Annotated in this window: 36 protein-coding genes (2 of these 36 cut by a window edge); 6 read left to right on the plus strand and 30 right to left on the minus strand. The window is 60.3% G+C overall.

Annotated features, from left to right (window positions below; all coding sequences use genetic code 11):
• From AU074_RS16260 to AU074_RS16330, 15 genes are all read right to left on the minus strand, one after another.
• On the minus strand, positions 1–1,643 hold the 5' portion of the coding sequence (locus AU074_RS16260) for a ShlB/FhaC/HecB family hemolysin secretion/activation protein (RefSeq protein WP_076015571.1). The gene continues 82 nt to the left of window position 1, outside the view; the window shows 1,643 of its 1,725 coding nt (coding positions 1–1,643); the start codon lies at positions 1,641–1,643; its stop codon lies off the left edge, out of view.
• 321 nt (positions 1,644–1,964) lie between these two features.
• Positions 1,965–2,447 (minus strand): poly-beta-1,6-N-acetyl-D-glucosamine biosynthesis protein PgaD, encoded by a 483-nt coding sequence (gene pgaD, locus AU074_RS16265; RefSeq protein ID WP_076015572.1) that lies wholly within the window; start codon positions 2,445–2,447, stop codon positions 1,965–1,967.
• Complete coding sequence (pgaC, locus tag AU074_RS16270) at positions 2,444–3,790, minus strand: poly-beta-1,6-N-acetyl-D-glucosamine synthase (protein ID WP_076015573.1); 1,347 nt, start codon at positions 3,788–3,790, stop codon at positions 2,444–2,446. The genes pgaD and pgaC overlap by 4 nt, the downstream gene beginning before the upstream one ends.
• Before the next feature lie 3 nt (positions 3,791–3,793).
• Positions 3,794–5,791: a poly-beta-1,6-N-acetyl-D-glucosamine N-deacetylase PgaB gene (gene pgaB / locus AU074_RS16275; protein WP_076015574.1), complete on the minus strand. Its 1,998-nt coding sequence runs from the start codon at positions 5,789–5,791 to the stop codon at positions 3,794–3,796.
• A gap of 12 nt (positions 5,792–5,803) precedes the next feature.
• A complete protein-coding gene (gene pgaA, locus AU074_RS16280) occupies positions 5,804–8,257 on the minus strand; it encodes a poly-beta-1,6 N-acetyl-D-glucosamine export porin PgaA (protein ID WP_076015575.1) in 2,454 nt (817 codons plus the stop codon).
• Positions 8,258–8,438: 181 nt separating this feature from the next.
• A complete protein-coding gene (locus AU074_RS16285; RefSeq protein ID WP_076015576.1) occupies positions 8,439–9,935 on the minus strand; it encodes a YdgA family protein in 1,497 nt (498 codons plus the stop codon).
• Between the two features lie 267 nt (positions 9,936–10,202).
• Positions 10,203–10,835, minus strand: a complete 633-nt coding sequence (locus AU074_RS16290) for an NADH:ubiquinone oxidoreductase subunit N (RefSeq protein WP_076015577.1) — start codon at positions 10,833–10,835, stop codon at positions 10,203–10,205.
• Between the two features lie 81 nt (positions 10,836–10,916).
• A complete protein-coding gene (locus AU074_RS16295; RefSeq protein WP_076015578.1) occupies positions 10,917–12,359 on the minus strand; it encodes an efflux transporter outer membrane subunit in 1,443 nt (480 codons plus the stop codon).
• Entirely contained in the window at positions 12,356–13,246 is an 891-nt protein-coding gene (locus AU074_RS16300) for an efflux RND transporter periplasmic adaptor subunit (protein ID WP_003218191.1), read from the minus strand. Before AU074_RS16300 ends, AU074_RS16295 begins: the two co-directional genes overlap by 4 nt.
• Positions 13,243–13,452, minus strand: coding sequence for a DUF1656 domain-containing protein (locus AU074_RS16305; RefSeq protein WP_003218193.1), 210 nt, complete (start codon positions 13,450–13,452; stop codon positions 13,243–13,245). The genes AU074_RS16300 and AU074_RS16305 overlap by 4 nt, the downstream gene beginning before the upstream one ends.
• A complete protein-coding gene (locus AU074_RS16310) occupies positions 13,449–15,527 on the minus strand; it encodes an FUSC family protein (RefSeq protein ID WP_076015579.1) in 2,079 nt (692 codons plus the stop codon). Before AU074_RS16310 ends, AU074_RS16305 begins: the two co-directional genes overlap by 4 nt.
• Entirely contained in the window at positions 15,524–15,955 is a 432-nt protein-coding gene (locus AU074_RS16315) for a MarR family winged helix-turn-helix transcriptional regulator (RefSeq protein WP_003218197.1), read from the minus strand. Before AU074_RS16315 ends, AU074_RS16310 begins: the two co-directional genes overlap by 4 nt.
• A 219-nt stretch (positions 15,956–16,174) precedes the next feature.
• Positions 16,175–17,644 (minus strand): Fic family protein, encoded by a 1,470-nt coding sequence (locus AU074_RS16320; protein ID WP_076015580.1) that lies wholly within the window; start codon positions 17,642–17,644, stop codon positions 16,175–16,177.
• 101 nt (positions 17,645–17,745) lie between these two features.
• The gene (locus AU074_RS16325; RefSeq protein WP_076015581.1) at positions 17,746–17,991 is read right to left on the minus strand and encodes a DUF2789 domain-containing protein; all 246 of its coding nucleotides are present in this window, start codon (positions 17,989–17,991) and stop codon (positions 17,746–17,748) included.
• A gap of 57 nt (positions 17,992–18,048) precedes the next feature.
• Positions 18,049–19,656 (minus strand): glycosyltransferase family 39 protein, encoded by a 1,608-nt coding sequence (locus AU074_RS16330; protein ID WP_076015582.1) that lies wholly within the window; start codon positions 19,654–19,656, stop codon positions 18,049–18,051.
• Positions 19,657–19,865: 209 nt separating this feature from the next.
• Here AU074_RS16330 and AU074_RS16335 point away from each other — a divergent pair, with 209 nt between their 5' ends.
• The 5 genes from AU074_RS16335 (at position 19,866) to AU074_RS16355 (ending at position 24,902) form a co-directional block, all read left to right on the plus strand.
• Positions 19,866–22,028, plus strand: coding sequence for an outer membrane assembly lipoprotein YfiO (locus AU074_RS16335; RefSeq protein ID WP_076015583.1), 2,163 nt, complete (start codon positions 19,866–19,868; stop codon positions 22,026–22,028).
• A gap of 3 nt (positions 22,029–22,031) precedes the next feature.
• Entirely contained in the window at positions 22,032–22,739 is a 708-nt protein-coding gene (locus AU074_RS16340; protein WP_076015584.1) for a DUF3142 domain-containing protein, read from the plus strand.
• A 77-nt stretch (positions 22,740–22,816) separates the two neighbouring features.
• Positions 22,817–23,515, plus strand: coding sequence for a hypothetical protein (locus AU074_RS16345; protein ID WP_076015585.1), 699 nt, complete (start codon positions 22,817–22,819; stop codon positions 23,513–23,515).
• A gap of 17 nt (positions 23,516–23,532) precedes the next feature.
• Positions 23,533–24,216 (plus strand): hypothetical protein, encoded by a 684-nt coding sequence (locus AU074_RS16350; RefSeq protein ID WP_083676690.1) that lies wholly within the window; start codon positions 23,533–23,535, stop codon positions 24,214–24,216.
• A complete protein-coding gene (locus AU074_RS16355; RefSeq protein WP_076015587.1) occupies positions 24,213–24,902 on the plus strand; it encodes a protein phosphatase 2C domain-containing protein in 690 nt (229 codons plus the stop codon). The genes AU074_RS16350 and AU074_RS16355 overlap by 4 nt, the downstream gene beginning before the upstream one ends.
• Here AU074_RS16355 and AU074_RS16360 read toward each other — a convergent pair.
• From AU074_RS16360 to AU074_RS16430, 15 genes are all read right to left on the minus strand, one after another.
• Positions 24,899–25,480, minus strand: a complete 582-nt coding sequence (locus AU074_RS16360; RefSeq protein WP_076015588.1) for a hypothetical protein — start codon at positions 25,478–25,480, stop codon at positions 24,899–24,901. The genes AU074_RS16355 and AU074_RS16360 overlap by 4 nt on opposite strands.
• Before the next feature lie 59 nt (positions 25,481–25,539).
• Positions 25,540–27,993 (minus strand): TonB-dependent siderophore receptor, encoded by a 2,454-nt coding sequence (locus tag AU074_RS16365; protein ID WP_076015589.1) that lies wholly within the window; start codon positions 27,991–27,993, stop codon positions 25,540–25,542.
• 94 nt (positions 27,994–28,087) lie between these two features.
• Complete coding sequence (locus AU074_RS16370; protein WP_076015590.1) at positions 28,088–29,044, minus strand: FecR domain-containing protein; 957 nt, start codon at positions 29,042–29,044, stop codon at positions 28,088–28,090.
• Positions 29,041–29,550 (minus strand): sigma-70 family RNA polymerase sigma factor, encoded by a 510-nt coding sequence (locus AU074_RS16375; protein WP_076015591.1) that lies wholly within the window; start codon positions 29,548–29,550, stop codon positions 29,041–29,043. Before AU074_RS16375 ends, AU074_RS16370 begins: the two co-directional genes overlap by 4 nt.
• Positions 29,551–29,623: 73 nt before the next feature.
• Positions 29,624–31,066 carry an efflux transporter outer membrane subunit gene (locus AU074_RS16380; RefSeq protein WP_076015592.1) on the minus strand — a complete coding sequence of 481 codons (1,443 nt, stop codon included), beginning with the start codon at positions 31,064–31,066 and terminating at the stop codon, positions 29,624–29,626.
• Entirely contained in the window at positions 31,063–32,121 is a 1,059-nt protein-coding gene (locus tag AU074_RS16385; protein WP_076015593.1) for an HlyD family secretion protein, read from the minus strand. The genes AU074_RS16380 and AU074_RS16385 overlap by 4 nt, the downstream gene beginning before the upstream one ends.
• Before the next feature lie 26 nt (positions 32,122–32,147).
• Positions 32,148–33,683 carry an MFS transporter gene (locus AU074_RS16390; RefSeq protein WP_076015594.1) on the minus strand — a complete coding sequence of 512 codons (1,536 nt, stop codon included), beginning with the start codon at positions 33,681–33,683 and terminating at the stop codon, positions 32,148–32,150.
• Between the two features lie 229 nt (positions 33,684–33,912).
• Entirely contained in the window at positions 33,913–34,833 is a 921-nt protein-coding gene (locus AU074_RS16395) for a LysR family transcriptional regulator (RefSeq protein ID WP_063033667.1), read from the minus strand.
• A gap of 171 nt (positions 34,834–35,004) precedes the next feature.
• Complete coding sequence (locus tag AU074_RS16400) at positions 35,005–35,853, minus strand: ABC transporter permease (protein WP_003218225.1); 849 nt, start codon at positions 35,851–35,853, stop codon at positions 35,005–35,007.
• 12 nt (positions 35,854–35,865) lie between these two features.
• Entirely contained in the window at positions 35,866–36,717 is an 852-nt protein-coding gene (locus AU074_RS16405) for an ABC transporter ATP-binding protein (RefSeq protein ID WP_076015595.1), read from the minus strand.
• Position 36,718: 1 nt separating this feature from the next.
• A complete protein-coding gene (locus tag AU074_RS16410; RefSeq protein WP_076015596.1) occupies positions 36,719–37,744 on the minus strand; it encodes an ABC transporter substrate-binding protein in 1,026 nt (341 codons plus the stop codon).
• Positions 37,745–37,758: 14 nt separating this feature from the next.
• A complete protein-coding gene (locus tag AU074_RS16415) occupies positions 37,759–38,652 on the minus strand; it encodes a TauD/TfdA family dioxygenase (RefSeq protein WP_076015597.1) in 894 nt (297 codons plus the stop codon).
• Between the two features lie 176 nt (positions 38,653–38,828).
• Positions 38,829–40,193, minus strand: a complete 1,365-nt coding sequence (locus AU074_RS16420; protein ID WP_076015598.1) for an HlyD family type I secretion periplasmic adaptor subunit — start codon at positions 40,191–40,193, stop codon at positions 38,829–38,831.
• Positions 40,183–42,339: a type I secretion system permease/ATPase gene (locus AU074_RS16425; protein ID WP_076015612.1), complete on the minus strand. Its 2,157-nt coding sequence runs from the start codon at positions 42,337–42,339 to the stop codon at positions 40,183–40,185. The genes AU074_RS16420 and AU074_RS16425 overlap by 11 nt, the downstream gene beginning before the upstream one ends.
• A gap of 42 nt (positions 42,340–42,381) precedes the next feature.
• Positions 42,382–43,740: a TolC family outer membrane protein gene (locus AU074_RS16430; RefSeq protein ID WP_076015599.1), complete on the minus strand. Its 1,359-nt coding sequence runs from the start codon at positions 43,738–43,740 to the stop codon at positions 42,382–42,384.
• A 338-nt stretch (positions 43,741–44,078) separates the two neighbouring features.
• Here AU074_RS16430 and AU074_RS16435 point away from each other — a divergent pair, with 338 nt between their 5' ends.
• Positions 44,079–57,671 carry the 5' portion of a LapA family giant adhesin gene (locus tag AU074_RS16435; RefSeq protein WP_076015600.1) on the plus strand. Its footprint extends 2,880 nt past the window's final position, so 13,593 of the gene's 16,473 nt are visible here — the first part of the coding sequence; the start codon lies at positions 44,079–44,081; its stop codon lies off the right edge, out of view.

Raw genomic sequence — 57,671 nt, forward strand, 5'->3', positions numbered from 1 at the left:
GTCACGCTGGTGCTGACGTATTTGCCACGGGCGAACAGCTCCAGGGAGTTGCTCGAGACCCGGCCGTGCAGGTTGTCGTTGTAGCGGTCGTTGCGGATAACGCCCTGGTCATAGCCGACGCTGGCACCGTATTCGGCGAAGGCCGGGCGCAGCCAGCTCAAGGTCACCGGACGGGCCCAGCGCACGTCATTGCGCCAATAGCCGCCGCTGTCGCCGGTCAGTTGCTGGTCCTTAAACCCACGGATCGACGACGAGCCACCCAGGCTCATGCGCTGGGGGCTGTACAGCACATCCTCACTGCGCTGACCGGTAGCCAGGCTGGTGAACGTGAACGACTCGCCCCACAGCGTGAACGGTTGCAGGTAGCTGACGGTTGCGGTGTATTTGCGGTAGTCGGGAGTTGGCGTGAGGTTGCCCAGGCGGTCGCGCTGTTGGTCGTTGCGCTGGGCATCGAAAGCGCCGATGCCGTTTTGCATGCCCAGGTCGAGGTTGACGAAGGCATTGCCGATGCGGCGGCCGTGGTTGATGCCCAGTTGCAGTTCGCTGAGGCGGTTGCTGCTGGGCTCGGTGCGCACGTCGAGGATGTAGTTGTTGGTGCGCAGGTGCGACAGGCCGACGTTTACCGACGTCTTGCTCACGTCGTCACGATGGATCACCCGCTCGGCGCGCAGTTGGTGGTTTTCGTTGTCGCCGTTCTGTTTGAATTTAAAGTCGTTGGTTACGCCAAAGGTGCGGTAATCACTCTCGCTGTAGGTGTAGCTGAAGTTCCACCAGCCCCACGGCACGTTGTAGTAGAGCATGGTGTTTTTCGAGGTTTTCTGGTGGTCGCTGACGGCATCGTGGCCGCCGCGCAACACCAACTGGTCGGCCAGGCCCAGCGGGCTGTCCCACTCAAGACCCGCGCCCCACTGCTGTTCGCCGGTGCTTTTCTGCCCGTCGTTATTGCGTGACAGGCTGGCACGCCAGGGTTTTTGCGGGACGTTCTTGACCTGCACTTCACTGCCGCCCACCTGGCTGCCGGGGGTCAGTTCCATTTGTGCCTGCTTGGACGGCAAGCGGTTCAACTGGTCCACCAACTGCTCGATTTCCCGCAGGTTGAGCTGCTCGCCAACCTTGCCTGGAAAGGCCATGGCCAGTTCACGCGGGGACAGGTTGCTGCCGTCGGCGCCCTTCAAGCCTTCGAGTTTGCCTTCCACCACCAACACCTGGAGGTGGCCGGTGGACAGGTCCTGCTGCGGCAAGTAAGCACGGCTGGTGACCATGCCTTTGTCGACGTAGTAGTCGGTGATCGCCTTGAGCACTTGATTGAGCTGGGACACGCCCAGGCACTGGCCGATATAAGGCTTGAGCAGGCGCTCGCGGTCGGCCGCAGGCAGGCTGTCGGCGCCCTTGAGTTCGATGTCTTTGATCGGGAAGCAACGGGTGTCGGCCGGGGTGGCAGGCGCTTCGGGCTTGGCTTCTTTGCCGGGCAGTTCCTTGAGGTCTTCAAGGCGCCGGCGCTGTTCTTCCAGCAGACGGTTTTGCCGATCACGGATCAGGTCCTGATCGCCAGGCGTAGGCGCAGCCGTCGCACTATTGAGTGCAAAGCAAGTCAGCAGGCAAACGCCCAGCAGCAGCCGAGTCCGTGGCAGTAATAAAGACATGTTCGATCCGTCGAGAAAGCGGGGGCCGGCAAACTAACATCGAACTTCCGGTCGGCCAAGAATCTGACTTAGTTGGAAGTTATGTTTAATAGGCCTTTAAGTTGCTGATTATTAACAATAAATAAATCATGCAACGCTTAATCGCTTGCAATTGGAATTTTTATTCCGACAAGCGGTAACAGTATTGATACAACTTCGGCTAAGGGGCTTACAATTGCCATTACTTAGCCATCAATCCCGTATCACGACTGGTTAGTAGCCAAAAAACCGGAAAAGTTCGCGGCTACTTTGTGAATTGGATCCCACTTTTCGGCATTCAGGTTAACCGACCTCTTTCGCCCGCTCCTGCCCCGGCACCAGCTTCAACCCTGGCCGCTCCACATGGCGGGATACATGCGCTGTCACTTCCTGCACGCCACCTTCATGGTCGTTATGAATCACCAGCACACCCGGGCGGCGCAGTTGCTCCAGGTCACCTTCCCCCAGGCTGAAGCTGTGGCTCAAACGCTGGTCGCTCAAGGCCTTGGCCGCCGAGCGGCGCTGGGCAAAGCGCTTGCCGCGCTGTTGCTGGTAACGCGCCCAACCGATCAGTACCACCGCGTTGAACACAGCGATCCACAGGTAAATCTGCAAGGTATCCAGTGCCGCAAAAATCGGTGCATCAATGCGCGGGCCGCCGTGGCTGTCGAGCATCGGCACCATGCCGCGCACCAGCAAGAGGATCAGGCCAGCCCAGGCCAGCAGGGTCAGGAATACGTCGATCGCCCACATCACCGGGCGCTGTTGGGTTCGGATCAGGTTCATGGTTGCAGTTCCTTGGTGGGGGCTTTGATACCGCGATCCGGGCTGACCCAGCGCGCGCGTTTCTGGTGTTGCCGAAACAACACTTTGGGGAAGCTGACCAGGGTGGTGAACAGGCTGACCAGCCAGAACACCAGCGGGTACCAGACGGTCCAGAACAGGGTTTTCCACAGGCCCTTTTCATAGCGCCGGTCGATCATGATGCTCACCGCGAATTGCACCAGGCACACCACTGCCAGCAACAGGCCGGTAAAGGCCGGCGGCATCAGCGAGTCGACGGCGATGGCGGCGGGCAGCGTCACGACTTTACCCACGGCCCAGAAGATCACCGAGAGCAAAAAGGTGAAGGCCCAGCCGGTGGACAGGCAGTACTCGAACAGCAGCGGCCACAGGTAGCGATGGCGCCATTGCCAGATGCCCCGGATGTTCTTGAACAGCACTTCGGCGCCGCCCTGGGCCCAGCGCAGACGCTGTTTCCACAGGCCGCCGAGGGTTTCCGGCATCAGGATCCAGCACAGTGCGCGGGGCTCGTAGAAGATGCTCCAGTGGTCCAGTTGCAGCTTCCAGCTCACGTCGATGTCTTCGGTGATCATGTCGGTGCTCCAGTAGTCGACCCGGTCCAGGGCCGCCCGCCGAAACGCCACCACCACGCCGGAGACGGTGAAGATCCGCCCGAAGACCCGCTGGGTGCGCTTGATCAAACCGATGATCGAAGAGAACTCGCCCACCTGCACCCGGCCGATCAAGGTCGAGCGCGTGCGAATGCGCGGGTTGCCGGTGACGGCACCAAGGCGCGGGTTGTCGAGCATCGGCGCCACCAGGTACGCCGCGGTGTTCGACGAGAGCAACGCATCGCCGTCGATGCACACCAAATATTCGCTGCGTGCTGCTACCGCGCCCATGCGCAGGGCCACGGCCTTGCCCTGGTTTTGCGCCAGGTGCAGCACCCGCAGGCGCGGCTCTTTCAGCGCCAGCGCATCGAGCACCGCGGCGGTGTTGTCGCTGGAGCCGTCGTTGATCGCGATCACTTCAATGTTGCGGTATTGCTGGGCCAGCGCGGCGCCGATGGTCTCGGCAGCGTTGTCGCCTTCGTTGTAGCAAGGGATCAGGATCGAGATAAGCGGCTCGCCGGCGAGTACCGGCGCCGGGGTGTCATCCGCCCACGGCCAGTGGCGCTCCCAGTGCAGCCAGAAGTACAGGCCGCCGGCGATCCACAGGCCGGACATAAACAGCGGATAGAAGAATACGAAGTCCATCAGGAACTGCCCGGTGACCAGAAAGATCAGGCCAAGGGGCACACCCAATACCAACGACAAAACGATAAGCGCGAGGATTCTGTCGAACATGAGTCAAGGATTCCACTGGTTGGAAAGGGCCGGACGCACGGTTTTCAGATCCGGCGAATTCTCCAGGAAGTTGTCGGGGTAGTAGCCAAAACTGGTCACGCCTTGACGCTTGAGCACGCCCATCCACTCGGCCATTTGTGCGCCGGAAAGATCCGGGGCAGCCTGGGTGCGCCAGTCCTTGGCTTGCAACTCAAAGACGGTGCGTTGCAAGGCGCCGGGGCGGGCCTTGACGGTGGCCACGAGTTTTTCCAGCCAGGCATTGGAGCCCTTGAGGTCCTGGCCTTCCATCAATGGCATGGCCATCGGCGCAGTCCAGTCGTAGCTGGTGAGGAAGTCGTCGAGGTTCTGCGCGAACCAGGCTTCACTGCCCGGATTGAGCATCGGCTCGGCGAAGATATTGCGTGCGGTCTGTACTTGTGGGCCGCGCAGCGTGCGGACCTTGGCGGTCAGCTCATGGGTGAAGTCGATCAGGTAGCGGCTCTTGAAACGGGTCCAGCGCTGCATCACCGCAGGGTCGGCGCGCAGGGCTTCGATGGTGTCCGGCAGGCCGTTGGCGGCGTAGGCCTTGAGCGCCAGCGGGCTGGCGTCTTCAAAGTCCGACAGCACCGCGTCGTCGTGGAACAGCACGCCGTCGATGGCACTGGTGCGGGCCAGGTCTTCGTAGATTTCGCCGATGATCTGCCGCACCTTCGGATCGAACGGCGACAGGCGCTGGTACTGGTCCGGGTCGATGGCGACCTTGCCGGTTTCCGGGTCCCAACGGGTGACACGGGGCAGCTTCGAATCGAGGGCGAAGCTGAGCACCGGCATCCAGGCAAATACGTTTACGTGAGCCCGAGTGCGCAGTTGCCAGGTGACGCGGTTGAACAGGTCGGCGCGCACCGGCAAATGGCGGTTGGGGAAGTACAGCGAATGCACCAGGCCATCGCCCTTGGGGTCGGCGAAAGCTTGCAGGAATACGGTGCTGGCGCCCATGTCGACCACGCGCTGGATCAGCTTGTCGAGGTTGCGCACCTGCTGCTCCGGGTCCGGATCGTAGACGTTGTCCAGGTCCACATGCAGTACCCGCAATGGCGCTTCTGCCTGGGTCGCGACGATGGCGTTGGCGTAGTGCTCGCCGTCCGGGTCGGAGGCCACCAGGAAACGCGGGCTGCTCATCAGGTTGCCGAGGCTGTCGAGACCGTCTTCCAGGGTCAGGGCCATCTGGTAGCCCTGCTCGCCCACGACGGCCAGTGAAGTACCGTCGGCGGCGCCATATGGCCACACCCACACACGCGGTGCCTTGCCGGTGACGGCGCGGATCTTGTTGGAGATGGCCGCCACGTCGGTGCGCATCCGTGCCTGGAACTGGGCTTCGGTTTCGTAGCGATTGGTCGCAGGGTCAAAGCGTCGGGTGGTGGCGGCCGGTTGCAGGTTGCCCTGTGGGTTGGCCAGCACGCCTTTGTGATTGGCGTCGGTGTGCGCGGCGATTTCCACCAGGCCGGATTGGGCGATTTCGCGCACCTGCTGCCAGGTCAGGAAGTCCGAACGCGGCCGTGGTGTGCCGGCGAAATCCACCGGCTGGTTCAGCGGCGTATCCACCCATGAGCCCACCGGCGCCAGCAACGCGTGCCAGTTGTAGCTGCGCAGGATCGGCATCACACGGGTGTAGAAGCTCGCGTAGCCGTCGTCGAAGCTGAGCATGATCGCCTTCGCCGGCAGCTCCGGGCCGCCGTTGCGGGCGGCGAGGATCTGGTCAACGGTGACCGGCTGGTAGCCGTTTTCCCGTAACCACGCCAGCTGTTCGATCAAACGCTCGGTACGCACCGCCACCACCGCCTGATCGGGGTCGCGGTCCTCGATGTCGTGGTAGGCGATACCGAGAAAGTGGTTCTTCGGCCACGGCGCTTCGTTGGCGGGCTTGAGCCGCTCGGCGGGTGGAGTGAAAGGCGCGGGTTGCTGGGCGCAAGCGCTGCTCAGCATTAACCCCAGGGCCAACAGGCAACGGGACAAAACAGGCATGATCGGACTCTTCTAGAAGCGGTAGGTGAGGTCGACGATCAGGCGCAGATCGCTTTCGCGCTCACCGTCATAAGGTCGGCTGATCCAGCTGAGGTTGGCGCCGGTTTCGAGCACGTCGTTCCAGCGAAACCGCTGGCCGTAGCCCACCAATGCAACGCCGCCGGTGCCGTAATCGCGCTGGCTGTAGGTGCCCGCCCCCACCTGGAACTGCTGGCTCCACTGGGTTTCGTAGCGGTGGTAGAGCACGTGGTTGACGGTGGCCGTGGGCAGCACGCTGAAGTCCGAGCGCGGGTTGAAGTACGGCGTGTCTTCCTTGGTGTTGCGGCTGGTGCCAACTTCCAGGCCCAGATCGACTTGCACCCCCGGCGAGCTGTACACGCCCTGGCGTCCGGTGAGCAGTGCTTCGAGGCGGTTGTTGCCGTCGCTGAAATGGGACGGGCTGAGGGCCAGTTTCCATTCGCGGCTTTCGTTGGCGCGCCAGCGGATAAAACCGCTGCCGCCGTTGGCGGTGATGTCGGCGTTCAGCGCCCGCAGCGGGGTGCTGGCGGAGAGGTAGTCGAGGCTACCGCCGTACTGCCATTGGTCATTGATGTCCCGCGCAATCGCGACCCGCGCGCCTTGCTTGGAGCCAAAGCCGTAGGAGTGATTGGACACTTCGGCTTCGAGGGTCATGTCGCGGGTGCGCCGCTCTACACCGAGGCGCTGCCAGCGGTGTTGGCCGTTGCCTTCTTCAAAGTCGGCAGTGGCGTAGCCGACACCGCCGAACACGCGCCAGTCTTCATCGATGGGCGGGCTGTAGAGCAAGGTTTCGATGCCGAAATCGCGGCTGCCGGACACCGCGCCCGCACCGTTATCGCCGCCACCGTTGCTTTTGCCGGTGTAGGCCTCGACGCGCAATTCGGCCATGTCATGCACATCCCGCAGGCGGCTGAGGCGCTGCACCTGGCGGTTGTCCGGGGCGCGGTCGACCACGTCGTCGGTGAGTGCATCGAGCTGGCGCCACTCCTGCAGATCCAGGGCGGTATGGCCTTGGGAGACTTCCAGGCCGATGTCGCGCGGGGCCTGGGCTTCGGTTTCCTTGAGGGTGTTTTCGGCACGCCGTGGCCAGTCGCGGGCGCGGTACATATCAGCTTGGGCCAGGCGCAGGCCGATATTGCCGGGCGCCTGCTGCACCAGGGCTTCCAGGCCTTTTTCGCTGGCGGGAAGGTCGGCGCCATAGGTGCCGGCCTGGGCGGCCAATTGTTGGGCGTCCATCCAGGCGTCGTTGGGGTTGCCGATGGGCAGGCCCTTGAGTTCGACCCGGGGTTTCTGGGTGCTCGCCAGGTTATCGGCGACTTCGCGGGCCTCCACCACCTGATCGTTTTCGAGCAAGGCGTAGAACAGCGCGGTGCTGTCTTCGACGTGATCACCCGCATCCGCATCGCTGGCCACCAGCGCCTGGCGATACAGCGGGGCGGCCTTTTCCGGCTGGCGTTGGTCGAGGTAAGCGGCAGCAACCCAACGCAGCGCGTAGGTCGGCAGTTGCACACCTTCGCCCTTCAGCACTTCGTACTCGCGGACCACCTCGGCGGTGCGTGCCCGGGCCTTCAGCGCGCCCAGGCGGTCGATGCGCCAGCGCACCACGTCGTCATGGGCAGTGGCATCCGGTGTCCAGGTGGTGAGCAGTTGGTCGTAATCCTTGAGGGCGCGGTCGGCGATGACATAGCGCTCTTTTTCACTGCGTGAGGCGAACTCGGCCAGGCGCACGCGCTCGGCGGCCAGGTCGCCTTCGAGGCGGCGCTGGGTGACCGGGTCCAACAGGCCCGGGCGCCGGGCGGCCAGGCGCAGGGCTGGTTCCGGCAGGCGCGCGCGTTGCAGGGCGACGATGTATTCGCGGGCGACTTCGGGTTTGTTGCCGGCGCGGATGAAGGCCTGGTCGAACTCGAACAGCGCGTCATAGGTTGAACCGGCGCGAGTCAGGGCGTAACCCAAGGCCATGCGGCGGTCGGCGTCGTCGGGTTTGGCGGCCACTAGAGCGCGGGTGCGCTGTACGGCTTCAGCAGTTTGGCCGGCGTCGGCCTGGGTCAGGGCGAGGCCCAATTGCAGGTCCGGGTTATTCGGCTCGCGTTGCAGCGCCTGGCGATACACGGCAATTGCCGGCTCCCAACGCTGCTGGTTGCGATAAGTACGGGCGACCGTGGCCAACGCTTGGGAAGTAAGGGTACGACTGCGGCCCTGGGTCTCGTAGACCGAAAGCACTTCGGCGTCCTGGCGTGCCCAGCTGGCAATCAACAGGTGATCGCTGACCTGCCCCGTCGTCTGACGCTCGGCGGGCAATTGGCGCAACAGGTTGAGGGCCGGGCCATAGTTGCCGCTACGGGCCTGGTTGATCAGCGAATCATAGGCAGCATCCGCCGACGCCACGACAGGCCAGAGTAACTGGCTACACAGGGCCAGACGGATAAAGGGATGAACATTACGCGACATGTCGTCAGCTTCCTCACCAGGGAAAGCTGTAGTGATAAATTCACCTGCACGACACACCAGGCGGCCGACATCTGATGACGCAGCCAAGCTTTCCTGGGGCGCAATATCCTTGAGAGGGGTACAAAAAAGGCCAATTCCGAACAATTATTCAGAATTGGCCTACATCACTTTGAGCCGAGTTTTATTGAGCGCCGCTGACCGCGCCGAACTTGCCCAGCACAAAACCAATGAATTGCTCGACGGTCATTTTCTGGCCGTTGAAGGTCACTTCATTGTTGGCGTAGTGCAGCTTGGAAACGACATCGGTGCCCACCAGGGTCGCCAGTTGAGTACCCACGGCCATGCCGCTGATCATCTCGCTGGCCATCTGGGATTGCTGCTCGATGGCTTTCGGGTCGGTCACACCACCGATCTGCGCTTGCAGGGCGGCAACGTCCTGAACCATCGGCTTGGACAGCGTCAGGTTGGCGTCCAGCAGAGCAACGATTTGCTTGCCCAGTTCAACCGGCGGCAGGTCCATGCTCGACGGCTTGGCCAGGTCGACCACCAGGTTGAAACGGCTCTCGCCATTGGTGGTTTTCAGCGACAGGTTTTCTACCGCCACTTGCGGCTTGGCAGCCAGCAGTTGGTTGACATTGGCCTGGGCCAGGGTTTGCTCGGCTTCAGTCAGTTGCAACTCAGGCACTGGCTGGCCCGCAGCGGCAGCGGCTTGGGCCGGTTGCACTTTTTCCTGGTAGAGCTTGGTCAGCACCAGCATCGACGGGATGTCGACGTTCTTCATGCTGACCGCCATGGCCGCCGAGCCCACTGGCTTGCCCTGGTAACCGATCTCGTCAATCTTGTAGTCGACACGGCCGGCCAGGTTGTTGTCCTTGGTTTCGCTGCTGTCTTTCTGCTCAAAGTTCTTGAGGGTCAGCACCGCTTGCTGCGGGCCGAAGGTGACCTTGGTGTTGGTCAGCTCGACAGTGTTTTGCCCGGTGTAGAAACCAAAGGTGGTTTTTTCCAGGTTGCTGGCGATGGTCAGGCCGCTCAGCTCGGCATCCAGCTTGGCGTTGTTGGCATCGACAACCGAGACCTTGAGGCTGTCCATGTAGCCGCTGGCCTTGACCTTCTTGCCTTCGGCAGTCGAATCGAAGTCCAGGTTGGCACCGGAGAAGCTCACGGCCGACTTGTCGTCCTTGAGTTCCAGAGGCAGCAATTCAACATTGCCGTTAACCGAGCGGTTGTAGCCGATGTTGGCCACGCCCTTGAGCGGCGACACGTCTTTGCTGGCGGCGAACCATTTTTCGGTGGTGGCGTTTTTCTCAAGCTCGTAGTGACTGGTGGCCATGACTGGCAACCACTTCAGCGACACCAGACGCGAGAACGGCAGCGGGCCGTGTTCGATATGGTCGACGAACAGCAGTTCGGTGTCCTGATGGTTTTCGCCGAACACTGCGCCTTGGGCCTTGAGGCGATAGTGCGCGGTGCTGCTGAACAGCTGGCGGTCGAGGGAAACGAGCTCGAGGGTCACGGTGCCGTCGACGCCGGCCATGGAGGTCTGCAGTTCCTTGTTGGCATCCTGGATGGCGGTTTGCAGCACCGGCTCCAGTTGCTTGCCGGTGTACCAGGCACCGCCTGCACTGATTGCACCAATGGCGACGACGATACCCAAGAGAACGACTGCTGGCTTATTCATGTAGTGACCTGATCAAATCCTGTGAAATGGGCTGTCTTCCCTGAACACCCGAAGGGTGTCGGCTCAAGCCCGCCGAAATCCGGGGAAGATTAGCATTGGCTGGCGTATGCAGCCCAATTTTTCAATAGGCGCAGACTTCAGCGGTGAACGGTAAAGCGCCTTCGCGAGCAAGCCCGCTCCCACATTCGGCTGCATTCCAAAGATGCAACTCGATCGAATGTGGGAGCGGGCTTGCTCGCGAAGGCGTCAGTACAGACACCACAGATTTCAGGAATACTCGGTATCGATCTCATCCAATTGATGATCAAAGCTCTTCAGCCGTGCCGTCCACGTGTACACCAGCACTTCAAATTCGCGGTGAATCACCGCGTTGCCCGGCGTATCCGACTTGGGATCATAAAAATCCAGCTGGTAACGCTCCCGCGCCATCGCCGTGGCCACGTCGGACAATTCCCGGGCGTTATTCAGCCAGTGCCGTCCGTCGGCGACTTGCCGATCAAGCATCACGCATTGTTTTTTCAGGGCTTCGAGGCTTTTTTCCAGCGGGGTGCCGGTCAGTTCACCCATGACTTCCTGGAAGGTGCGCCCCGGTTGCCAGTAGCTGCCCCAGAAGTAGCGGTCGAACACCGTCTCGACCCGGCGCAGGGCGACTTTGGTGTCCCAGATCGCCACGCGGGTCTTGCCTTGTTCGAGCAGTCTTCGCTTGATTCGCTGGCCTTGGAAAGAAGCCCAGGCCACCACACCGATGGACAGCACCGCGATCAGCGCGCTGGCGCTGTCGAGGAACACCATGGCCTTGTCAATTTGATGGGCCAGCATGATGCCGTAGAAGTACGTCGCCGATAACAACACCAGTGCGAAGAACACGCACCAGAAAGCGGGAGCATAAGGGTTTTTCATTATTGGAATCCCCATGAGCAAACGCGAGCAGTGACAAGCGGGTCATCAACAGAACCCGCCAGTCAAAGCATAGCAATCAGCTCAGGGTTTGCTGGCTTGTGTGGCTTGCGTTCGTCCACTTTCCCAGCCGCCGCCCAGGGCCAGGAACAAATCGATCTGGCTCATGGCAACCTGGGTGTTCGCCGCCGCCAGTTGCGCCCGTACATCGGTGTAGGTGCGGGTGGCTTGCAGGTCGGCCAGGAATGAGGCGCGGCCGGCCTGGAAGAAGCGGTGCGTCTGCTCCGCGGCCTCTTTGGCCGACGCGCCCGCATCGGCCAACGCATCGCGACGTTGCAGTTGCGCGGTGTACTGCGCCAGGCCCGTCTGGGTTTCGCGGATGGCGTTGAGCACCACGCCATCGAAATGCGCCAGGGCGCCCTGAGTCGCGGCTTCGGCTTCGTGAATACGCGCGCGGGCACCGTTGGTCGGCAGCGTCCAACTGATCAGCGGGCCAAAGCCCCAGCGGTTGGTGGCTGGCGTGCCCAGGTCATCCAGAATACCCACGGTGCCGACGGTGGCCCCGATGCTGATATCCGGGTACAGCGCGCCGGTGGCCACACCGATGCGCGCAGTGGCAGCCGCCAGTTGGCGCTCGGCCTGGCGCACATCAGGGCGACGCTTGAGCAGCGTGGCGCCGTCGCCCACCGGCAGCAATTGCGCGATATGCGGCAGCTCGGCGCATTGGGCGGTGCCGGCCGGCAGTTGATTCAGTGGCTTGGCCAGCAGCATCGACAGGCGGAACAGCCCGGCCTGGCGCAACGCTTCATAACGCGGCATTTCGGCGCGCAGGGATTTGTATTGGGTTTGCGAACGGGTGACCTGGGTTTCATCACCACGCCCGGCATCCCGCAGGCGCTGGGTCAGGTGCGTGCTCTGGGCTTGCAGGTCGAGGGACTCGTTGGCGATCGCCAGCTCTTCGTTGGCCGCGCACACTTGGGTGTAAGACCGCACCACGTCCGCTACCAGGGTGATACGGGCGATATCGGCCGCCGCCTGGGCCGCATCGGCGCTGGCCTGGGAGCTTTCAATGCCGCGCTGCAAGGTGCCGAACAAATCGAATTGGTAGGAGGTGCTGATGCTCGCGGCGCCGATATTGGCCACAGGGACTTTTTCCGTCAGCAAATAGGCCTCACCGGATTCTTGCAAGCGCTGGGCTTCGGCCTTGGCCCCGGCACTCCAGCCGCCGGCAGATTCGGCTTGCTGCACCTGATAGCGCGAGCGCTGCAAGTTGGCCGCAGCCACCCGCAGGTCGGTGTTGGAGGCCATGGCCTGCTCCACCAGCTTATCCAGGCGCGGGTCTTGATAGAGCTTCCACCAGTCCGCCGGCACCGGCGCCGACACCACATTGTTGCCCTCCCCGGCCAACTGGCCCTGAAGGTCACCGCGGTTCACGGCAGCCTTGTCCGGCAGTTTGTAATCGGGGCCCACCACTTGGCAGGCCGACAGCAACAACCCCAGCCCGGCGGTTGCTAAAAGCCGTTTCATGGCTTGTTCTCCGACTTGGGTTGGTCGTCGATGATCGACACCGTGGCAGTGCGCCCGGCAATCATGCGGAAGTCCGCCGGCACGTCGTCAAACGCGATGCGCACCGGAATCCTCTGGGCCAGGCGCACCCAGCTGAACGCCGGGTTGACGTTGGGCAGCAGGTTGGAGCCGCTGGTGCGGTCACGGTCTTCGATACCGGCGACGATGCTCTGCACATGCCCGCGCAGGCGGGCGTTGTCGCCGATCACGCGGATGTCGACGCTCTGGCCGACGTGGATGCCGTCGAGCTTGGTCTCTTCGAAATAGCCGTCGATGTGGAAGGAGTTGCTGTCCACCACCGACAACACCGGGCGCCCGGCGGTCACGAACTCCTGGTTACGTGGCGCACGGTCGTTGATGTAGCCGTCCACCGGGCTGCGGATCACCGAGCGGTCCAGGTTGAGCTGCGCGGCATCCACCGCCACTTGCGACTCGGCCAGGGCCGATTGGGCACGGGCGACACGGGACTGGCTTTCTTCCAGTTGCTCGCTGGCCACCAGGTTGCCGAGGCCACGGTTACGCTTGTTCTCGCGCACAGCCTGGGCCAGGGTTTCCTGGCGGTCGGCCACAGCGGCCTGGGCCTGGCGCAGGGCCAGCTTGAAGCGGTCCTGGTCGACGGAGAACAGCACCTGGCCGCGCACCACCAACTGGTTGTCACGCACGTCCACTTGCTGGATCAGCCCGGACACGTCCGGGGCGATCTGCACGATGTCGGCACGGATATGGCCGTCACGGGTCCAGGGGGCGAACATGTAGTACATCACCATGCGCCACACCACGACGCAGGCGAAGGTCACCACCAATAACGTCAGGACTACACGGCCGATGGTCAAAAAAGGTTTTTTCATGTCATGAGGTATCGACTGAGTGAGTCCACTGCGCCCAGCAACAGAGCGTAGAGACCCACATTGAACAATGCCCGGTGCCAGACCAGGCGATAGAAGTGGACGCGGGTCAACAGCCCGTGCACCACCAGGTACAACACATACGTAATGCCCATCAGCACCAGCAGCGTGGGCAGGAACACCCCGCTGATATCCAGATCACCGATCATAAAGGCGCTCCATCGGGTAACGGCGCTTCCATCTCTGTGCCACCAAGAAATTCCACGCCGGGCAACAACGCCAGGCGCAAGCCGCTAAGGGCGTGCAGCAGGTGCAGGCGGGTTTCGTCCTCACCTTGCAGGCCCTGGCCGTTGAGGGCGCGGCGGGTACGGTCGAGGGTCATCAGCAGACCGCTGGGGGCCGGCAGACGTTCACCGGCTTTCAGGCAGGCCTTGAAGTAACCGCCGACGCCTTCCACCACCTGGTTCAACAACACACGCGGAACCCCGAGGATGCGCGGCGAGTACGCCAGCAGGTCCAGCAGGTTCAGCGCCACCCGAACTTCGCGCAGGGCGATGCCGGTGTCCTGGCCGGTCATGGCCAGCCGCGGCAGGTGTTGCATCAGGCGGTCGAGCATTTGCACGCCCATCTTGCGGTGCTCGGCCAGGGTCGCAGGCTCGGTCAGGGTGACGATGTCGCGCCAGCTGAAACGGGTCAGGCGCTTGGCCGCCAGTTCAGCGCCGAACGGTCGGGCAATCAGGGTCCAGACAAAGGCGAACAACAAGCCCACCGGGCCCGCCAGGTTGGAGTTGGCGAAGGCCAGGAAGTCCGCGTCGTAGGCGCCCTGGATGCTGATGAACGACGAGGTGTTGACCAGCGTCAGCAGCATGCCGAGGTAGAAGCGCGGCTGTACCGTCAGCGTGCCGATGCAGATAAAGGGCACCGAAAACGCCAGCACCAGCATCGGGAAATCATGCAGGTTGGGCAGCACCAGAAACAGGTAGAGGCTGGCGAACAGCACCGACATCGCCGTCCAGAAAAAGAACCGGTAGATCTGCGGCGCCGGGTCGTCCATCGAGGCGAAGAAGCTGCAGGCCACCGCCGCCAGGATCACCGCGCTGCCACCGTCGGTCCAGCCCAGCAGGATCCACAGCACCGAGGCGACGATGATCGCGGTGACGGTGGAAAACGCCGAGTAGAACATCAGGCCACGGTCGAGGAACGGGGTCAGCCGGCCCAGGCGCCAGTGGCGGTACACCGCACGCCAGCTGTCCTGGCTTTCGCACTGGATAGCGGCTTGCAGGCTGCGGCAGTCTTGCCACAAATCCACCCACTCGCCGAGGCGATACAGGGCGTTGGAGAACAGTAACTGGTGGCGGTCATCCAGGGCGTCGGCATCGGGTTGCAGGGCTTCGATCTGGTCGCGCAGAACACGCCAGCGCTCGAGGGGCGCGTCCTTTTGCGTGCTGTCCAGCCACTCGTTGGTGGCGGCCAGCAATGGTGTGAAGCGATCGAGCAATTCCGGCGCGCGGTGTTCAAGGGCGTACACGGCATCGTCGAGAGCATCGATCACCGGCAGCAGGTGGATCATCCGCCCGCGCAGCTCCTTGGTGTTGCGCACCGTTTGCGGTCGCGAGCCTTCATGGGGCAGCTGGCCGATCATCAACTCCAGGGTGTTGAAGGTGGCAACCATGCCGCCGCGCAGGGTGCTGATTTCTTCGGGCTGCACGTTGCGGCTGAGGAAGCGCTGGCTGTAGACCTGTGCGTCGGCAAACCACTTGCTCACCGAGTCATCGAACACCGGCGCCAGGCGTCGCGGCCAGAACATCGCACCGACCACCGCCGCCACGGCGATGCCGAGGAAGATTTCTTCGGTACGCGCCTCGGCCACATCCCACACCGCCAGCGGGTTATCCACCACCGGCAGGGCGATCAGCGGCAAGGTGTAGCCGGCCAGCATCAGCGCGTAGCTGTTGGCCGTGCGCAGGTGCAGGGACAGGAACAGCAGAATCCCGGTCCACAGCGCGATCACCACCACCAGCAAGTAAGGCGTCTGCACAAACATCGGCACAAAAAACACCGCCGCCGCCGCACCCATGAAGGTACCGACCGCCCGGTACAGCGCCTTGGAGCTGGTAGGGCCGACAAACGGGCTGGAAACGATGTACACCGTGGCCATCGCCCAATACGGACGCGGCATTTGCATCAGCATGGCGATGTACAACGCGATCATTGAAGCGGCGAATGTCCTTACGCCATAGAACCAATCCTTGGCCGGCGGCATGCCGGTAAAAAATCCGTTCAAGAACTCACAACCATGGGATGTTGATTGGCGCCTTCAAAGGCCCGCAGTACACGCAGCGCAGCTTCCAGGTCATCGGGATCGATCGTCGCCAGCACCTCGCGGCGCAGACGCACCAGCTGTTCTTCCACCGCCTGCACCAGCTCGCGGCCACGCTCGGTGAGGCTCAAGGCCTTGGCGCGGCGGTCGTGGATGTCTTCGGTGCGACACACGTAGCCGGAATTGCACAGCTGGTCCAACAGACGCACCAGGGACGGGCTTTCCATCCCGGCGGCCTGGGCCACCTTGACCTGATGCACACCGTCGCCGAGGCGGCCGATCATCAGCAGCGGCACGGCGCAGGCTTCGGAGATGCCATAGCTGACGAGCGTGGTCTGGCAGATTTTGCGCCAGGTTCTGGCACCTACCACCATGCTGCTGCTGATGTTCATCTGGAGTTGTTCGAGGGTCTGGGACACTGGATTCTTCGCATACAGTTAGTTTGCTAACTATCAATATGGTCGATGGATCCAAGGCAGTCAAGTTTTGATACAAATTTGCGGATAGGTGGCGAAGCGACGCAGCCCAAGGAACCGCTGCTCTTTACCCTAGTTCATGTGCCGGAAACGTCCGTGCGAAAGGCGATTTTTTTTGCACCGAGCCGATCGCCGCTATGCCGTCACCCGTCCTACCTCCTCCTCAATAAACTCAAACACCTCCTGCGCAACGCTGTACTGGAACTGCTTTCGCCGGTGCCGGGAAACCTTGCCCTCGTTATCCAGGCACACCATCACCAGCTTTGACAGATCGCTGCCGCGCACGTCGTACCGCTCGTTCACCGCTTTAACCACACGGTCGTAACGGTCCAGGAATTCGGTTTCCTCACGTAGCTCTACTTCAAGAGCCCGGCGGGCCATCTGCAGGGTGAATTCAACGCAGCGAGTGGCATCCCAATAGCGATAAATCGAAGGATGACCAATGAAGTCAAAGGCCATCTGGTCGCCATCCAGCCAGGTGACATTCCAGAATTCCCGGGAAGGTTGTGAGAATGCCTTGAGGGCTTCCAGGTAGGCTTGTTCTTCGTGCTTCATCGCGACCGATACCGGCAGTAACAGCCCGTTTTCCAAAGCACCGTAATGACAGAGCGTCTGATGAACCAGAAAGCGCGACAGGCGCCCATTGCCGTCCATGAACGGGTGCAAGAACACGAAGCCAAAGGCGGTAACTGCTGCTGCCACCAATGGGTCGACGTCCCGCACTGGCTGGTTGGCAAAAGCCATTAGCTCTTCCATCAACTCCTGGCACAAATCCGGCGCGGGGGGCACATAGCTGACGCCCGCAGCGCCCCTCAGACCGTTATGCAGGTGATTCTGCTCGTGACGGAAGGCGACAGCTTTGTCGAAGGGATTGGATACAGTGCTGTTTTGCAGCTCTACCAGGTAGTCCTCGGTGAGCAGGTGACCTTCATGGGCCTGGCGCAGCAGTTGAACGAAGCGACGGGACTTTTCTTCGCTGGGTTGTTCTTTTTCGATGGCGAACGAGTCGCGGGTTTCATGCAGGTAAGCCCATTGGATGGCGCGGTCCATCATTTCAGGCGGGAGGGTGGCCATGAAGGACTTGGCGCGGCCCAACACATCCAGCGCCAGTAACGCCTCTATCTGGGGAGTGCGCTCTACGGTGGCACAGTAATGCAACGAGCCCAGGCCGTTGAAATCGACTCGCCAGCGGCTATTGCGGGTACTGGGGCCTGTTACATAGCGCTTGGGATCGAACAGGAAAACAACACTTCCGCGCACCGGCGTTGTGTAATCCAGCGAGCGTCCAGTGAGCCCTTCCCACAGGAAGCAGGCTTTGCGAATAAACACACCATTGGGCGACTTGGCGAGTTCAGACAGAAAAGGCTCAGGGCCAAACTGCTCAAATGTCTGAGCCAAAACAGGCAGGTTGATGCCTTCATGCTTGAGGGCGAACAGCACATGCTCGAATAAAGAATCTTGTCCGGGTGCTACCGATTGCGGGACCGCCAGGCAATCACCAATCAAGGTGATGCGGGTCACCGGTTTGATCATGGCGACGCGCTTGGGAGCGATGACCTTAAGGCTCAACGCCTCACATAAATGAGCGTAACCAACGACGGGCATGGTGAGCGTCCCTAGAAAAAAATAACTAGGGAGATTAAAGCTCAGTTTTTTTTACCTCTCACCATTTATTTTTACATTAATGGGGTTTTATAGATTTTTTTTTACACCCCTCGCCCCTCTCTCAACCGCAAATTCAACTCATCCACCACCTCCGCCCAATCCGCATCCTCCAAAATCTCTTCGCGCAAAAACGCCCGCTGGCCTGGCGTCCAGAAAAACGCATCCGCCAGATGCAGTTCGGGTTTGAGTGGGGAATGCACCGCGATAAAGCGCTCGATGCTCACCGGGTCATCCGGCAAGCCAAGCTGTTTGAACAATGACGGCAAGCTGTGGACTGGAGATTCCATGATGTGTTCCTGAAGGAGGGCTCATCTGAGTCTAGAACCTCTGAGGTGATGCGCAGATTAATCACAGCCAGTGCGGTGAACACCTGCCGGCGCGTTGCACAGCACAAACAGTCGGGCCCGTGCGCCACCGCCATCCTGCTGACTGAGCTGGCGCCATCCTGCCGGTAATGGGGCAAAATCATCCGGGCCATCAGCGGCGCTGATCAGCCAGACACGCTGGATTTCCGCCGGCAACGCCGACAGGCGATCCAGGTAAATTCGCCCGCCATCCTGGTCCACCAAAGTGCCAAAACCATAGGCATTCGGCCGCGTCGATTTGCCGGTGGCGGTCGGCGGTGTGAAGAGCTGCAACTGGGCGTCGGTCTCGTCGTAATAGACGTAGGGCAAGTACCACAGCATGTCGCTGATGACGATGCGGTCATCTTCCTGGTAGTTGCGGTTGACGAACTCCACCGCGACGTTGAATTGATCATGTTCATCGACGGTGGAGTTGGTCTTCACGCCCACCAGTTCGACCCCGACAAACAGCACGAAAAGCGCCGCCGCGGCCAGTGACACGCGGTGCGACAGACGGTCGACAGCCACCGCCACGATGATCGGCAAGCTCATCGCGTAGGCCGTGAGATAACGCTCGATAAACACCGGGGAAATAAACGACACCCCATAGACCAGCAGCACCGGCAGCATGAAGAAAAGCGCCAGCAACCAGCCAAAGCGATAGCGACTTTGATCGCGCCAGGCGGTCACGCCCACCAGCGCTACCAGCAACAACGGAAACCCGACAAACAGTGGCCGCCACACATGGTCGCCCGGGTCCTGAATGAGGAACTGCCACACCATCGACGGTAGGGAATACAGGTTGACCGGGTCTTCCCAGCCAATATCACCCCCCACCTTGAGTTCTTCAGTGTGCTGCACCAAGCCGAGCAAATTCGGCAGCCAGGGCAAGTACAGCAACACAATCGCCACGTTGGCCAACCACCAGCCAGGACGGGTGACAAGGCGCAGGCCGCCGGCCCGTGGCAGCCGCAGCAATACCAGCCAAGTCCAGTGCACCAGCACGCACAACGCGGTGAAGTAGTGGGTGTAGAAGGCGGCTGTCATCAACAGCGCATAGACCACCAGATACCGCTTGCGCTCAGGCTGGCGAACCCAATACACCAATGCCAGGGTGGCAGCCAGCAGCCACACGCCCAGCAGCGAATACATCCGCACTTCCTGGCTGTAGCGCACCGCCGTGGGCAGCAACGCCAACAGAATTCCGGCCAGTACCGCCGCGCGGCGGGTCGCGACCAGGCGCGTCAGCCAGACGCCCAGGCCGACGGCGACCACGCCTGGGATCGCACTCATGCTGCGCAGGGAGAAAATACTATCGCCAAACAGCTCGATCCAGCCGCGCAGCATGAAGAAATACAGCGGCGGATGAACGTCATGGGCGGCGTGAAACCACAGGTCTTCCAGGGAGTACTCGGCGAGCAGCAGGCTTGAACCTTCATCTCCCCAAATCGCGGAGGCGGTCAAACCATAGAAGCGCACGGCCATAGCCAATGCCACCAGCGGCACCCACCACAATCGAGCGAGCCAACCGGCATGCTCCCACAGGCCAGGATTGACCACGGGAAAGGCCCCGGCCTTGTTGTCTTGTTCCGCCACAGAGCGTCGCACCTCTACTTCCTCACCCACTACCAAACCTGCGCTTGCGCGAACACCCGCCACTCTAGGTGAAAAGACCTCGATTCGCCCGCTGTTTTGCTCGTTTTGAGCCGCCATCCGCCAATCGGACAAATCTGAATTTTGCGCAGGGCTTCTCCGACGCGTTGGCCGGATCAGGCTATGATTGCAGCCTTCCATGGATTCAGGATCAAGGACACTTCATGCGCATCGGTCTTCTGTCACCCCTGGCACTGGCATTGCTCACCACCCTTCCCCTTCAGGCCCACGCCAGCGGCGATGATTCGTGCTACCCGGATTGGCGGGTGTCGCGTAACAGCCTGGACGTGTGCAGCAACCTGCCGTTTTTGAGCCCGGGCAATGACAGCCGGGTCAACCTGCGGCTGCTGCTGGCGGACAAAAACGTCATGCCGCTGGCACCGAATGACTTGGGCGAGCAGGACTTTTCCGAAGGCTTTGGCCCGGTGCCATTCCCGGCGTATCGGCTCACACCCGCGGCGGATGAGCCCGACAACAAACCCGACGACTCGCGCACCGCCGAACTGGATGAACTGCTCAGCCCACTGGGCATCAAGCGCGATGACTACAAGACCGCCGGTGAAGCCTTCCTTTCCGGCGAAGGCAGCCGCTGCCGCAGCAACGCCGATGACAGCGCCACCGCGTTTATCAGCCAGGTGGTGAAGGCCGATGTACCGCAGGCCGAGCGCCAGTTGCTGGCCAAACTGCGCTTGCAGATGCTCACCAGCTGTTCCTCGGACGGCGTCCCTGCGGGCGAGGCCGATCAGTTGAAATCGGCAGACGGCCAGGCATTGCTGGCCTACCTGCAAGCGGCCGGGGATTTTTACAGCGGGCGCTTCAGCGACGCACAAAAAGGCTTTGCCGGGCTGACGAGCAGTTCGCTGCCCTGGCTCAAGGAAACGGCGTTGTACATGACGGCGCGCACCGCGCTGAACGACGCCCAGCAAAATGCTTTCGACGAATACGGCACCCCCTCGCTTGAGCATGTGGATAAGTCCGCACTGCAACGGGCCGAGACCGGATTCGATGATTACCTGAAGACTTATCCACAGGGCGAATACGCCGCTTCCGCCCGTGGATTGCTGCGCCGGGTGCACTGGCTGGCGCCCAACCCCGACAAACTGGCAAACGACTTTGCCTGGCAATTGACCCAGGCCACCGATGCCCAGCGCAACGTATCGCTGGATGAACTGGTGCAGGAAGCCGACACCAAGCTGCTGACCACCACCACGGCACCCGTGGACAATCCGTTGATCCTGGCCCTCAACGACCTGATGTGGATGCGCGCAGGTGAACCGCCAAGGCTCACTCGCGAAGCCCTTGACGGGCAAAAGTCGATATTCGCCCAGGAACCGGCGCTGTACGCCTACGTGCAAGCGGCGTTTGCCGTGTACGTCGAGCATCAACCCGATCGCGCCTTGAAGCTGTTGCCGCAGGACGTGCCGTCGAACCTCGATTACTTCGCCTTCAGCCAGCAGACCCTGCGCGGCCTGGCACTGGAAGCCAAGGAAGACTGGAAAGCCGCCGAAAGGCTGTGGCTGCAACTGCTGCCGCTGGCCAAACAACCGTTGCAACGTGACCAGCTGGAGCTGGCATTGGCGATGAACTACGAACGCAGCGGCCAACTGGCCAAGGTATTCGCCGCCGACTCGCCGATCAGTGCCAAACAGGTGCGCTATATCCTGCTGCGCAACGTCGCCGGTCCCGATCTGCTGCGCCAACGGCTTGCCGATGCCAGCGACCCGGTAGAGCGCCAGACCGCGCAATTCACATTGCTTTATAAAGACCTGATGCGCGGCCAATTCGAGACCTTCGCCGAGGACTTGAAACAACTGCCTGCCTCGGTTCCCGACGACAAGCTCGGCACCAGCCTGGGTTACGTCTACGGCGGCGGCCAGTCGTTGAAACTGTTCCAATGGAACGGTGACAAGGCCGAGTCCGGCTACACCTGCCCGAGCATCGCGCAAATCGCCAGCACCCTGCAGGCCGATCCGAAAAACCCGCAGGGCCTGAACTGCCTCGGTGAATTCGTCCTGCGTAACGGTCTGGACGGCATGCCCCTGGAACAAGCGCGCTCCGCCGGCAGCCTGGGCAGTACCGCCTCGCCCTTCAAGGGTGAAACCTTCTCGCGGCTCGAAGGCTACAAGCGGGTGATCGGCAATCCCAAGGCCCCTCACAACGACAAGGCCTACGCACTGTTTCGCGCCATCAATTGCTATGGGCCTTCGGGCTACAACAGCTGCGGTGGCGAAGACGTCGACAAGGCCGTGCGCAAAGGCTGGTTCCGCCAGCTGAAAACCGGGTTTGCCGATACCCAGTGGGGCAAGTCGCAGCAGTACTACTGGTAAGCCGTGAAGCGCTTCTGGCTGGCCCTGCTCCTGCTGGCAAGCCCGGCCTTCGGCGCGGTAGACGCCCGCGACCATGATGCGTTCTGGCTGTGGAGCGGCGTCGCGCCGCAGCCGGTGCTCAAGCAGGCGAAAACCCTGTACATCCTCCAGGGCCAGATCAACTCAACCCGCCGCGCGCCCCAGCGTGGCGTGCAATTCATCGCCCAGGGCATGAGTGTGCCGCGCATCACCCAAGGTGAAATCTGGGTGGTGTACCGCGCCCACACCCTGCACTGGCCCGAGTCGGTCTACAGCCAGATGCTCGGCCAGGTACAACGCTGGCGAGACGCGGGCAACCCGGTGGTTGGCATCCAGATCGACTTCGACGCACGCACGCAATACCTCAACGAATACGCCGACTTCCTGCGCGACCTGCGCCAACGTCTGCCCAAGGATTTGCGCCTGAGCATCACCGGGCTGATGGACTGGAGCAGCAATGCTGACCCGGCTGCCATCGCACAACTCAAAGGCGTGATTGATGAAGTGGTGGTGCAAACCTACCAGGGCCGCCACAGCATCCCAGACTACGCGGCGTACCTGCCACGCATGAACCGTCTGGGAGTGCCGTTCAAGATTGGGTTGATTCAGGGTGGGGAATGGGAGGAGCCGGGGTATTTGAAGGGGAATGAGTGGTTTCGTGGGTATGTGGTGTTTTTGCAGAATCCGACCTGATGCTTGACACGGATTAAGACTTTATGCAAGAAAGTGTCCTCTGTCCGCGGACAGAGGACACTCGGAACCGGAGCCCCATGAAAAGTCAAGATATCGTAGTTCTGTTCAAACTAATCAGTCTTGAACTGCGGGCAAAAGGGGAGCGCGTAAAAAAGCGCGAATTTACCGTCCCCAATGACGAGCATGACCCATGGGCCCAGAGAATGCAGCACTCTGACGGCACCTTCAGTTATCTCAAGACCTATCAGTTTTCCGAGCCGGAAGATTGGCGTGGCTGGGATGATCGCGACGAAGAAGTAGAGAAGGGCAATCTTCAAAGCTATTCCGTGCGAGCTCTATCTTCCGCACTCGGGCTAAGCAAAACCGAAGTGTCCTCGTCACTCAATCGCTGCCGCGACATTGGCCTGATTTACACAAACCACTCCGACGGTTCACCACTGGTTAGAAGCAAAGCGCTTCTCGATCTGGTGACCTACAGCATTCGCTATATATTTCCCGTGAAGCCCGGCCCTATTGTGAGAGGCATTCCGACTGCATTCGCAGCCCCGATCCTGGCAGGGAAAGTCATGAGTGGCGGCGACCTCATGCCTGTTTGGCCTGATGCCTATGGCAAAAGTAAAGGTCAGGAAATCACACCCTTATATAAAACTGTCCCGGGCGCAGTAAAAAAGGACGAGCTTCTCTACCACTTCCTCGCCCTCGTCGACGCCATTCGTATCGGTGGCCCACGAGAAACCAAAGTGGCCGACGCCATGCTGCGGGAGTGGATCCTTTGAACTCAAACAGAACAATGATGCTGCGCATGCTTGGAGAGGTTGCCGAGGCGCTGGGGGAGGAGCTGCGGGAACAAGTGGCCTTCGTCGGCGGATGCACCACTGTCCTGCTTATCACCGATGAATTCACTCAGGAATCCATTCGTGGCACCGACGATGTCGATCTGGTCATTCATCTGACAAGTACCGCTGACTGGTATCGGCTGGAGGATCATCTCAAATCCAAGGGCTTCAAGAATACCGGACAAGACACTGTTACCTGCCGCTTGCGCCTGGGCGCCCTGAAAGTCGACTTTATGCCGACGGATGAAAAGGTATTAGGGTTTTCAAATACCTGGTTCGTGGGCGGGTTGGAAAATGCTGTTTACCACGACCTGCCCGACGGCATTCGAATCAAGGTATTCGCTGCGCCGTGGTTTCTTGCCGCGAAACTGCAGGCCTATAAGGGGCGAGGAAACGGGGATGTTCTGATGTCCAACGACATTGAAGACATCATCGCATTGGTTGATGGCCGCGAAGAGCTGGGTGAAGAAATGAAGCAAGCGCCGAGCGAGCTACGAACGTTCGTCAGCCAACAACTTTCTGAACTCCTGAGGCTTACGGCGTTTTTAGACGTGGTTCAAAGTACAGCTCAGGACCCTGATCGTGAAACGTTGATTCATGAACGGCTGAACACAATGATTGCATCCGGAGCGCACGCTTGACCCTACCTGTGAGCGTAACCCGCCAAGGAACCAACCGAGCGGAAAACAGGGACGCCGCCGGCTCGGCATACAACAGCGGTGCCTACCTTTACGTAATAGCAGACGGCACCTCAAAGCCCGAAAGCGGCGCCTTGGCGCGGGCACTGACTCACTATGTGCTGGCTTCCTTTTCCAACCTCAAGCGCTCTGAGATTTCCTGTCCCGACAAAACCCTTGATCTGACACTCACTTCACTCAGCGAAGTACGCTCAACCCTTTGCGCAAATTACCCCTTAGCCTCCGCCAGCTATCTCGTACTCATGATTCATGGCCACACCGCCGTTTCCATTCACGCAGGTGACTGTTGCCTGGGACAGCTGGAAGATGGGCGCGCGGTAAACTGGCTAAGCCCGCCTCACTGCGGCCCCAACTGGAAGAGCAACCTTAGCCACGACCTTATCGCCAACAGCCCTACACGTAAAACACTGTGGAACTGCATGAGCTATCGCAGGCCGCATGAGCCGCATATCCAATCGTTGCAAGCAGGCCCTGATACGAAGTGGATCTTGGCCACTGACGGTTTTTGGGCTGAGCTCTCACCCGCGGAACAACTTAAGGCTATTGCGGGCCAAAGCCTCGATGATCTCCAAGGCGAAGACGACATTACCTTCATGCTGCTGCAAGCTCAGAAGCAGCTCCTCCTCTAACCCCGCGCCAGCTCAGCTAACCGCATCGCCGATACAATCGAGAGCGCGTAAAAACACAGCCCGATAGCGATCCAGATGCAGTTGGCCAAGGTCAGGCGCTTGTTCACCTCACCCCTGAGGTCATTCTCCACTTGGTTCACCGCGCGCTGTACCTGCACCATCAGGTAGAGATGCACAATCGTCAGGCAAGCACTGATCTTCATCGCGGTCAGCGGCGCAAGGGCCCATGAGTACATGTAGGGCAAGGCACCGCAAACAACCAACCCGATGGCCACGCTGCGTGGCTGCCATTGATACGTCGGAGCCTTGACCTCAACTTGCCGGCGGATTTTCATGATCAGTGGGTAAAGGAAAATCACCGAGAAGAACGCCCGCACAACCGGCCAGACGTTCGCGCCAGTCGCCTGCCGATAGCAGGTCCACTGCTTGTAGAACCAATAGACGAAATACATACCCGAGGTCAGCAGAATCATGATCACCAGCTTGCGCGGTGCAACCACAAAAAACGTGGATGCAGCGGCGAGCGGTTGGCTCAATTCGGCCTGCGGCGGCGCGTAGGGGTTGTCGATCACTGACACGGAAAATCTCCTGAAGGGTGTTTGGCTAAAACACGTTAACGGCCGCCGTTCGCAAATGTTTACCAGTCATAGGTCAAACTCGACACCACCGTGCGCCCTTCCCCGTAATAACAATCCAGGTCGCTGGTGCATTGCGACACGTAGGTTTTGTTGGTCAGGTTCTGCACATTCATCGCCAGCTTCACACCTTTGAGCTTGAACGGCGAGGCACCCAGGTCGTAGCTCAGGCTGGCGTCGTAGACGGTATAGGACGGGATGCTGAACGCTCCTGCGTAGTAATCACCGAAGCTGCTGCGAACGTAGCGCGTACCCACGCCTGCCCCAAGGCCCGCCAGGGGCGTGTCGCCGAGGACGGTGTAATTGACCCACACCGAAGCGGTAAGCGGTGAGATGCCTGCCGGGTGTCGGCCTTGGCGGCCGTCATTGTCTTTGGTGTATTTGATGTCGTTGCGCGCTGCCGAGGCGACCACGTCCCAGGCATCGCTGAGGGAGGCCTTGGCTTCCAGCTCCACACCCCGTGAGCGCATGGCACCGCTCTGGGTGCTGAAGGTGGTGTCTACCGGGTTGGTGGTCAGCACGTTTTCCTGGTCGAGTTGGTAGACCGAGACCTGCACAAAACTCTTCTGGCCCGGCGGCTGATATTTCAGGCCGACTTCGTACTGGTTGCCGGTAGAGGGATCAAACGGTTTGCCGCTGATATCGGTGCCCGACAGCGGCAGGAAGGATTCGGAGTAGCTGATAAACGGCGCCAGGCCGTTATCGAACAGGTACACCAAACCGGCCCGGCCAGTGAACGCCTGGTCTTTGCTGCTGGTGCGGGTGTCGGCCAACGGCTCCTTGTTGACCACGTTGGCCCAGTCGTAGCGCCCGCCAAGGACCAGCGCCCACTTATCCAGTTTGATCTGGTCCTGCACATACAGGCCGGTCTGGGTCACGGTGCGGTCCCAGCGATACGGCTGGCCGAAATTCATCCGCTGGCCGTAGACCGGCTTGAACAGGTCGATCACCGGCGGATTACGGTCGTACAGGCCGTGGAATTGCGAGTTGAAGTGGTAGTAATCGAGGCCGACGATCAGCGTATGGGACAGTGCGCCGGTGTCGAATTCCGCCTGGGCAATGTTATCCACGCCAAACACTTTGTTGTTCTGCGACCAGTCCACGCCGAAGCGCTGCAGGTAGCGTTGGTCTTGCACGCCAGTTGCCGGGTTGGGTACAAATCTGTAGCCGTGCAGCGGTGCGGTGTAACGGTCGTCCACCTCGGCGTAGCGGGCATTTTGCTTGAGGGTCCAGGTGTCGTTCAGGCGATGGGACACCTCATAGCCCAACACGTACTGCTCGCGGTTGTACTGGTTGACGCCAGGCTCGCCGATAAACACATCACGCTTGATCTTGCCGTTGGGGTTGTCCCAGATCGTCCCGGACGCGGGCAAACCCTGGGCCTCGGGCACGCCCTTGTCTTTCTGGTACTGGGCGAACACGGTCAGGCGCGTGTCGTCGTTGGGCTGCCAAGTCAGGCTGGGGGCGATGAATTGGCGTTTGTTCTCGACGTAGTTGATCTCGCCCTGCTCGTCCTTGGCCAGGCCGGTGAGGCGATATAGAAACTGGCCCTGTTCATCCAGTGGACCACTGAGGTCGATGGCGGCGCTTTTGTGTTCGTAGGTACCGGCTTCCAGCACCACTTGATGCACCGGGGTTTCGCTGGGGCGCTTGCTGACCATATTGACGATGCCGCCCGGCTGGTTCTGCCCGTATAACACCGAGGCCGGGCCCTTGAGCACTTCGATGCGTTCCAGAGAGTACGGCTCGATCTGCAATGCACCGCCGGTGCTGCCGCCGCCATAAGGCAAGTGCAAACCATCCAGGTACAGCGGCGTAGGCGAGAAGCCACGGGAGGTGGGTTCATCGAACAGTTTGACCCGGTCGGAAAAACCGCCGGCGGTCATGCCCGGCGTATAAAGCAGCGCCTGGGTGACGCTTTGGGCACCGCGCGCCTTGATCTCGGCGGCGGTGATGACGTTGATGGTCTGGGGGATTTCCACCAGCGCCGAATCGGTCTTGCTACCGGTGGCGCTGCGCTTGGCAACAATGCCGTCGACCGCGCCCCAGGCCGTTTCCTGATCCTGTTGGCCACTGATCTGCGTCGCCCCGAGTTGCAGCGCGCCGCTTGCCGGCAGCGCCTGCAACGACCAGCCGCCCTGGGATTGCACCGCGACCAACCCGCTGCCGGCCAACAACCGTTCCAACCCTGGCCCGGTGGCGTAGCGGCCCTGCAAGCCGGCGCTGCGCTTGCCTTGGGTCAGCGAGGCGTCCACCGACAACAGGATTCCCGAGGCGCTGGCGAACTGGTTCAAGGCCTGGTCGAGGTTGCCTGCGGGAATGTTGTATTGGCGCAGGGCTTCAGCGCTCTCCTGGGCCTGGACCACGCTCGGCACCACAGGCGCCGTCGCCAGCAAACTGACAAACAGGCCACGGCGCAGGGCGCGGGCCAGAGGTTGGATTGGGTGGTGCGACATTGCAGGGCTCCCCGTGAGAACGCTTCTTGATTGGCTTTCAAGAGGTATCCCGGACGGGGTTGGAAAACCGACAAGCCGTAGGCAAAAAATTTTTTTAGACCCGCGCCTTGATCGTGACCCAATAGCGCGTCACCGCCTGTACCTGCACCGGCAACGAACGCGCAAGCGCGTCGAGAATCGCGTCGGTGTCATTCAGCGGAAACACGCCGGTCAACAGCAAGCCGGCTACTGCCGCATCGCAGCGCAACAGCCCCGGGCGATAACGGCTCAACTCGGCAACGAACTGCCCCAGCGGCTGGCGCTCGGCGATCAAGCGGTTCTCGGTCCAACTGCTGGCGTTGGCATTCACAGGCGCCAGCGTCGAAGTCCGGCTGGCGCTGAACCACAGGCTGTCCCCGGCATTCATCTGCACCGCCGCACCGCGCACCGGACGCACCTGCACGCGCCCTTCATACAGGTCGACGCGGCTGCCATCGTCCACTTCACGCACGGCAAACCGGGTGCCCAGGGCCTGCACATCTCCGGCCGGGGTTTCGACGATCAATGGCCGGGACGGATCGTGGCCGCTGGTCAGCAGGATCTCGCCACGTATCAGGCGGATACGCCGCTCACTGGCGCTGAACCGCAGGTCGACCGCGCTGTTGCTGTTGAGGTCCAGGCGCGTGCCATCGCTCAAGGTCAGGTGACGAATCTCGCCGGTGGCGGTGCGGTATTCGGCAAACGCCGCCTGCCAAGGCTGGCTGCTTTGCACCAGATAGCCGCTGCCACCGGCCACCAGCAACAGCCCGAGCAATTTCAAGGCGGCGCGGCGTTGGGTGTCCGGTGTATCGCGTAACACCGCACGGGCACTGTCGACCGGCACACCGCCGAGGGTTTGCTGTAACTGCTGCAAGCGCTTCCAGGCGCGCCGGTGTTCCGGGTCGGCCTCCTGCCAGCGCGCGAAGGCCTGGCGCTGATCGCCGTCCATCTCGCCGCCCCACTGCAGCATCAACCACTCGCTGGCCTGCTCGACAATGGCCGGGGCAATCGGCGCTTCGTGCCGGGTTCTCATTCTTCGTAGACGACCTGATAGCAGGCGAGAATCGCCCGGGTCATGTATTTCTGCACCGAACTGACGGTCACCTCCAGGCGCTCGGCGATCTGTGCGTAGCTCAGCCCTTCGAACTGCGACAACAGGAACGCGCGGCGCACGTTGTCGGGCATGCGGTCGAGCATGGCGTCGATCTGCATCAGGGTTTCAAGGATCAATGCGCGGGTTTCCAGGGACGGCGACTCGGGCTCCGGCAGGTGGGCGATGCTTTCCAGGTAGACGCGCTCGATGCGCAGGCGCCGCCATTGATCAATCACCAGGTTGCGAGCGATCTGTGTCAGGTAGCTGCGGCTTTCCTTGTCACCGGGAAAGCGCCCCGATACCAGCAAGCGCAGGAAGGTGTCCTGCGCCACATCGGCGGCGTGCTCGCGATCGCCCAGGCGTTTGCGCAGCCAGCCTTGCAGCCAGCCGTGATGGTCGCGATACAGGAGATGAAGCTGTTGCCGGCCGTCAGTCGCGGTGTCCATGAAAAGCTCAGATACGTTATTGAGAGCAATTATCATTACACCTTGTTGCGCGACTGGCAAAGTTCTTTGTCATTCAGCGTCCGGCGGTTTGCAACGGATACACCGATTCCCAGCCACCGCCCAACGCCTTGTACAACCCGACCATGGCCAGAGACACGCCGGTGGAGCTTTCCACCCACTGCTCTTGCGTCGCCAGCAACGCGCTTTGCACCGTCAGCACGTTGACGAAATCCACCACGCCTTCGACGTATTGATGCTGCGCAGTAGCGAGGGCGATCTGGTTCTGCCGAACGGCTTCGGCAAGGCTGTCGCGGCGCAGTTGGCTGGCGTTGTAGCGAGTCAGCTGGTCGTCGATTTCATGCCAGGCCCGCAGCACGGTTTGCTGGTAGGCCAGGGCCGCTTCCTGTTGCTGGGCTTCGCGCAGATCGAGCATGCCTTGCAATCGGCCACCGTTGAAAATCGGCAAGCTCAGTTGTGGGCCAAAGGCGAATGCACGGGAACTCCACGAGCCGAGATCCGCCAACTGCAACGCCTGGGAGCCTACGCTGCCGGACAGGGTGATGCGCGGGTAGAAGTCGCCCTTGGCCACGCCGATGGAAGCGGTGGCGGCATGCAAGCGCGCTTCGGCCTGGCGGATATCGGGGCGTCGTTCGGCCAGTTGCGACGGCAGGCCGATGGCGACCTGGCGTTGGGTCTGCGGCACGGCGGCGTCCTTGGATAGCTCCGCGTACAAGGCTTGTGGCGGTTCGCCCATCAACAAGCTCAGGGCGTTGATCAGTTGGTCCTGGCGTTGCTGCAAGTCCGGCAGGCGCGCCTCGATGGCGGCGACTTGAGCGGCGGCTTCGGCTACGTCCAGGTCAGTGGCAACCCCGTCGGCCAAGCGCAGTTGCGACAGCTTGAGGCTGTGGCGGGCGACGTCCAAGTTTTGCTCGGTGACGGCCCGGGTGTTCTGCACACCGCGCAGTTGGATGTAGTCCTGGGCGGTTTCCGCCAGCACTGACAACAGCACGGCACGGCGGTCGTTTTCAGCGACTTGCAAGGTGGCGTCGGCGGCTTCGGTTTCGCGTTTTACCCGGCCCCAGAAGTCCAGTTCCCAGGCGGCGGAAAAGCCCATGTCCCACTGGTTAAAGGCCGAGCGGCCATTCTTGCCGGAGGGATCGCTCAAGCCATCGGCGCTGTTGCGTTGGCGCAGGTAATCGCCGGTGGCGTTGACGGTCGGGTAGCGCTCGGCAGTGATCACCTGGCGCGCCGCACGGCTTTGTTGCAGGCGACTGCTGGCGAGTTTCAGGTCGAGGTTATCGGTCAGCGCGCGACGGGTGAGCGCGGTGAGTTGTGCGTCATGGAACACTTCCCACCAGCGCTCCTCCAGCGGGTCGTTGACCGCGTGGCTGGCGGCTTGTCGGCCCTGAGGCTCGGTCCATTTGCCCAGCGGGTTTTGCGGGCGCTGAAAGTCCGGGCCGACGGTGCAGGCACTCAGGCTGAACAAGCTCAAGGTAATCCAGGCGAGGCGTCTCATTGCTGGGCGACCTCGCGTGGCTGGGCGGCGGCGTGGGTGTCGACGCTGGCTTCCACCGACATGCCGACCCGCAGGCGTTCGGTCAGCGCCTGGCCGGGCTCCAGAATGATTTTCACCGGAATGCGCTGCACCACCTTGGTGAAGTTGCCGGTGGCGTTGTCCGGCTTGACCGAGGCAAACGTCACTCCAGTGGCCGGCGCCAGGCTTTCAAGGTGCCCCTTGAGCACGTCACCGTCGAGGCTGTCGACCCGCACTTCAACCGCTTGGCCTGCGTGCATGTGGGACAGTTGGGTCTCCTGGAAATTAGCCACCACATAAGCCTCGGCCAGCGGCACCACGGCGAGGATCTTGCTGCCCGGCGTCACATAGGCGCCAACCCGCACCGCGCGCTCACCGACCATGCCGTCCACCGGCGCGACGATGCGGGTGTACGACAGCTGAAAGCTGGCCATTTCCAGTGCGGCCTGGGCACGTTTCAAACCGCCTTCGGCCGCATCCCGCTGGGCGCTGAGGATTTCCACCTGCTTGCGCTCGGCAGCCAGCACCGCCGTGGCATTCGCCAGGCGTGCGGTGGCCTGGTCAATACGCGTCTTGGCTTGCTGGGCGTTCTGCACGGTGCCGGCGCCTACACCCGCGAGGTGGTTGTAGCGGTTCAGTTCGTGTTCGGCAAACGCCACTTCGGCGCGATCCGCCGCCACAGTCGCCTGGGCCTGGGCAATCACCGAGCTTTGGCGCTCCAGGGTTGCCGTGGCATTTTTCAGCTGCGCCTGGGCCACCAGCGTATCGGCATCGGCCGCCTGGGCAGCGGCGCGGAAGTCACGGTCATCGATCAGCGCCAGCAACTGCCCGGCCTTGACCCGCTGGTTGTCTTCCACCAGCACTTCCTTGATGAAGCCGGCCACACGCGGCGCCACCAGGGTGTAGTCAGCGGCGACGAAGGCGTCGTTGGTGCTCTGGCGTTTGCTGCCGAACACACCCGGCGCCAGCAGGTAAACCAGCACACCTACGGCAAACACGGTGATGACGGTTACAGCGATTTTGTCTTTGCTTTTCATAACAATCCCTTTGGCTCAGTGAGCAATCAAGTCGGCGCGCGGGGCGGATAAATCCGCGTCGGCATCCAGAAAATCAGCAGGATCAACGCCGCCGCGACACCGGCCATGACGTAGTAGAGATCCGAAGAGGTGAGCACCACGGCCTGCTCGTGCAGCCGATGGGCAAGGCCGGCGGCATCGCTGTCGGCCAGGGGCGAGTTGCCCAGGCTGTCCACCAGCATGGTCGAGTGGAAATGCAGGCGGTGTGTGGTCAGGGCATCGAGCACGCCGGTGGCGACCACGGCAGCCAGGCCTTTCACGGTGTTGAACCACGCCGAGGCGAAAGGCCCGTCCTGGGGCGTGATGCTGCCGGTGGAGAGCATCAGCAGCGGCAACACCGCCATCGGTTGCCCGAAGATTTGCAGCAGTTGCAGCACGTAGAAATCATCGCGAATCCATGCCGACGTGAGTTGCGCCCCGCCCACGCAGGACAGGATCAACATGCTCAAGCCAATGCCCAATACCCAGCGGCAATCGACCCAGCGCAAGTTGCACAACGCCGCCACCAACGGCAGTGCGATCAACTGCGGCAGCGCCATGATCAGCATCACCGGTGCAGTTTGCAGCGGGCGGTAGCCTTGGACCTGGGCCAGGTAGCTGGACGGAATGATGGTCACCGCCAGCAGCACGATCAGCACCCCGGCGAGCACAATCAGCGCGAACGACAGGTTGCGCAGCCCAAGCATCTGCAACTTGAAAAACGGCATCGGGTGCGACCACTCGTTGATCATGAACAGCACCAGCAACACCAGGCCGCCGATCAACAATGAGGTAATCAGCGGCGACTCGAACCAGTCCAGCCGATTGCCCTGCAACAGGCCGATCACCAGCATGCAGATCGCCGGGAACCCCAGCAGCAGGCCGCGCCAGTTGAACTGCCTGAAGCGCTCCAGGCGCAACGGGTCCTGAGGCAAGCCGTAGGCCACGGCGGCCATGGCCAGCAGGCACGGCCCGACAATCTGCCAGAACGCCCATTGCCAACCGACGTATTCGGTCCACATGGCCGCCAGCGGTGTGCCGAGGCTGGGGCCGAAGGTTGCGGTCAGGGCGTAGCCGGCCAGGCCGTATAGCTTGACGTGGGCCGGCAGGAACCGCAGGGCCACGGTCATCAGCATCGGCGGCAAGGCGCCGCCGGCCAGGCCTTGCACGGTGCGCAAAATCAGCAGGCTTTCGTAATTCGGTGCGAACGGGCACAGCACGCCAAGCACGGTGAACAGCCCAATGGCGCACAGGGTGAAACGGCGCAGAGAGAACGTCACCGAACACCAGGGTGCAAAGGCCATCGCCGAGACGGAGGTGGCGGTGTACGCAGCCACCAGCCAGGTGCCTTCGTCGAAGCCGATGTACATCGCACCGCGAATATCGGCGAGGGCAACTTTGGTCACCATCTCGTTGAGACCGGACACCAGCACTGCGAGCAACACGCCCACCAGGCCGATGATGATGCGCGGGCCGAAAACGGGCGGGGTGATGGCGGTCGGCTTGGCTGCGGCCAGGGGTGCGGGAGCAGCGAGGGACGTCATGAACTACAACTCGGAATAGGAAATACCCGAGCAGTTTAATCAGGCTTAGACATGACAAAAAGTGACTTATAGGAAGCTTATAAGTGCACCAGACGCAATGATCAAAATGTAGGCGACCTCTGTGGGAGCCGGGCTTGCCCGCGACGGCATCACCTCGCTATTCCTGAAAAACCGGGTCGCCCGCATCGCAGGCAAGCCAGCTCCCACATCGACCGAGCTCACTTGCGACTCACGTGGGCTGGGCTTCTTGCCACGTCGCCTCGCAGCATTCACGCATGGTCTCGCGTAGCCATTTATGGGCCGGGTCTTTGTCGAAACGCGGGTGCCAGGCCTGGGTCAACACCAGTGTGGGCAGGGAGATTGGCAGGGTGAATGCGCGCAACGGCAGCTTCAGGCGATTGGCGCTGTAGAGCGCTTCCTTGGGCACCGGCAGGATCAGGTCGGAGTCCGGCAGCATGAACATCGCGCCGTGAAACCCCGGGGCGATCATGGCGACTCGACGTTCCAGGCCCTGGGCGTTCAGCGCCGTGTCGATCGGCCCACGGGCGATGCCGCGTCGGGAGATGCTGATGTGGGAGTAGCTGGCGAACCGTGCAGCGGTGATCTCTCCATCGAACAACGGATGGCCTTCCCGCGCCAGCCCGACGAAGGTGGTGGTGAACAGATTCTGCACCTTCACTTCCGGGGTGATCGGCATGGTATTGCCCACCCGCAGGTCGAGCCGGCCTTCCCGCAGGGCTTCATCATCGGTGTCGCCTTCGGGCACGAAGCGCAGCTCGCACAGCGGAGCCATACGCTCCATGGTGTCGAACAGCCGACCGCCATACACCCCGACAAAAAAGTCATTGGCCCGCACGCTGAATCGGCGGCGCAACGTGCGCAAGTCCACTTCGTCCGCCGAGCGGAACAGCAGCGCCGCCTGTTCCACCACATTACGCACCTGGCCCTGCAACTCCAGGGCCTTGGGCGTCGGCACCAGGCCGCGACCGGCGCGCACCAGGATCGGATCACCCACTGCCTCTCGGATTCGCGTGAGGGTGCGGCTCATGGCGGCCGGGCTCAGGTTCATCCGCCGTGCGGCACCCACCACACTGCCCTCGTCGAGCAAGGCGTCGAGGGCGACCAGCAGGTTCATGTCCGGTAATTGCATGCCAAGCACTCGTGATGGATTGGGAGTGAACTTGGCGCAATCGTAGCAGGCTTCTCTGTAGGAGCGAGCTTGCTCGCGAAGAACGTTAACGATAACGCGGGCATCCTGATGGGGCGCGTTGCCTGGGCATTTTTCGCGAGCAAGCTCGCTCCTACAGGGAGCAGCAGGTGATTAACGTTGCATGCCCCAGCGCTTTACGGTGACGCGCTCCAAAGTGTCGAACACCAGGTTTTCCACCAGCAGACCGATCAGGATTACCACCGCTAACCCGGCAAATACTTTGTCGGTGTAGAGCTCGTTGCGGTTCTGGAAGATGTACCAGCCCAGCCCGCCCTTGCCGCTGGTGGCGCCGAATACCAGCTCGGCCGCAATCAGCGTGCGCCAGGCAAACGCCCAGCCGATTTTCAGCCCGGCGAGGATCGACGGCAGCGCCGCCGGGATCAGGATGAACAGCACAAAACGCATGCCCTTGAGGCCGTAATTGCGACCGGCCATGCGCAGGGTTTCCGAGACACCGAGAAATCCTGAATAGGTGTTGAGCGCCAGCGCCCACAGCACTGAATGCACCAGCACGAAGATCAGGCTGTTCTGCCCCAGGCCAAACCACAACAGCGCCAGCGGCAGCAGGGCAATCGCCGGCAACGGGTTGAACATCGAGGTCAGGGTGCTCAGCAAGTCGCGACCCAATTGGGTGGACACCGCCAGGGTGGTCAGGGCGAACGCCAGCACAATGCCGATCAGGTAACCCTTGATCAGCACCACCAGCGAGATGCTGACCTTGCTCAACAGCTCGCCACTGGCCATGCCGTCGTAGAACGCGCTCAGGGTCTGCAGGAAGCTTGGCAGCAGCAGGTCATTGTTCTGGTAACGCGCGGCCGCTTCCCAGAGGATCGCGAGCACGATCAGGATCAGGCTTTTACGCAGCCAGCCTTGTTGCCACAAGCGCTGACGCCACGGTAACTCGCGCTCTACGCGAACACCGGGCAAAGGTTCGAGAGTGATTTCATATTCCTGGCGCATGGTGGAAACCCTTCAATAAGCGATGCGGATATCGGCGAAACCCAGCTCGGTTTCCGCCTCGGGCGCTTCATCAAACAACAGCCGATGAATGCGCCGCGCCGAAGCCTGGAACGCCACACCGCCAAGGCTGTGCAGGTCGTATTGATGGCTGTGGATTTCCGCCCGCACCCGCCCGGGATGCGGCGACAGCAACAGGATGCGGTTGCCCACCACCAGCGCTTCTTCGATGGAGTGGGTGACGAACAACAACGTGAAGCGCACCTCTTCCCAGAGCAGCAGCAACTCTTCCTGCATCTTGCGTCGGGTCAGCGCATCGAGGGCGGCGAAGGGTTCGTCCATCAGCAGGATTTTCGGCTGCATGGCCAACGCCCGGGCGATGGCCACACGGGCCTTCATGCCGCCGGACAGGGTGTGCGGATAGGCATCGGCAAAGGCCGTAAGGCCGACTTTTTCCAGGTAGTACAGCGCCCGTTCTTCGGCCTCGCGACGCTTGAGGGTCTTGGAGGCGAGCAGCGGAAACATGACGTTCTGCTTGACGGTTTTCCACGGCGGCAGTTGGTCGAATTCCTGGAACACCACAATGCGGTCCGGCCCCGGTTGCTCGACTTTTTGCCCGAGCAAACGGATCTCGCCTTCGCAGGGTTTGATAAAGCCGGCGATGGATTTCAGCAATGTCGATTTGCCGCAGCCCGAAGGCCCCAGCAGTACAAAGCGGTCCGCCGGGTCGATCTCGAAACTGACCTGGTGGGTGGCTCGCACCACTCGTTCGGGCGTGCGGTATTCAAGGCTGACGTGGTCCACCGACAGCAACGCTTCGGTGGTTTTCGGGTTGCTGGCCGTGTGGCCTTGCAAGGGTGCGTTCATGTCAGCTCCCTTGCAGCGGTTTGGCGTCCTGGAAGAAGTAATCCTTCCACGATTCGGGTTTGTTTTTGATCGCGCCAACGCGGTAGAGGAATTCCGCCAGCGGGTAAGTATTTTTCGGTGTGACGCTGAATTCGAACTGCGGGTTTTCGATGATTTTCAGCAGGTCGGCGCGGTCGATCTTGGCTTTGGTGACACGGATGTAGGTATCGGCGGCGGCGCCTTTGTCGTTCTGGGCGAACTGGGCCGCTTCGGTCAGCGCCTCGACGAACGCCTTGTAGGTTTTCGGGTTGTCGTTGCGGAATTTCTCGGTGGCAAACAACACCGTCGGCGAGTTCGGGCCGAGGATGTCGTAGGAGTTGAGCACCACGTGCACGTTCGGGTTGGTCAGGGCCTGTTCCTGGAACGGCGGGTTGGAGAAATGCCCGGTCAGTTCGGTGCCACCGGCGATCAGCGCAGCCGTGGCATCCGGGTGCGGGACAGCCACGGTGTACTTGTCGAGGCGGTTGAATTCCTTGTCGCCCCACTGCTTGGCCGCGGCGTATTGCAGGAAGCGCGACTGTACGGAGACGCCCACTGCGGGTACGGCAATGCGGTCTTTTTCGGTGAAGTCGGCAATGGTTTTGACCTTGGGATTGTTGCTCACCAGGTAGTAAGGGAAGTTGCCCAGAGAGGCGACGGCTTTCACGTTCTGCTTGCCGTGGGTGCGGTCCCAGATGGTCAACAGCGGGCCGACACCAGCCCCGGCGATGTCGATGGAACCGGAGAGCAACGCATCGTTGACGGCGGCGCCGCCGGACAGCTGGGTCCAGTCGACCTTGATGTCGATGCCTTCCTGCTTGCCGTACTTCTCGATCAGGCTCTGATCGCGCACCACGTTGAGCAACAGGTAGACGATGCCGAACTGCTCGGCGATGCGAATCTCGCCTTCGGCCTGGGCGGCGGCAGGTGCAACAAGGCTGCCGGCCAGCAGGCTGACGCCCAGGCCGACCGTCGCAGCCAGGCGCGCAAACGGGATTTTCTTGGACATGGTCATGCTCCGGATCAGAAAGGCGCGTCGCCCTGGATGGTGGTGCGGAACAGCTTGCGCCGCAGGTGGCTTGGGCTGCCGGCCGCCAGATGGATCAGCGAGCGGTTGTCCCAGAACACCAGGTCGTGGGGCTGCCACTGATGGCGGTAGATGTTTTCGGGCAGCACACTGTGGGCGTAGAGCTGAGCCAGCAGGTCACGGCTTTCATCGTCCGGCAGGCCGACGATACGGGTGGTGAAGCCCTCGCTGACGAACAACGCCTTGCGGCCGTTTTCCGGGTGGGTGCGTACGATCGGGTGCACCACTTCCGCCACCTGAGCGAGCTGCTCAGGGGTGAGGGTCGGGCGCCAGTTGCCTTCGAATTTGGTTTCGCTGTAGCGCGCCGTGTAGGAGTGCGCGGCGCTGCGACCTTCGACAGCCTTGCGCAGGCGCTCGGGCAGTTGGTCCCAGGCTTTGTGCATGTCGGCGAACAAGGTGTCGCCGCCTTCGGACGGCAGCTCCTGGGCATGGAGCATCGAGCCGAGGCTCGGCAGCTCTTTGTAGGAGAGATCCGAGTGCCAGAACTTGCCGGCGTCTCCCAGGCCGATGGATTGGCCGTTTTCGAGGATGTTGGAGACGATCAGGATTTCCGGGTGGTTGGCCAGCAGGAATTGTTTGAGCACGTGGATTTGCAGCACACCGAAGCGGCGGCTGAAGGCGATCTGTTGTTCGGGGGTGATGCGTTGGTCGCGGAAGACCACGACGTGATGATCCAGGTGCGCGCGATGGATGCGGGCGAAGTCCTGGTCGCTGACCGGGCGGGTCAGGTCCAGGCCAATGATCTCGGCGCCGACGCTGCCGGGAAATGGACGGATCTCAAAGGTTTGTGCAGTGTCGTTCGCTGTTGGAACAGTAGAGGTGGCAGACATGAGTTCACTCCCGGACGGTCAGGAGAGTGACTTTATAGTCATAAGAACGGCATTTTAAATACCGTTAACGAATATCGATATGGCTTTTGTACAGGCCATGGCGCTTGGGTGTTTTGGAGGGCCTCATCGCGGGCAAGCCCGGCTCCCACAGGGGACGGCCGGGCGTGCAGTCGGGATCAGCGCTCGTGCAACGCCTCTGCCCGCGCCCTAAGGATCGGCTTGAGCAGGTAGCTGAGGATGCTTTTCTGGCCGGTGATGATGTCCACCGAAGCCACCATGCCGGGGATGATGATCAGCGGCTTCTCATCGGTGCCCAAGTGGCTGCGGTCGGTGCGCAGGGTGATCATGTAGTAGGTGGTTTTCTTGTCTTCGTCGGTGATGGTGTCGGCACCGATGCGCTCGAGCTTGGCCTTGAGGCCGCCGTAGATGGTGTAGTCATAGGCGGTGAACTTGACCACCGCCTCTTGTCCCGGGTGCAGGAAGGCGATGTCTTGCGGACGTATCTTTGCTTCCACCAGCAGGGTGTCATTCAGCGGCACGATTTCCACCATGTCACTGCCTGGCTGGATCACGCCGCCTACGGTGTTCACCAGCAGTTGCTTGACGATGCCACGTACCGGCGAGGTCACCAAGGTGCGGCTTACCCGATCTTCCAGAGCCTTGCCGGTAGACGCGGCCTTGTTCAGTTCTGTGCGGGCTTCGTTGAGTTGAGTCAGGGCTTCACTGCGGAATTTGCCGCGGGTTTCATCGATCTTGCGCTGCACTTCCTTGATCGCCGATTCGGCACGGGGAATCGCCAGGGTGGTTGCATCAAGTTGCCCACGGGTTTCCATTTCCGCACGCTTGAGCCGCAGCACTTCAACCGGCGAGACCGCGCCTTGGGCTACCAACGGCTCGGACATGTTGATTTCCTGGCGCTGCAACGACAGCTGGCTGCGGTATTGGCCTTGCTTGGAGGAGAACTCGCGCAGTTCCTGTTGACGCTGCACCAGTTGCTCCTGCAACCCGCCGACTTCGTCCTTGAGCTGCTGACGGCGACTGTCGTACAGCGAGCGCTCACTGGCGGCCTGGCTTGGCGCGGCCTTGAGCACGTCGTCCGGAATATTCAGCGGGCGGTCATCCACCTGCGCGCTCAAGCGTTCGACCCGCAGCAACATCGACAGCCGCAGGGCTTCGGTTTCGCCGGCGTTGGACACAAAGCGCGTGTCGTCCAGACGAATCAACGGTGCCCCGGCTTCGACGATCTGGCCTTCCTTGACGTACAGCTCTGCGACGATGCCGCCTTCAAGGTTTTGGATCTTCTGCAACTTGGAGGACGGAATCGCCTTGCCGTCACCGCGCGTCACTTCGTCGATGCTGGAAAAATACGCCCAGCACACCAGGAACAGGAAAAACGCGATGATCGCCCAGATGGTCAAGCGGATGACCCGCGGCGCATCTTCGATCAGTGCTTTGTTGACCTCGGGCAGCGGCTGGTCTTGCAGGGAGTCGGAGCCTTTGAAGTAGCGGCTAATCGAGTTTTTGACGGACTTAAGCGACACTGATCTGCCCCTTCTTCAACGCTTCCATGACCACGGCTTTCGGGCCATCCGCGAGGATCTGACCCCGATCGACCACCAACAGGCGGTCCACCAGGGACAGCAGCGAGGCGCGGTGCGTGACCAGCACCACCGTCTTGTTTTGCACCACAGCTAGCAAGCGTTGTTTCAAGCGTTCTTCACCGGTGTTGTCCATGGCGCTGGTCGGTTCGTCGAGCAGCAAGATAGGCGGGTTGAGCAGTAAGGCACGGGCCAGCGCGACGTTCTGCCGCTGGCCGCCGGACAGGTTCTGCCCGCGCTCGCCTACTTGCAGTTCGTAGCCTTGGGGGTGCAGGCGGGCAAACTCGTGGACGCCGGCCAATTCCGCAGCTTGCAGGACCATTTCGTCTTCGACATAGCGCGCACCCGATACCAGGTTATCGCGCAGGGTGCCGGCCAGCAGTTGGATGTCCTGGGGCACGTAGCCGATGTTATGGCGCAGCTCGCTGACGTCGATCTGGCGAACGTCCACGCCGTCCACCAGCAAGGCGCCGGAGTCGGGTTGATAGAGGCCGACAATTAATTTGGCGAGTGAGCTTTTACCCGAACCACTGCGGCCGATAATGCCGATTTTTTCCCCGGGTTTGATCACCAGGTTGAGGTTTTTCAGTGCGGCGTTTTGCTGGTCCGGGTAGGTGAAGCTCAGGCCCCGGCATTCAATCGCACCTTGCAGCGTGCGTCGGCTCATCGGACGCTCTTCGAAGTTGCGCTCTTGGGGCAACTCCATCATCTGGTCTACCGATTTCATGGTGACTTTGGCTTGCTGGTAACGGGTCAGCAGGCCGGACAGCGAAGCCAGCGGGCTCAAGGCACGGCCACTGAGCATGTAGCAGGCAATCAGGCCGCCCATGCTCAGGTTGCCGTCGATGATCTGATAAACACCGAAGCAAATCATCACGACGCCCGCCAATTGCTGAATCAGCAGTGTCATGTTCATCGACAGGCCCGACAGCAACTTCACCCGCAGCTCCAGGCGGCTGAGGGTGCCAATCGTCTGTTCCCATTGGTATTGGCGTTCGCTTTCGGCGTTATTGACCTTGACCGCATCCAGCCCGGCGAGGGTTTCGATCAGGCTCGACTGGCGCTCGGCGGCCAGGGCCATGGTTCGCTCCATGGTCGCCACCAGTGGCTTTTGCAAGGCATAACCGATGCCCAGGGCCAGCGGGAATGCCAGCACGGGAATCCACACCAGGTGCCCGCCGAGGATAGCGATCACCAGGAAAATCAGCAGGGTGAACGGCAGGTCGATCAGGCTGGTGAGGGTCAGTGACGCGAGGAAATCCCGCAGGCTCTGAAACTCGTGGATGTTTTGGGCAAAGCTGCCCACCCGCGCCGGGCGGTATTTCATGGACATCCCGACAATGCGCTCGAACAGCGTCGCCGAGATGATCAGGTCGGTTTTTTTCCCGGCCAGGTCCAGGCACAAACTGCGCAGGCTTTTGAGGATCAGGTCGAACAGGTAGGCGCCAGCAATACCGATAGCCAGCACCCACAAGGTGGCCGTGGCCTGGTTCGGCACCACGCGGTCATAGACGTTCATCACAAACAGCGGTGCAGCCATGGCGATGATGTTGATCAGGAAGCTGGCCGCGATGGCGTCGGTGTAAAGCCAGCGCGAGCGCTTCAAGGTGTCGCGGAACCAGGAGCGTGCACGGGGAATCAGCGTGCCGTGGTTGACGTCGAACTTGTGCTGGGGTTGGGCGAAGAACACTTTGCCGGTGTAATCATCGGCCAGCACGTCGCGCTTGATGATGACTTCACCGCCGTCGCTTTCGCTGAGCAGAATGCGGGCTTCGTCCTCGCCATGCCAACCGACCAGCACCGTGCTGCGACCGTCCTTGAGCAACAGCAAGGCCGGCAGGGCAATGGTCGGAATCTGTTCCAGCTTGCGTTGCAACAAACGCCCCTGAAGCCCCGCACGTGCGGCGGCGCGAGGCAGCAGTTCGGCGCTCAGGCGTTGCGCAGGCAACGGCAGGCCAGTGGTGAGCATCGCCGCGCTGGCAGGTTTCTGATGCAGTGCGCAAAGCGCAAGCAACCCGTCAAGTAACGGGTCGTCGTGCAGCGTGCGTGGATCATGACTGAGATGAACTCGACTGACTTCTGATTCCACGCGGGGCACTCTCGACTAACAGATGGGGCTTGGAGGGGTGACTCAATTCATCCCGGGCAGTTGGACTTTAGGCTTCACGTCGTTTTGCACGACGGAGGCCATTGGCGCGACCACACCCTGGCTTTTGAGCAATTCGCCCATGGTCGCCTTGATTCGGTATTGAGTAAATAACTGAATATTTTTGATCTCTTCCAAACGGCGGGAAGCGGTGAACAGTTCGTTCTCGCTGTCGAGCAAATCGAGCAGGGTACGTTGGCCCAAGCTGAATTGCTGCTGGTAAGAAGTGCGTACTCGGGTGCTGTGATCGACGTATTGCTGGGCGATCGGCACCTGGGCGTTGGCGTTGTTCAGGGCATTCCAGGCCAGGCCCAGTTCTTCGTTCAACTGGCGCAAAGCGTTATTGCGGATATCCAGGGCCTGGTTGGACAGGGCCGATTTGGATTCCAGGTCAGCTTTGTTGCTGCCACCGGAGTAAAGGTTGAAGCGCATGCGCAACATGGCTTCCCAGCCATTGCTGTGGGACGGGTCACCGCTGACGTTGTTGTCGGCATTGGTGCCGAGTTCAGCATCAAAACGCGGGTAAAACGTCGATTTGGCGGCTTGGTACTGCTGTTCGGTTGCAACGATGTCGGATTCAGCCGAGCGCAGGATCGGGCTGTTGTCGAGCATCTGGCGACGCGCTTCGTTCAGATCGGCTGGCAGCATTGCCATGAACGGTGCCGGGCGCTCCAACTGGTCAGGCATCTGGCCCACGGCACTCAGATAGTTAGTCTGGGAGTCGGCCAGGTTGGTCTGCTCGGTGATCAGGTTGTTACGGGCTTGAGCCAGACGGGCTTCAGCCTGGTCCAGGTCAGCACCGTTACCGACGCCGCGCTGGGTGCGCAACTTGATCTGGTCGTAGATGCGCTCGTGGTTGCGCAGGTTCTCTTCAGCCAGCCGTACGAATTCACGACGGGTCAGCACGTCCAGGTAGACCTGGGCAACGGTCAGGCCGGTGCGCTCGGAGGTGCCAAGCAACGAATAAGCACGGGAGTTAACGGTGGCTTGTTGACGCCCTACTTCGCTGGAAGTGGCAAAACCGTCAAAAATCATTTGCTGCAGGCGCAGGCTCGATTCGCCGCGATTGAGCGTGTCCCATTGGTTGTTGCCGCGGCCATTGGTGGCACGAGTGGTGGAGTTGTCCACACCTTCGCGACCGTAGCCGCCGGCCAAATCCACCTTCGGCAGGTAGCCACCTTGGGCGGCTCGCAATTGGTAGTCGGCGGCGATACGGCTATTTACGCCGGCCTGAACTTCAGGATGCACATCGAGCGCTTGCTGCATGGCCTGTGGCAATGTTTGGGCGTGTACAAAACTCGCGGCGAGGACGAACGGCAGTGCCTTAAACAGGTGCAAACGCATTTCAAAAATTCCCCAGGACTTCTTGTCTCAAATCACAGCAGATCGAGTCGCTGTGTCGGAAAATGGCAACCGTAATGACCGTACGTCGGAAAGTTCAAAAGCGGAACTGGTTCACACATGTAGGACGGTTCGCCGCATAAATATCAATGTGACATTAGTGGGGCGATTGTTTAGGATGGCGGCCATAAGGTCAATAGTTTGGCATAAAGTTAATTCCGAAAAATTATAGCCAAATTATTGACGAATCACCTGTCAAAAGTCCAAGCACCTCCAAACTGACGCTAACCAGTGCTCAGGTCTATGGAAGTTACCCGAACGGATCGCCGGAGAAATCTTCAATGAGCAGTGTTGTTGCCATCGTCAAAAGCATTGTTGGCCAAGTTTTCGTCATTTCTCCAGAAGGAGTCAGACGTGTACTTGTCGAAGGCGACCGACTGTTCGCAGGGGATCAGGTAGACACCGGCCTCTCGGGCGCCGTTAGCCTGGAACTGGCCGACGGCCGCACACTGGACCTGGGCCGTGAAACCCAGTGGAGCGCCGACACGCCGGACTCCAGCCTCGACCTGGCCCAAGCCACTGCCCAGGCCGCGCCGTCGGTTGCCGAGCTGCAGCAAGCCATCGCTGCCGGCGCCGACCCGACCACCGACCTGGAAGCTACCGCAGCAGGGCCGACCGCGGCCGGCACGGGCGCAGCGGGTGGCGGCCATAGTTTCGTGGTGCTGGATGCAACGGCGGCCAGCGTCGCGCCGACCATTGGTTTCCCAACAGCCGGCCTGGGTGTGACCACCTCGGCCCTGACCCAGAATACTGGCGGACAGGCGAGCGACGCGGGCGGCCTGGTGCTGCAAGCCTCCACCCTGACCCTGGGCGCGACCCCGACCATCACCGAAGCTGGCGGCGTGCTGACCTACACAGCCACTGTGACGCAGGCGCCCACCAGCGACCTGAACATCACCCTGTCCAATGGCGCGGTGATCACCATCCCGGCCGGCCAATTGACGGGCACCGTGAATGTGCCCCTGGCCCCCAACGACACCCCGTACATCGATGCAAGCCAGATCAGCGTCACCGTCACCGGCACCACCGGTGGCAACAACCTGGTGCTGACCACCGACCCCACGCCGGCGGTGACCCAAATCACCGACACCGTCGACACCACCACTGTCACGCTGACAGCCGGTAATACCGTGACCGAAGGCGGTCAGATTACTTACACCGCTACCCTGACCAACCCAGCGCAGACGCCAGTGACTGTCACCTTGAGCAATGGCTCGGTGATCACCATTGAAGCCGGAAAGTCCACGGGGACGGTTGTCGTCGATACGCCAGCCAATGATGTTTACAACAACGGCTCGACCATCAGCACCACGATTACCGGGGCTACCGGCGGTAACTTCGAGAACCTGGTGCCGGCGACTACGCCAGCGGTTACCACCATTACCGATTCGATCGATACCACTACGGTCACGCTGACGGCCGGTAATACCGTGACCGAAGGCGGTCAGATTACTTATACCGCTACCCTGACCAACCCCGCGCAGACGCCAGTGACTGTCACCTTGAGCAATGGCTCGGTGATTACCATTGAAGCCGGGAAGTCCACCGGGACCGTTGTCGTTGATACGCCAGCCAATGATGTTTACAACAACGGCTCGACCATCAGCACCACGATTACCGGGACTACCGGCGGTAACTTCGAGAACCTGGTGCCGGCAACTACGCCAGCCGTTACCACCATTACCGATTCGATCGATACCACTACGGTCACGCTGACGGCCGGTAATACCGTGACCGAAGGCGGTCAGATCACTTACACCGCTACCCTGACCAACCCCGCGCAGACGCCAGTGACTGTCACCTTGAGCAATGGCTCGGTGATCACCATTGAAGCCGGAAAGTCCACGGGGACGGTTGTCGTCGATACGCCAGCCAATGATGTTTACAACAACGGCTCGACCATCAGCACCACGATTACCGGGACTACCGGCGGTAACTTCGAGAACCTGGTGCCGGCGACTACGCCAGCGGTTACCACCATTACCGATTCGATCGACAACACCACCGTCTCCCTGACGGCGGGCGAAAGCGTGACCGAAGGCGGTCAGATTACTTACACCGCTACCCTGACTAACCCAGCGCAGACACCGGTGACCGTCACTTTGAGCAATGGCTCGGTGATTACCATTGAAGCCGGGAAGTCCACCGGGACGGTTGTCGTCGATACGCCAGCCAATGATGTTTACAACAATGGTTCGACGGTTAGCACCACCATTACCGCGGCTACTGGCGGTAATTTTGAGAACCTGGTGCCGAGCACTACGCCAGCGGTGACAACGATCACCGACTCGGTTGATACCACGACGGTGACGTTGTCGACTAACGACACTGCGATCACTGAAGGCGGTCAGATCACCTACACCGCGACATTGAGCAACGAAGCTCATGCGCCAGTGACCGTGACTCTGTCCAACGGCCAGGTGATCACCATTGATGCCGGTAAAACCACGGGTACCGTGGTTTTCCAAACTCCAGTCAATGACGTCTACAACAACGGCTCCACCGTCAGCACCACGATTACAGCGGCTACTGGCGGCAACTTTGAGAAGTTGGTTCCGGACAATACAAATCCGCCAACCACTATTATTTCGGATTCGATCGATACCACGACGGTGACGCTGTCGACCACCGACACCGCAATCACTGAAGGCGGTCAGATCACCTACACCGCGACCTTGAGCAACGAAGCTCATGCGCCAGTGACCGTGACTCTGTCCAACGGCCAGGTGATCACCATTGATGCCGGTAAAACCACGGGTACCGTGGTTTTCCAAACTCCGGTCAATGACGTCTACAACAACGGTTCGACCGTTAGCACCACGATCACCACCGCCACTGGCGGCAACTTCGAGAAGCTGGTCCCGGATAACACTAATCCGCCGACCACCGTCATTTCGGATTCGATCGACACCACCACCGTAACGCTGTCGACCACTGACACCGCAATCACTGAAGGCGGCCAGATCACCTACACCGCCACGCTTTCGAATGAAGCGCAGGCGCCGGTGACCGTGACTCTGTCCAACGGCCAGGTGATCACCATTGATGCGGGTAAAACCACCGGCACTGTGGTTTTCCAGACTCCGGTCAACGACGTCTACAACAACGGTTCGACCGTTAGTACCACGATCACCACCGCCACTGGCGGCAACTTCGAGAAGCTGGTTCCGGATAACACTAATCCGCCGACCACCGTCATTTCGGATTCGATCGACACCACCACGGTGACGCTGTCGACCACCGATACTGCCATTACCGAAGGCGGCCAGATCACCTACACCGCGACCTTGAGCAACGAAGCTCATGCTCCAGTGACCGTGACTCTGTCCAACGGCCAGGTCATCACCATTGATGCGGGCAAAACCACGGGGACTGTGGTTTTCCAGACCCCGGTTAATGATGTCTACAACAACGGTTCCACCGTTAGCACCACGATCAGCACCGCTACTGGCGGTAATTTCGAGAAGCTGGTCCCGGACAACACCAATCCGCCGACCACAATCATTTCGGATTCGATCGATACCACCACCGTAACGCTGTCGACCACTGACACCGCAATCACTGAAGGCGGCCAGATCACCTACACCGCCACGCTTTCGAATGAAGCGCAGGCGCCGGTGACCGTGACTCTGTCCAACGGCCAGGTGATCACCATTGATGCGGGTAAAACCACGGGCACCGTGGTTTTCCAGACTCCAGTCAACGACGTCTACAACAACGGCTCGACCGTCAGCACGACCATCACCACCGCTACTGGCGGTAATTTCGAGAAGTTGGTACCGGATAACACTAATCCTCCGACCACTGTTATCTCGGACTCGATCGACACCACCACCGTGACGCTGTCGACCACCGATACTGCCATTACCGAAGGCGGCCAGATAACCTACACCGCGACCTTGAGCAACGAAGCTCATGCTCCAGTGACCGTGACTCTGTCCAACGGCCAGGTCATCATCATTGATGCGGGCAAAACCACGGGGACTGTGGTTTTCCAGACCCCGGTTAATGATGTCTACAACAACGGTTCCACCGTTAGCACCACGATCACCACCGCCACTGGCGGCAACTTCGAGAAACTGGTTCCGGACAACACCAATCCGCCGACTACCGTCATTTCGGATTCGATCGACACCACCACCGTGACCTTGTCGACTAATGACACCGCGATCACTGAAGGTGGTCAGATCACGTACACCGCAACGCTTTCGAATGAAGCGCATGCGCCGGTGACCGTGACTCTATCCAACGGCCAGGTCATTACCATCGACGCGGGCAAAACCACGGGCACCGTGGTTTTCCAAACTCCAGTCAACGACGTCTACAACAACGGTTCCACTGTTAGCACCACCATTACGACGGCCACTGGTGGCAACTTCGAGAAACTGGTTCCGGACAATACAAATCCGCCGACCACTGTTATCTCGGATTCGATCGACACCACGACGGTGACGCTGTCGACCACCGATACCGCCATTACCGAAGGCGGTCAGATCACCTACACCGCGACCTTGAGCAACGAGGCTCACGCGCCGGTGACTGTGACTCTGTCCAACGGCCAGGTGATCACCATTGATGCCGGTAAAACTACCGGGACAGTAGTTTTCCAAACACCAGTCAACGACGTTTACAACAACGGCTCGACCGTTAGCACAACCATCACCACCGCCACTGGCGGCAACTTCGAGAAGCTGGTCCCGGACAACACCAATCCGCCGACCTCCGTCATTTCGGACTCGATCGATACCACCACCGTGACCTTGTCGACTAACGACACCGCGATCACTGAAGGTGGTCAGATCACGTACACCGCAACGCTTTCTAATGAAGCGCATGCGCCGGTGACCGTGACCTTGTCCAACGGTCAGGTGATCACCATTGATGCCGGTAAAACCACCGGTACCGTGGTTTTCCAAACGCCGGTCAACGACGTTTACAACAACGGCTCCACCGTTAGCACCACGATCACCACCGCTACCGGTGGCAACTTTGAGAAGTTGGTCCCGGATAACACCAATCCGCCGACTACCGTCATTTCGGATTCGATCGACACCACCACCGTGACGCTGTCGACCACCGATACCGCCATTACCGAAGGCGGACAGATCACCTACACCGCCACGCTTTCGAATGAAGCGCATGCGCCGGTAACCGTGACTCTGTCCAACGGCCAGGTCATTACCATCGACGCGGGCAAAACCACGGGTACCGTGGTTTTCCAAACTCCAGTCAATGACGTCTACAACAACGGTTCCACCGTTAGCACCACCATTACGACGGCTACTGGCGGTAACTTTGAGAAGTTGGTCCCGGATAACACCAATCCGCCGACCACAGTCATTTCGGATTCGATCGACACCACCACCGTGACGCTATCGACCACTGACACCGCAATCACTGAAGGCGGCCAGATCACCTACACCGCCACGCTTTCGAATGAAGCGCATGCTCCGGTCACCGTGACCCTGTCCAACGGCCAGGTCATCACCATCGACGCGGGCAAAACCACGGGCACCGTGGTTTTCCAAACGCCAGTCAACGACGTCTACAACAACGGTTCCACCGTTAGCACCACCATTACGACGGCCACTGGTGGCAACTTCGAGAAGTTGGTCCCGGACAACACCAATCCGCCGACTACCGTCATTTCGGATTCGATCGACACTACGACGGTGACGTTGTCGACTAACGACACTGCGATTACCGAAGGCGGTCAGATCACTTACACCGCAACTTTGAGCGACGAAGCTCATGCTCCAGTGACGGTGACTCTGTCCAACGGACAGGTGATCACTATCGACGCGGGTAAAACCACGGGCACCGTGGTCTTCCAGACACCGGTCAACGATGTTTACAACAACGGCTCGACCGTTAGCACAACCATCACCACCGCTACTGGCGGTAACTTCGAGAAGCTGGTTCCGGACAATACAAATCCGCCGACCACCACGATTACCGACTCGATCGACACCACCACCGTGACCTTGTCGACTAACGACACTGCGATCACTGAAGGTGGCCAGATCACTTACACCGCAACGCTTTCTAATGAAGCGCATGCACCGGTGACCGTGACCCTGTCCAACGGCCAGGTGATCACCATCGATGCCGGTAAAACCACCGGCACTGTGGTATTCCAAACGCCAGTCAATGACGTTTACAACAACGGTTCGACCGTTAGCACCACGATCACCACTGCCACTGGCGGCAACTTCGAGAAGTTGGTCCCGGATAACACAAATCCGCCGACGACCATCATTTCGGATTCGATCGATACCACCACCGTGACGCTGTCGACCACTGACACCGCCATTACCGAAGGCGGTCAGATCACCTACACCGCAACCTTGAGCAACGAAGCTCAAGCGCCGGTGACCGTGACCCTGTCTAACGGCCAAGTTATTACCATTGATGCTGGTAAAACCACGGGTACCGTGGTTTTCCAAACACCGGTTAACGACGTTTACAACAACGGTTCGACCGTTAGTACCACGATCACCACAGCCACTGGCGGCAACTTCGAGAAGTTGGTCCCGGATAACACTAATCCGCCGACCACCGTCATTTCGGATTCGATCGACACCACCACCGTAACGCTGTCGACCACTGACACCGCAATCACTGAAGGCGGCCAGATCACCTACACCGCCACGCTTTCGAATGAAGCGCATGCGCCGGTCACCGTGACCCTGTCGAACGGCCAGGTCATCACCATCGACGCGGGCAAAACCACGGGCACCGTGGTTTTCCAGACTCCGGTCAATGACGTCTACAACAACGGTTCGACCGTTAGCACAACCATTACCACCGCTACTGGCGGCAACTTTGAGAAGTTGGTCCCGGATAACACCAATCCGCCGACCACCACGATTACCGACTCGATCGACACCACCACGGTAACGCTGTCGACCACCGATACCGCGATCACTGAAGGCGGTCAGATCACCTACACCGCGACCTTGAGCAACGAAGCTCACGCGCCGGTGACCGTGACCCTGTCTAACGGCCAGGTGATCACCATTGATGCGGGCAAAACCACGGGCACCGTGGTTTTCCAAACGCCGGTCAATGACGTTTACAACAACGGTTCCACCGTTAGCACCACGATTACAGCGGCTACTGGCGGTAACTTTGAGAAGTTGGTCCCGGATAACACCAATCCGCCGACCACCACGATTACCGACTCGATCGACACCACGACCGTAACGCTGTCGACTAACGACACTGCGATCACTGAAGGCGGTCAGATCACCTATACCGCGACCTTGAGCAACGAAGCGCATGCGCCGGTGACTGTGACTCTGTCCAACGGCCAGGTGATCACTATCGACGCGGGCAAAACCACCGGTACTGTGGTTTTCCAGACTCCGGTCAATGACGTCTACAACAACGGCTCCACCGTTAGCACCACGATCAGCACCGCTACTGGCGGTAATTTCGAGAAGCTGGTCCCGGACAACACCAATCCGCCGACCACAATCATTTCGGATTCGATCGATACCACCACCGTGACGCTGTCGACCACTGACACCGCAATCACTGAAGGCGGCCAGATCACTTACACCGCCACGCTTTCGAATGAAGCGCATGCGCCGGTGACTGTGACTCTGTCTAACGGTCAGGTGATCACCATCGACGCGGGTAAAACTACGGGCACCGTGGTTTTCCAAACGCCAGTCAACGACGTTTACAACAACGGCTCAACCGTTAGCACCACGATTACAGCGGCTACCGGCGGTAACTTCGAGAAGCTGGTGCCGGACAACACCAATCCGCCGACTACCGTCATTTCGGATTCGATCGACACTACGACGGTGACGCTGTCGACCAATGACACGGCGATCACTGAAGGTGGCCAGATCACTTACACCGCGACGCTTTCGAATGAAGCGCATGCGCCGGTGACTGTGACTCTGTCCAACGGCCAGGTGATAACCATTGATGCCGGTAAAACCACCGGTACTGTGGTTTTCCAGACCCCGGTGAACGACGTTTACAACAACGGCTCGACCGTTAGCACCACGATCAGCACCGCTACTGGCGGTAATTTCGAGAAGCTGGTCCCGGACAACACCAATCCGCCGACCACAATCATTTCGGATTCGATCGATACCACCACCGTGACCTTGTCGACTAATGACACCGCGATCACTGAAGGTGGTCAGATCACGTACACCGCGACGCTTTCGAATGAAGCTCATGCGCCAGTGACCGTGACTCTGTCTAACGGCCAGGTGATCACCATCGATGCCGGTAAAACCATTGGCACTGTGGTTTTCCAGACTCCGGTCAACGACGTCTACAACAACGGCTCGACCGTTAGCACCACGATCAGCACCGCTACTGGCGGTAATTTCGAGAAGCTGGTCCCGGACAACACCAATCCGCCGACCACAATCATTTCGGATTCGATCGATACCACCACCGTGACCTTGTCGACTAACGACACTGCGATCACTGAAGGTGGTCAGATCACGTACACCGCCACGCTTTCTAATGAAGCGCATGCGCCGGTGACCGTGACTCTGTCTAACGGCCAGGTGATCACCATCGATGCCGGTAAAACCACTGGCACTGTGGTTTTCCAGACTCCGGTCAACGACGTCTACAACAACGGCTCGACCGTCAGCACGACCATCACTACCGCTACTGGCGGTAATTTCGAGAAGTTGGTCCCGGATAACACCAATCCACCGACTACCGTCATTTCGGATTCGATCGATACCACGACGGTGACGCTGTCGACCACCGATACCGCCATTACCGAAGGCGGTCAGATCACCTACACCGCGACCTTGAGCAACGAGGCTCACGCGCCGGTGACTGTGACTCTGTCCAACGGCCAGGTCATCACCATTGATGCGGGCAAAACCACGGGGACTGTGGTTTTCCAGACCCCGGTTAATGATGTCTACAACAACGGTTCCACCGTTAGCACCACGATCACCACCGCCACTGGCGGCAACTTCGAGAAGCTGGTTCCGGACAACACCAATCCGCCGACCACCGTCATTTCGGATTCGATCGATACCACCACCGTGACGCTGTCGACCACCGATACCGCAATCACCGAAGGCGGACAGATCACCTACACCGCGACGCTTTCGAATGAAGCGCATGCGCCGGTGACCGTGACTCTGTCCAACGGTCAGGTCATCACTATTGATGCCGGCAAAACTACCGGGACAGTAGTTTTCCAAACACCGGTCAATGACGTCTACAACAACGGCTCGACCATTAGCACCACGATTACAGCCGCGACTGGTGGCAATTTCGAGAAGCTGGTCCCGGATAACACTAATCCGCCAACCACCACGATTACCGACTCGATCGACACCACCACCGTGACCTTGTCGACTAACGACACTGCGATCACCGAAGGCAGCCAGATCACCTACACCGCGACCTTGAGCAACGAAGCTCACGCCCCGGTGACTGTGACCCTGTCCAACGGCCAGGTAATCACCATTGATGCCGGCAAAACCACCGGCACTGTGGTTTTCCAGACTCCGGTGAACGACGTCTACAACAACGGTTCCACCGTTAGCACGACCATCACCAATGCTACTGGCGGTAACTTTGAGAAGTTGGTCCCGGATAACACCAATCCACCGACTACCGTCATTTCGGATTCGATCGACACCACGACGGTGACGCTGTCGACCACCGATACCGCCATTACCGAAGGCGGTCAGATCACCTACACCGCGACCTTGAGCAACGAGGCTCACGCGCCGGTGACTGTGACTCTGTCCAACGGCCAGGTGATCACCATTGATGCCGGTAAAACTACCGGGACAGTAGTTTTCCAAACACCAGTCAACGACGTTTACAACAACGGCTCGACCGTCAGCACCACGATCACCACCGCTACTGGCGGTAATTTCGAGAAGCTGGTCCCGGATAACACTAATCCGCCAACCACCATCATTTCGGATTCGATCGACACCACCACCGTGACCTTGTCGACTAACGACACGGCGATCACTGAAGGCGGCCAGATCACTTATACCGCGACCTTGAGCAACGAAGCTCACGCCCCGGTGACCGTGACTCTGTCCAACGGCCAGGTCATCACCATTGATGCTGGCAAAACCACGGGTACCGTGGTTTTCCAGACCCCGGTCAATGACGTCTACAACAACGGTTCCACCGTTAGCACCACGATTACGACGGCTACTGGCGGTAACTTTGAGAAGTTGGTCCCGGATAACACCAATCCGCCGACCACCGTCATTTCGGACTCGATCGATACCACCACCGTGACCTTGTCGACTAACGACACGGCGATCACTGAAGGCGGCCAGATCACTTATACCGCGACCTTGAGCAACGAAGCTCACGCCCCGGTGACCGTGACTCTGTCCAACGGCCAGGTGATCACCATTGATGCTGGCAAAACCACGGGTACCGTGGTTTTCCAGACCCCGGTCAATGACGTCTACAACAACGGTTCCACCGTTAGCACAACGATTACGACGGCTACTGGCGGTAACTTTGAGAAGTTGGTCCCGGATAACACCAATCCGCCGACTACCGTCATTTCGGACTCGATCGATACCACCACGGTAACGCTGTCGACCACTGACACCGCAATCACTGAAGGTGGCCAGATCACCTACACCGCGACTTTGAGCAACGAAGCTCACGCCCCGGTAACCGTGACCCTGTCCAACGGCCAAGTGATCACCATCGACGCCGGTAAAACCACTGGTACGGTGGTCTTCCAAACACCCGCCAATGACGTCTACAACAACGGTTCGACGGTCAGCACCACCATCAGCACCGCTACTGGTGGCAACTTCGAAAAATTGGTCCCGGATAACGGCCATCCAGCCGTCACCACCATTACCGACTCGATCGACACCACGACCGTTAAGTTGAGCACTACTGACACCGCCATTACCGAAGGCGGTCAGATCACTTACACCGCGACGCTTTCTAATGAAGCGCATGCGCCAGTGACCGTGACCCTGTCTAACGGCCAGGTCATCACCATTGATGCAGGCAAAACCACAGGTACTGTGGTTTTCCAGACCCAGGTGAACGACGTTTACAACAACGGCTCGACCGTTAGCACCACGATCACCACCGCTACTGGCGGTAATTTCGAGAAGCTGGTACCGGATAACACTAATCCGCCGACCACCGTCATTTCGGATTCGATCGACACCACGACGGTGACGCTGTCGACCACCGACACCGCGATTACCGAAGGCGGTCAGATCACCTACACCGCGACCTTGAGCAACGAAGCTCATGCGCCGGTAACCGTGACACTGTCCAACGGCCAAGTCATCACCATCGACGCTGGTAAAACCACTGGCACGGTCGTCTTCCAGACACCCGCCAATGACGTTTACAACAACGGTTCGACGGTTAGCACGACCATCAGCACCGCTACTGGCGGCAATTTCGAGAAGTTGGTTCCAGATAACAGCCACCCAGCTGTTACTACCATCACCGATTCGATCGACACCACTACCGTTAAGTTGAGCACTACTGACACCGCCATCACCGAAGGCGGCCAGATCACCTACACCGCGACCTTGAGCAACGTCGCTCACGCCCCGGTAACCGTGACCCTGTCCAACGGTCAGGTGATCACCATTGATTCCGGTAAAACCACCGGCACCGTGGTCTTCCAAACTCCGGCTAACGACGTCTACAACAACGGCTCCACCGTCAGCACGACTATCACTACAGCCACTGGCGGCAACTTCGAGAAACTGGTCCCGGACAACACCAATCCACCGACCACCGTCATTTCGGACTCGATCGACACCACCACCGTGACGCTGTCGACAGCCAACACCGCGATCACTGAAGGCGGCCAGATCACTTACACCGCGACCCTGAGCAACGTCGCTCACGCCCCGGTAACCGTGACCCTGTCCAACGGTCAGGTGATCACCATTGATTCCGGTAAAACCACCGGCACCGTGGTCTTCCAGACTCCGGCTAACGACGTCTACAACAACGGCTCCACCGTCAGCACGACTATCACCACAGCCACTGGCGGCAACTTCGAGAAACTGGTCCCGGACAACACCAATCCGCCGACCACTGTCATCTCGGATTCGATCGACACCACCACCGTTACCCTGTCGACAGCCAACACCGCGATCACTGAAGGTGGCCAGATCACGTACACCGCGACCTTGAGCAACGTCGCTCACGCCCCGGTAACCGTGACCTTGTCCAACGGCCAGGTGATCACTATCGATTCCGGTAAAACCACCGGCACTGTGGTCTTCCAAACTCCGGCTAACGACGTCTACAACAACGGTTCGACGGTCAGCACCACCATCAGCACAGCCACTGGCGGTAACTTCGAGAAACTGGTTCCGGATAACAGCCACCCAGCTGTCACCACAATCACCGACTCGATCGACACCACGACCGTTAAGTTGAGCACCACCGATACAGCGATCACCGAAGGCGGCCAGATCACTTACACCGCAACCTTGAGCAACGTCGCTCACGCCCCGGTAAGCGTGACCTTGTCCAACGGCCAGGTGATCACTATCGATTCCGGTAAAACCACCGGCACCGTGGTCTTCCAGACTCCGGCTAACGACGTCTACAACAACGGCTCCACCGTCAGCACGACTATCACCACAGCCACTGGCGGCAACTTCGAGAAACTGGTCCCGGATAACACCAATCCACCGACCACCGTCATTTCGGACTCGATCGACACCACCACTGTGACGCTGTCGACAGCCAACACCGCGATCACTGAAGGCGGCCAGATCACCTACACCGCGACCTTGAGCAACGTCGCTCACGCCCCGGTGACCGTGACCCTGTCCAACGGCCAGGTGATCACTGTCGATTCCGGCAAAACCACCGGCACTGTGGTCTTCCAGACGCCACCCAACGACGTCTACAACAACGGCTCAACCGTCAGCACCACCATCAGCACGGCCACTGGCGGTAACTTCGAGAAACTGGTTCCGGATAACAGCCATCCGGCTGTCACCACCATTACCGACTCGATCGACACCACCACCATCAGCATCACCGGTGATGCGTCGGTAAATGAGGGCCAGGCAGCCCACTACACCCTCACGCTGAGCAACCCGGCGGCCACTGACGTGACCGTCACGCTGAAATACAGCGGCACGGCCACCGACGGTTCGGACTTCAACGGCGTCTACACCGTGAAGATCCCGGCTGGCGCCAGCAGTGCAACCTTCAACGTGAACACCCTTGACGACAAGCTGACCGAGCCTACCGAAACGCTGGTGATTACCATCGACAAGACTTCCGGTGGCAACTTCGAGAAGCTGGCGATCAGCGGCACCAATGGCAGCATCAGCACCAATATCATCGACAACGACGCCCCGCCGGTCATCGACCTGGACGCCAACAATTCCAGCGGCGCCACCGGTGCGGATTACAAGGTGACGTTCACCGAAGGCACCACCGGGCCAGGTGTGTCGATTGCTGACACCGACATCAAGATCACCGACCCGGACAGCACGATGCTGACCGGCGCCACCGTCACCCTGACCAACGCGCAAGCGGGCGACGTGCTGAACCTGGGCAATAGCGTCAACGGCATCACGATCAACTCCAACAACCAGACGGGCACCATTACCCTGACGCTGTCGGGCAGCGCGACGCTGGCCGATTACATGACGCGGATCCAGAACATCACGTTCTCCAACAGCAGCCATGACCCGAGCACCACACCGCGGATCATTACCGTGACGGTGACCGATGGCGGTAACTACTCCAACGTTGCCACTGCCACCGTCAACGTGGTGGCCGTCAACGACGCGCCGGTCGCTACCGGCAGCGCCGTCACGGGTACCGAGGACACGCCGCTGGCCCTGGCCTGGTCGAACTTCGGCGTGACTGACGTC

Source organism: Pseudomonas sp. ATCC PTA-122608, assembly GCF_001952855.1.
Lineage (GTDB): Bacteria > Pseudomonadota > Gammaproteobacteria > Pseudomonadales > Pseudomonadaceae > Aquipseudomonas.

What these genes read in the sequence shown, in the direction of transcription:
- AU074_RS16335 (WP_076015583.1), top strand. Translation starts at nt 19,866, where the DNA reads ATGCGCATCGGTCTTCTGTCACCCCTGGCACTGGCATTGCTCACCACC.
- AU074_RS16365 (WP_076015589.1), bottom strand. Translation starts at nt 27,993, where the DNA reads ATGTCGCACCACCCAATCCAACCTCTGGCCCGCGCCCTGCGCCGTGGC.
- AU074_RS16405 (WP_076015595.1), bottom strand. Translation starts at nt 36,717, where the DNA reads ATGAACGCACCCTTGCAAGGCCACACGGCCAGCAACCCGAAAACCACC.
- AU074_RS16300 (WP_003218191.1), bottom strand. Translation starts at nt 13,246, where the DNA reads ATGAAAAAACCTTTTTTGACCATCGGCCGTGTAGTCCTGACGTTATTG.
- AU074_RS16305 (WP_003218193.1), bottom strand. Translation starts at nt 13,452, where the DNA reads ATGATCGGTGATCTGGATATCAGCGGGGTGTTCCTGCCCACGCTGCTG.
- AU074_RS16295 (WP_076015578.1), bottom strand. Translation starts at nt 12,359, where the DNA reads ATGAAACGGCTTTTAGCAACCGCCGGGCTGGGGTTGTTGCTGTCGGCC.
- AU074_RS16380 (WP_076015592.1), bottom strand. Translation starts at nt 31,066, where the DNA reads ATGAGACGCCTCGCCTGGATTACCTTGAGCTTGTTCAGCCTGAGTGCC.
- AU074_RS16385 (WP_076015593.1), bottom strand. Translation starts at nt 32,121, where the DNA reads ATGAAAAGCAAAGACAAAATCGCTGTAACCGTCATCACCGTGTTTGCC.
- AU074_RS16395 (WP_063033667.1), bottom strand. Translation starts at nt 34,833, where the DNA reads ATGCAATTACCGGACATGAACCTGCTGGTCGCCCTCGACGCCTTGCTC.
- AU074_RS16345 (WP_076015585.1), top strand. Translation starts at nt 22,817, where the DNA reads ATGAAAAGTCAAGATATCGTAGTTCTGTTCAAACTAATCAGTCTTGAA.
- AU074_RS16320 (WP_076015580.1), bottom strand. Translation starts at nt 17,644, where the DNA reads ATGCCCGTCGTTGGTTACGCTCATTTATGTGAGGCGTTGAGCCTTAAG.
- AU074_RS16410 (WP_076015596.1), bottom strand. Translation starts at nt 37,744, where the DNA reads ATGTCCAAGAAAATCCCGTTTGCGCGCCTGGCTGCGACGGTCGGCCTG.
- AU074_RS16415 (WP_076015597.1), bottom strand. Translation starts at nt 38,652, where the DNA reads ATGTCTGCCACCTCTACTGTTCCAACAGCGAACGACACTGCACAAACC.
- AU074_RS16350 (WP_083676690.1), top strand. Translation starts at nt 23,533, where the DNA reads ATGCTGCGCATGCTTGGAGAGGTTGCCGAGGCGCTGGGGGAGGAGCTG.
- AU074_RS16290 (WP_076015577.1), bottom strand. Translation starts at nt 10,835, where the DNA reads ATGAAAAACCCTTATGCTCCCGCTTTCTGGTGCGTGTTCTTCGCACTG.
- AU074_RS16315 (WP_003218197.1), bottom strand. Translation starts at nt 15,955, where the DNA reads ATGAACATCAGCAGCAGCATGGTGGTAGGTGCCAGAACCTGGCGCAAA.
- AU074_RS16390 (WP_076015594.1), bottom strand. Translation starts at nt 33,683, where the DNA reads ATGACGTCCCTCGCTGCTCCCGCACCCCTGGCCGCAGCCAAGCCGACC.
- pgaB (WP_076015574.1), bottom strand. Translation starts at nt 5,791, where the DNA reads ATGCCTGTTTTGTCCCGTTGCCTGTTGGCCCTGGGGTTAATGCTGAGC.
- pgaD (WP_076015572.1), bottom strand. Translation starts at nt 2,447, where the DNA reads ATGAACCTGATCCGAACCCAACAGCGCCCGGTGATGTGGGCGATCGAC.
- AU074_RS16325 (WP_076015581.1), bottom strand. Translation starts at nt 17,991, where the DNA reads ATGGAATCTCCAGTCCACAGCTTGCCGTCATTGTTCAAACAGCTTGGC.
- AU074_RS16285 (WP_076015576.1), bottom strand. Translation starts at nt 9,935, where the DNA reads ATGAATAAGCCAGCAGTCGTTCTCTTGGGTATCGTCGTCGCCATTGGT.
- AU074_RS16370 (WP_076015590.1), bottom strand. Translation starts at nt 29,044, where the DNA reads ATGAGAACCCGGCACGAAGCGCCGATTGCCCCGGCCATTGTCGAGCAG.
- AU074_RS16400 (WP_003218225.1), bottom strand. Translation starts at nt 35,853, where the DNA reads ATGCGCCAGGAATATGAAATCACTCTCGAACCTTTGCCCGGTGTTCGC.
- AU074_RS16430 (WP_076015599.1), bottom strand. Translation starts at nt 43,740, where the DNA reads ATGCGTTTGCACCTGTTTAAGGCACTGCCGTTCGTCCTCGCCGCGAGT.
- pgaA (WP_076015575.1), bottom strand. Translation starts at nt 8,257, where the DNA reads ATGTCGCGTAATGTTCATCCCTTTATCCGTCTGGCCCTGTGTAGCCAG.
- pgaC (WP_076015573.1), bottom strand. Translation starts at nt 3,790, where the DNA reads ATGTTCGACAGAATCCTCGCGCTTATCGTTTTGTCGTTGGTATTGGGT.
- AU074_RS16375 (WP_076015591.1), bottom strand. Translation starts at nt 29,550, where the DNA reads ATGGACACCGCGACTGACGGCCGGCAACAGCTTCATCTCCTGTATCGC.